The 55,343-nt window shown below is 70.5% G+C and carries 53 protein-coding genes and 6 pseudogenes (1 of these 59 running past the window's edge); 32 read left to right on the top strand and 27 right to left on the bottom strand.

Annotation, left to right across the window (positions count from 1 at the left end; all coding sequences use genetic code 11):
- The 6 genes and pseudogenes from ACWDZ4_RS19305 to ACWDZ4_RS19330 all read right to left on the bottom strand — a co-directional run.
- A pseudogene (locus ACWDZ4_RS19305) lies at positions 1–215 on the bottom strand (molybdopterin-binding oxidoreductase); the annotation flags it as partial.
- Between the two features lie 208 nt (positions 216–423).
- Positions 424–840 carry a DUF2637 domain-containing protein gene (locus ACWDZ4_RS19310; protein ID WP_451509602.1) on the bottom strand — a complete coding sequence of 139 codons (417 nt, stop codon included), beginning with the start codon at positions 838–840 and terminating at the stop codon, positions 424–426.
- Positions 841–1,658: 818 nt separating this feature from the next.
- Complete coding sequence (locus ACWDZ4_RS19315) at positions 1,659–2,978, bottom strand: aldehyde dehydrogenase family protein (protein WP_451509603.1); 1,320 nt, start codon at positions 2,976–2,978, stop codon at positions 1,659–1,661.
- Positions 2,979–3,298: 320 nt separating this feature from the next.
- A complete protein-coding gene (locus ACWDZ4_RS19320) occupies positions 3,299–4,612 on the bottom strand; it encodes a phytase (protein ID WP_451509604.1) in 1,314 nt (437 codons plus the stop codon).
- A 374-nt stretch (positions 4,613–4,986) separates the two neighbouring features.
- Complete coding sequence (locus ACWDZ4_RS19325) at positions 4,987–5,670, bottom strand: formylglycine-generating enzyme family protein (protein WP_451509605.1); 684 nt, start codon at positions 5,668–5,670, stop codon at positions 4,987–4,989.
- Positions 5,671–5,943: 273 nt separating this feature from the next.
- Positions 5,944–7,347 (bottom strand): amidohydrolase family protein, encoded by a 1,404-nt coding sequence (locus ACWDZ4_RS19330; RefSeq protein ID WP_451509606.1) that lies wholly within the window; start codon positions 7,345–7,347, stop codon positions 5,944–5,946.
- Between the two features lie 106 nt (positions 7,348–7,453).
- Between ACWDZ4_RS19330 and ACWDZ4_RS19335 the strand changes: the two genes are divergently transcribed.
- From ACWDZ4_RS19335 to ACWDZ4_RS19350, 4 genes are all read left to right on the top strand, one after another.
- Positions 7,454–8,296 (top strand): PaaX family transcriptional regulator, encoded by an 843-nt coding sequence (locus tag ACWDZ4_RS19335; RefSeq protein WP_451509607.1) that lies wholly within the window; start codon positions 7,454–7,456, stop codon positions 8,294–8,296.
- 335 nt (positions 8,297–8,631) lie between these two features.
- Positions 8,632–9,999, top strand: a complete 1,368-nt coding sequence (locus ACWDZ4_RS19340) for an MFS transporter (protein ID WP_451509717.1) — start codon at positions 8,632–8,634, stop codon at positions 9,997–9,999.
- Positions 9,996–11,378 carry an alpha/beta hydrolase family protein gene (locus tag ACWDZ4_RS19345; protein ID WP_451509608.1) on the top strand — a complete coding sequence of 461 codons (1,383 nt, stop codon included), beginning with the start codon at positions 9,996–9,998 and terminating at the stop codon, positions 11,376–11,378. Before ACWDZ4_RS19340 ends, ACWDZ4_RS19345 begins: the two co-directional genes overlap by 4 nt.
- A 276-nt stretch (positions 11,379–11,654) precedes the next feature.
- Positions 11,655–11,858: a cold-shock protein gene (locus tag ACWDZ4_RS19350; RefSeq protein WP_069925601.1), complete on the top strand. Its 204-nt coding sequence runs from the start codon at positions 11,655–11,657 to the stop codon at positions 11,856–11,858.
- 544 nt (positions 11,859–12,402) lie between these two features.
- Here ACWDZ4_RS19350 and ACWDZ4_RS19355 read toward each other — a convergent pair.
- Positions 12,403–12,897 (bottom strand): lamin tail domain-containing protein, encoded by a 495-nt coding sequence (locus ACWDZ4_RS19355; RefSeq protein ID WP_451509609.1) that lies wholly within the window; start codon positions 12,895–12,897, stop codon positions 12,403–12,405.
- Positions 12,898–13,197: 300 nt separating this feature from the next.
- On the opposite strand from ACWDZ4_RS19355, the gene ACWDZ4_RS19360 reads away from it, so the two are divergent.
- The 9 genes from ACWDZ4_RS19360 to ACWDZ4_RS19400 all read left to right on the top strand — a co-directional run bounded on the left by ACWDZ4_RS19360 (position 13,198) and on the right by ACWDZ4_RS19400 (position 20,687).
- Positions 13,198–14,031 carry a class II glutamine amidotransferase gene (locus ACWDZ4_RS19360; RefSeq protein WP_451509718.1) on the top strand — a complete coding sequence of 278 codons (834 nt, stop codon included), beginning with the start codon at positions 13,198–13,200 and terminating at the stop codon, positions 14,029–14,031.
- A gap of 165 nt (positions 14,032–14,196) precedes the next feature.
- The gene (locus ACWDZ4_RS19365) at positions 14,197–14,796 is read left to right on the top strand and encodes a hypothetical protein (protein ID WP_451509610.1); all 600 of its coding nucleotides are present in this window, start codon (positions 14,197–14,199) and stop codon (positions 14,794–14,796) included.
- 143 nt (positions 14,797–14,939) lie between these two features.
- Positions 14,940–15,485 (top strand): hypothetical protein, encoded by a 546-nt coding sequence (locus tag ACWDZ4_RS19370; protein ID WP_451509611.1) that lies wholly within the window; start codon positions 14,940–14,942, stop codon positions 15,483–15,485.
- Complete coding sequence (locus ACWDZ4_RS19375; protein ID WP_451509612.1) at positions 15,482–16,570, top strand: hypothetical protein; 1,089 nt, start codon at positions 15,482–15,484, stop codon at positions 16,568–16,570. The genes ACWDZ4_RS19370 and ACWDZ4_RS19375 overlap by 4 nt, the downstream gene beginning before the upstream one ends.
- A complete protein-coding gene (locus ACWDZ4_RS19380; protein WP_451509613.1) occupies positions 16,567–17,019 on the top strand; it encodes a hypothetical protein in 453 nt (150 codons plus the stop codon). Before ACWDZ4_RS19375 ends, ACWDZ4_RS19380 begins: the two co-directional genes overlap by 4 nt.
- Before the next feature lie 503 nt (positions 17,020–17,522).
- Positions 17,523–18,140, top strand: a complete 618-nt coding sequence (locus ACWDZ4_RS19385) for a TOPRIM nucleotidyl transferase/hydrolase domain-containing protein (RefSeq protein WP_451509614.1) — start codon at positions 17,523–17,525, stop codon at positions 18,138–18,140.
- Between the two features lie 184 nt (positions 18,141–18,324).
- Positions 18,325–19,122 carry a VOC family protein gene (locus ACWDZ4_RS19390; RefSeq protein WP_451509615.1) on the top strand — a complete coding sequence of 266 codons (798 nt, stop codon included), beginning with the start codon at positions 18,325–18,327 and terminating at the stop codon, positions 19,120–19,122.
- Positions 19,123–19,287: 165 nt separating this feature from the next.
- A complete protein-coding gene (locus ACWDZ4_RS19395; protein WP_451509616.1) occupies positions 19,288–19,707 on the top strand; it encodes a PPOX class F420-dependent oxidoreductase in 420 nt (139 codons plus the stop codon).
- Between the two features lie 332 nt (positions 19,708–20,039).
- Positions 20,040–20,687, top strand: a complete 648-nt coding sequence (locus ACWDZ4_RS19400) for a DUF7691 family protein (RefSeq protein ID WP_451509617.1) — start codon at positions 20,040–20,042, stop codon at positions 20,685–20,687.
- Between the two features lie 120 nt (positions 20,688–20,807).
- On the opposite strand, the pseudogene ACWDZ4_RS19405 reads toward ACWDZ4_RS19400, so the two are convergent.
- A pseudogene (locus ACWDZ4_RS19405) lies at positions 20,808–21,372 on the bottom strand (phosphotransferase); the annotation flags it as partial.
- A gap of 444 nt (positions 21,373–21,816) precedes the next feature.
- Here ACWDZ4_RS19405 and ACWDZ4_RS19410 point away from each other — a divergent pair.
- Both ACWDZ4_RS19410 and ACWDZ4_RS19415 read left to right on the top strand, forming a co-directional pair.
- Complete coding sequence (locus ACWDZ4_RS19410; protein ID WP_451509618.1) at positions 21,817–22,578, top strand: SDR family NAD(P)-dependent oxidoreductase; 762 nt, start codon at positions 21,817–21,819, stop codon at positions 22,576–22,578.
- A 446-nt stretch (positions 22,579–23,024) separates the two neighbouring features.
- The gene (locus tag ACWDZ4_RS19415; RefSeq protein WP_451509619.1) at positions 23,025–23,579 is read left to right on the top strand and encodes an HPP family protein; all 555 of its coding nucleotides are present in this window, start codon (positions 23,025–23,027) and stop codon (positions 23,577–23,579) included.
- A gap of 211 nt (positions 23,580–23,790) precedes the next feature.
- On the opposite strand, the gene ACWDZ4_RS19420 is transcribed toward ACWDZ4_RS19415, so the two are convergent.
- Positions 23,791–24,666 (bottom strand): SGNH/GDSL hydrolase family protein, encoded by an 876-nt coding sequence (locus ACWDZ4_RS19420; RefSeq protein WP_451509620.1) that lies wholly within the window; start codon positions 24,664–24,666, stop codon positions 23,791–23,793.
- 278 nt (positions 24,667–24,944) lie between these two features.
- Here ACWDZ4_RS19420 and ACWDZ4_RS19425 point away from each other — a divergent pair, with 278 nt between their 5' ends.
- Positions 24,945–25,382 (top strand): hypothetical protein, encoded by a 438-nt coding sequence (locus ACWDZ4_RS19425; RefSeq protein WP_451509621.1) that lies wholly within the window; start codon positions 24,945–24,947, stop codon positions 25,380–25,382.
- A 77-nt stretch (positions 25,383–25,459) separates the two neighbouring features.
- Here ACWDZ4_RS19425 and ACWDZ4_RS19430 read toward each other — a convergent pair whose 3' ends face one another.
- From ACWDZ4_RS19430 to ACWDZ4_RS19440, 3 genes are read right to left on the bottom strand one after another with little or no spacing between them, the layout of a single operon-like run.
- Positions 25,460–25,648, bottom strand: a complete 189-nt coding sequence (locus ACWDZ4_RS19430; protein ID WP_451509622.1) for a hypothetical protein — start codon at positions 25,646–25,648, stop codon at positions 25,460–25,462.
- The gene (locus ACWDZ4_RS19435; protein WP_451509623.1) at positions 25,645–26,889 is read right to left on the bottom strand and encodes a cation:proton antiporter; all 1,245 of its coding nucleotides are present in this window, start codon (positions 26,887–26,889) and stop codon (positions 25,645–25,647) included. Before ACWDZ4_RS19435 ends, ACWDZ4_RS19430 begins: the two co-directional genes overlap by 4 nt.
- Before the next feature lie 6 nt (positions 26,890–26,895).
- Positions 26,896–27,381 (bottom strand): cation:proton antiporter regulatory subunit, encoded by a 486-nt coding sequence (locus ACWDZ4_RS19440; RefSeq protein WP_451509624.1) that lies wholly within the window; start codon positions 27,379–27,381, stop codon positions 26,896–26,898.
- Positions 27,382–27,649: 268 nt separating this feature from the next.
- On the opposite strand from ACWDZ4_RS19440, the gene ACWDZ4_RS19445 reads away from it, so the two are divergent.
- From ACWDZ4_RS19445 to ACWDZ4_RS19460, 4 genes and pseudogenes are all read left to right on the top strand, one after another.
- Positions 27,650–27,814 (top strand): hypothetical protein, encoded by a 165-nt coding sequence (locus ACWDZ4_RS19445; RefSeq protein ID WP_451509625.1) that lies wholly within the window; start codon positions 27,650–27,652, stop codon positions 27,812–27,814.
- Between the two features lie 139 nt (positions 27,815–27,953).
- Positions 27,954–28,204: pseudogene (locus ACWDZ4_RS19450) on the top strand (helix-turn-helix domain-containing protein); the annotation flags it as partial.
- A gap of 323 nt (positions 28,205–28,527) precedes the next feature.
- Positions 28,528–29,106: a sugar O-acetyltransferase gene (locus ACWDZ4_RS19455; protein ID WP_451509626.1), complete on the top strand. Its 579-nt coding sequence runs from the start codon at positions 28,528–28,530 to the stop codon at positions 29,104–29,106.
- A gap of 40 nt (positions 29,107–29,146) precedes the next feature.
- Positions 29,147–29,704 (top strand): TetR/AcrR family transcriptional regulator, encoded by a 558-nt coding sequence (locus ACWDZ4_RS19460; protein WP_451509627.1) that lies wholly within the window; start codon positions 29,147–29,149, stop codon positions 29,702–29,704.
- Positions 29,705–30,199: 495 nt separating this feature from the next.
- On the opposite strand, the gene ACWDZ4_RS19465 is transcribed toward ACWDZ4_RS19460, so the two are convergent.
- Positions 30,200–30,373, bottom strand: coding sequence for a CsbD family protein (locus ACWDZ4_RS19465; protein ID WP_344494227.1), 174 nt, complete (start codon positions 30,371–30,373; stop codon positions 30,200–30,202).
- Positions 30,374–30,607: 234 nt separating this feature from the next.
- Here ACWDZ4_RS19465 and ACWDZ4_RS19470 point away from each other — a divergent pair, with 234 nt between their 5' ends.
- Entirely contained in the window at positions 30,608–30,877 is a 270-nt protein-coding gene (locus tag ACWDZ4_RS19470) for a GlsB/YeaQ/YmgE family stress response membrane protein (RefSeq protein WP_451509628.1), read from the top strand.
- Between the two features lie 540 nt (positions 30,878–31,417).
- Here ACWDZ4_RS19470 and ACWDZ4_RS19475 read toward each other — a convergent pair.
- From ACWDZ4_RS19475 to ACWDZ4_RS19500, 6 genes are read right to left on the bottom strand one after another with little or no spacing between them, the layout of a single operon-like run.
- A complete protein-coding gene (locus ACWDZ4_RS19475; protein ID WP_451509719.1) occupies positions 31,418–32,569 on the bottom strand; it encodes a cytochrome P450 family protein in 1,152 nt (383 codons plus the stop codon).
- Positions 32,551–34,005, bottom strand: a complete 1,455-nt coding sequence (locus ACWDZ4_RS19480) for a cytochrome P450 (RefSeq protein WP_451509629.1) — start codon at positions 34,003–34,005, stop codon at positions 32,551–32,553. Before ACWDZ4_RS19480 ends, ACWDZ4_RS19475 begins: the two co-directional genes overlap by 19 nt.
- Positions 34,002–34,601, bottom strand: coding sequence for a GTP-binding protein (locus ACWDZ4_RS19485; protein WP_451509630.1), 600 nt, complete (start codon positions 34,599–34,601; stop codon positions 34,002–34,004). Before ACWDZ4_RS19485 ends, ACWDZ4_RS19480 begins: the two co-directional genes overlap by 4 nt.
- On the bottom strand, positions 34,579–34,938 hold the full coding sequence (locus ACWDZ4_RS19490) for a DUF742 domain-containing protein (protein WP_451509631.1): 360 nt from the start codon (positions 34,936–34,938) through the stop codon (positions 34,579–34,581). The genes ACWDZ4_RS19485 and ACWDZ4_RS19490 overlap by 23 nt, the downstream gene beginning before the upstream one ends.
- Positions 34,935–35,369: a roadblock/LC7 domain-containing protein gene (locus ACWDZ4_RS19495; protein WP_451509632.1), complete on the bottom strand. Its 435-nt coding sequence runs from the start codon at positions 35,367–35,369 to the stop codon at positions 34,935–34,937. Before ACWDZ4_RS19495 ends, ACWDZ4_RS19490 begins: the two co-directional genes overlap by 4 nt.
- The gene (locus ACWDZ4_RS19500; RefSeq protein ID WP_451509633.1) at positions 35,366–36,790 is read right to left on the bottom strand and encodes an ATP-binding protein; all 1,425 of its coding nucleotides are present in this window, start codon (positions 36,788–36,790) and stop codon (positions 35,366–35,368) included. The genes ACWDZ4_RS19495 and ACWDZ4_RS19500 overlap by 4 nt, the downstream gene beginning before the upstream one ends.
- A gap of 1,360 nt (positions 36,791–38,150) precedes the next feature.
- Between ACWDZ4_RS19500 and ACWDZ4_RS19505 the strand changes: the two genes are divergently transcribed.
- From ACWDZ4_RS19505 to ACWDZ4_RS19515, 3 genes are all read left to right on the top strand, one after another.
- Positions 38,151–38,375 (top strand): hypothetical protein, encoded by a 225-nt coding sequence (locus ACWDZ4_RS19505; RefSeq protein ID WP_451509634.1) that lies wholly within the window; start codon positions 38,151–38,153, stop codon positions 38,373–38,375.
- Positions 38,376–39,137: 762 nt separating this feature from the next.
- Complete coding sequence (locus ACWDZ4_RS19510) at positions 39,138–39,338, top strand: hypothetical protein (protein WP_451509635.1); 201 nt, start codon at positions 39,138–39,140, stop codon at positions 39,336–39,338.
- 692 nt (positions 39,339–40,030) lie between these two features.
- Positions 40,031–40,723: a GAF and ANTAR domain-containing protein gene (locus ACWDZ4_RS19515; RefSeq protein ID WP_451509636.1), complete on the top strand. Its 693-nt coding sequence runs from the start codon at positions 40,031–40,033 to the stop codon at positions 40,721–40,723.
- 616 nt (positions 40,724–41,339) lie between these two features.
- Here ACWDZ4_RS19515 and ACWDZ4_RS19520 read toward each other — a convergent pair.
- Both ACWDZ4_RS19520 and ACWDZ4_RS19525 read right to left on the bottom strand, forming a co-directional pair.
- Positions 41,340–42,299, bottom strand: a complete 960-nt coding sequence (locus ACWDZ4_RS19520) for an NADP-dependent oxidoreductase (RefSeq protein ID WP_451509637.1) — start codon at positions 42,297–42,299, stop codon at positions 41,340–41,342.
- A gap of 858 nt (positions 42,300–43,157) precedes the next feature.
- Positions 43,158–43,616, bottom strand: a complete 459-nt coding sequence (locus ACWDZ4_RS19525) for a nuclear transport factor 2 family protein (protein WP_451509638.1) — start codon at positions 43,614–43,616, stop codon at positions 43,158–43,160.
- A gap of 1,163 nt (positions 43,617–44,779) precedes the next feature.
- On the opposite strand from ACWDZ4_RS19525, the pseudogene ACWDZ4_RS19530 reads away from it, so the two are divergent.
- A pseudogene (locus tag ACWDZ4_RS19530) lies at positions 44,780–44,941 on the top strand (SUKH-4 family immunity protein); the annotation flags it as partial.
- Positions 44,929–45,423: pseudogene (locus ACWDZ4_RS19535) on the top strand (SUKH-4 family immunity protein); the annotation flags it as partial. The pseudogenes ACWDZ4_RS19530 and ACWDZ4_RS19535, both read left to right, overlap by 13 nt.
- A 56-nt stretch (positions 45,424–45,479) precedes the next feature.
- Here the strand turns inward: ACWDZ4_RS19535 and ACWDZ4_RS19540 are convergent.
- Positions 45,480–46,538: a DUF6183 family protein gene (locus tag ACWDZ4_RS19540; protein ID WP_451509639.1), complete on the bottom strand. Its 1,059-nt coding sequence runs from the start codon at positions 46,536–46,538 to the stop codon at positions 45,480–45,482.
- A 493-nt stretch (positions 46,539–47,031) separates the two neighbouring features.
- On the opposite strand from ACWDZ4_RS19540, the gene ACWDZ4_RS19545 reads away from it, so the two are divergent.
- Positions 47,032–47,235, top strand: coding sequence for a hypothetical protein (locus ACWDZ4_RS19545; protein WP_451509640.1), 204 nt, complete (start codon positions 47,032–47,034; stop codon positions 47,233–47,235).
- A 15-nt stretch (positions 47,236–47,250) separates the two neighbouring features.
- On the opposite strand, the gene ACWDZ4_RS19550 is transcribed toward ACWDZ4_RS19545, so the two are convergent.
- Positions 47,251–47,916, bottom strand: coding sequence for a maltokinase N-terminal cap-like domain-containing protein (locus ACWDZ4_RS19550; RefSeq protein WP_451509720.1), 666 nt, complete (start codon positions 47,914–47,916; stop codon positions 47,251–47,253).
- A 769-nt stretch (positions 47,917–48,685) separates the two neighbouring features.
- On the opposite strand from ACWDZ4_RS19550, the gene ACWDZ4_RS19555 reads away from it, so the two are divergent.
- Positions 48,686–48,979 (top strand): hypothetical protein, encoded by a 294-nt coding sequence (locus ACWDZ4_RS19555; RefSeq protein ID WP_451509641.1) that lies wholly within the window; start codon positions 48,686–48,688, stop codon positions 48,977–48,979.
- A 287-nt stretch (positions 48,980–49,266) separates the two neighbouring features.
- On the opposite strand, the gene ACWDZ4_RS19560 is transcribed toward ACWDZ4_RS19555, so the two are convergent.
- Complete coding sequence (locus ACWDZ4_RS19560; RefSeq protein ID WP_451509642.1) at positions 49,267–50,208, bottom strand: RNA polymerase sigma-70 factor; 942 nt, start codon at positions 50,206–50,208, stop codon at positions 49,267–49,269.
- Positions 50,209–50,382: 174 nt separating this feature from the next.
- On the opposite strand from ACWDZ4_RS19560, the gene ACWDZ4_RS19565 reads away from it, so the two are divergent.
- Both ACWDZ4_RS19565 and ACWDZ4_RS19570 read left to right on the top strand, forming a co-directional pair.
- Positions 50,383–50,868 carry a carboxymuconolactone decarboxylase family protein gene (locus tag ACWDZ4_RS19565; protein ID WP_451509643.1) on the top strand — a complete coding sequence of 162 codons (486 nt, stop codon included), beginning with the start codon at positions 50,383–50,385 and terminating at the stop codon, positions 50,866–50,868.
- 845 nt (positions 50,869–51,713) lie between these two features.
- Positions 51,714–52,082 (top strand): ATP-binding protein, encoded by a 369-nt coding sequence (locus ACWDZ4_RS19570; RefSeq protein ID WP_451509644.1) that lies wholly within the window; start codon positions 51,714–51,716, stop codon positions 52,080–52,082.
- A gap of 172 nt (positions 52,083–52,254) precedes the next feature.
- On the opposite strand, the pseudogene ACWDZ4_RS19575 reads toward ACWDZ4_RS19570, so the two are convergent.
- Positions 52,255–52,353 (bottom strand): annotated as a pseudogene (locus tag ACWDZ4_RS19575) (IS5/IS1182 family transposase); the annotation flags it as partial.
- Between the two features lie 706 nt (positions 52,354–53,059).
- Between ACWDZ4_RS19575 and ACWDZ4_RS19580 the strand changes: the two are divergent.
- Entirely contained in the window at positions 53,060–53,473 is a 414-nt protein-coding gene (locus tag ACWDZ4_RS19580; RefSeq protein ID WP_451509645.1) for a hypothetical protein, read from the top strand.
- Here ACWDZ4_RS19580 and ACWDZ4_RS19585 read toward each other — a convergent pair.
- Positions 53,455–53,586: an Hsp20 family protein gene (locus ACWDZ4_RS19585; RefSeq protein ID WP_451509646.1), complete on the bottom strand. Its 132-nt coding sequence runs from the start codon at positions 53,584–53,586 to the stop codon at positions 53,455–53,457. The two genes, ACWDZ4_RS19580 and ACWDZ4_RS19585, sit on opposite strands and share 19 nt — an antisense overlap.
- A 388-nt stretch (positions 53,587–53,974) precedes the next feature.
- Here ACWDZ4_RS19585 and ACWDZ4_RS19590 point away from each other — a divergent pair, with 388 nt between their 5' ends.
- A complete protein-coding gene (locus ACWDZ4_RS19590; protein WP_451509647.1) occupies positions 53,975–54,394 on the top strand; it encodes a CBS domain-containing protein in 420 nt (139 codons plus the stop codon).
- Between the two features lie 552 nt (positions 54,395–54,946).
- Here the strand turns inward: ACWDZ4_RS19590 and ACWDZ4_RS19595 are convergent.
- A protein-coding gene (locus ACWDZ4_RS19595) for a GNAT family N-acetyltransferase (protein ID WP_451509648.1) crosses the window boundary here: on the bottom strand, positions 54,947–55,343 show its 3' portion. The gene runs 134 nt beyond the window's last position; 397 of the gene's 531 nt are visible here — the last part of the coding sequence; its start codon lies beyond the right edge, outside the window — the gene reads right to left on this strand; it ends in the stop codon at positions 54,947–54,949.

The raw sequence follows: 55,343 nt of genomic DNA on the forward strand, positions 1-55,343 counted from the left end.
CTCTCGCCGAAATTACGGATCGCCCAGTCCTTCACGGGCGCCGGAGTGCGGTCGATCGCCGCGCCGCCCACCGCGGTGACGGGTCCGGCCTCGGGGCGGACGGCCGCCGAAACAAGTTCGGCAACGGCGAGCGCTGCGAAGCCGGAGAGCAGGCCGCTGAGCGCGGCAAGCCCGCTACGGGCCAAGTTCCTTCGGGAGATCCTCACACCCCCTATTCGGCGCCGGCCGCACAGCGGATTGGTCCGTCGTCCGGCCGGACGAAAATCCGCCGAGGAGCATGCATGCATCAGGCACCGCCACCGGCCACTGACCACCGGCCACAGTCGGCAGAGACGCTGCTCCGAGCACGCCGGCGGCCGAAGACGCGGTGACGCGGAAGAAGTACCGGGCCGGGTGTGTCCGGTGTCCGGTGGCCGGGCGCTGTCAGGGCCGGGAAGGGGTGTCGGCGCGGTGTGCGGCGGCGCGCGCGAGGGCGCGGCGGGGGCGGGTGAGAGTGATCTGGCGAATGAACTGGTGGAAGCAGGCCAGGGCTGCTGTGGGGGGCAGGGTGGCGACTGCGGTGCCGGGCAGGGTTCTGGGGGTTTGGGCGACGGAGAGAGCGATGGCGATGGCGGTGAAAAGCACCACGACCACCCAGGCATGGAAGGCGCGGCGACGGTGCAGCGCGGCGCGCAGCACGGTGAGGCAGGCCACGAGCCAGGGACCGAAGACCAGCAGCGGCCAGCCCTGCACCAGGCCGGGTTCCACACCGGAGGCGGCCAGGTGTCTGAGCGGGTCGTAGGAGACCATCGCGCCGAGCACGCTGACCGCTGTCACGACGAAGGCGGTCAGTGTCGCCATGCTGAGGCTGATCACCTGCAGCCACGGCCAGGCCCTGAGCGGACTGGCCCGCCTGGGTTTGCGGCGGTTGTGGGAGCGGGGACGCGGAAACGCCGGAACGGCCGATGCGGTGTGCGGTGCGGAGGTCTGCAGCAGCTGGTTCAGTTCTTCGTCCCAGTCGAACGGCCGCTCCCCGGCCGGGACGGGCGGGCACAAAGCTTCCTGCGCGTCCCTTGTCCGGTGGGCTGCCGGTGCCAGGCCGGGGCCGTGCGGGTGCAGTGCCGAGTCGGAGGGGGCGGGGTGGACATCGATCGGATTCGGCCGGTCATGCATGACGGGTCCGCCCTCGCGAGCTCTCTGTTGTGCCGGAAGCGGCGGGGGGCAGCTCGGGAGACCCTGGTTCCGTACGGTTGCCGACGGGCTGAGAGCGGCGGTGAAAGTCCGTCCCGATCCGTTCCAGCCGGTGCAGGAACTCTTCGAGCAGGTCTGAGAAAGAGTACGGCCAGGTCTCCCCGCCTCCCCGTTTCCGACTGTTGCGTGCTGGGTGTTCCCCTGCGGTGCCGGACCAGCACGGTGAAGGGCCGGCGCCGTCGGCACGGTCCGCATACGGGGGGTACGGCTTGGGTGGAGTCACTTTCCGTCAACGACCCGGGCGCGGTGCAGGGCGCCCGGCGACCGGGTGACTGGCCACCGGCTGAGGATGATTCGTACGCCGCCGCCTTGACCTGGTCGTACATGCAGTCCGGCCAGTGTGATCACCGGCATCTCCCGCCGGTGAAGAGCCGGGCACCCCCCACGGACCGCGCTGCCCGCCACCGAGGGGGTGGCCTGCTTACGGATCAGCCGAGCGGCTTGTCCAGTACGGCCTTGCGGTGGCTGAACGTCTCCAGGGAGTAGTGGCCGTGGTAACGGCCCATACCGCTCTCGCCGACGCCTCCGAAGGGCAGGTCGGACACGGTGAGATGAGCCACCGGAAGACCGAAACCGACGCCGCCCGAAGAGGTCTCCGACACCAGGCGCTCACGCGTCGCTCCGGATTCCGTGAACGCGTACAGCGCCAGCGGCTTGTCCCGGTCGTTGATGAACGCGATGGCCCGGTCGAGGTCTTCCACCTCCACGATCGGCAGAATCGGACCGAAGATCTCCTCTGCCATGACCGGGGAGTCCGGGGAGACCTCGGCCAGTACGGTCGGAGCGAGGTAGCGGCGCGTACGGTCGTGCCCGCCCCCGACGACCAGGCGGCCCGAGCCGAGCAGGCCGGTCAGCCGGTCGAAGTGTCGTTCGTTGACGATCCGGCCGTAGTCGGGCGAGTCGGCCGCATCGGTTCCGTACGCCGCCTGTACGGCCTTCTCCAGCGCGCCTTCGAGCTCGCGCGCGGTCTGCGGGTCGGTGAGCACGTAGTCCGGGGCGACGCAGGTCTGCCCGGCGTTGAGGAACTTCGTGGCCACGAGCCGGGAGGCCACCGTCTGCAGGTCCGTGCCCCGGTCGACGAACGCCGGGGACTTTCCGCCGAGCTCCAGAGTCACGGGGGTGAGGTGCTCGGCGGCCGCACGCATCACGATGCGGCCCACGGTGCCGTTGCCCGTGTAGAAGATGTGGTCGAAACGCTGCTCCAGCAGGGCGGTGGTCTCCGGTACGGCGCCTTCCACCACGGCCACCGCATCGCTGTCGACGTACCGCGGCAGCAACTCGGCGATGGCGCGCGAGGTGGCGGGCGCCAGCTCGCTCGGCTTCGCGACGACGCAGTTGCCCGCGGCGAGCGCGCCGACCACCGGGGCGAGCAGCAGCTGCGCCGGATAGTTCCACGGCGCGATGACGAGGACGAGGCCCAGCGGGTCCTGCACCGTCCATGCCGTCGCCCCGCCGAGGTGCGGCGGGACATCGACGGGCTCGGGCCGCAGCCAGTCCTCCAGCCGCTCCAGGGTGTGGTCGATCTCGCGCACGGTGAAGTCGATCTCCGTACGGAAAGCCTCGCGCTCGCTCTTGCCCAGGTCGGAGTGGAGCGCGGCGGCGAGTTCCTGACCGTGCTCGGTCAGCATGGTCCGCAGGCCGCGCAGCTGCTCCGTGCGCCAGGCGAGAGGCTTGGTCCGTCCGGTGCGGAAGGTGGCGCGAAGCCGGGTGACGACATCTGCGGGCTGTTCGACGGTGGAGTGCACCATGGCTCCTCAATAGGGGTGTGACGCTCTCGCCGGCTCCGGCGGCGGCCGCGCAAGCGAAAGCTTTACATGCATATAGCAACCATGAGGCTCGGCGGTTTGTTCCCCGGGCGGCGAACACATTGCGACAGTCCGTGCGGGTGCGGGTGCGGGTGCGGGTGCGGGTGCGGGTGCGGCAGACGGAATGGTCCGACCCCACCGCCGGACTGGCCACGGGCGAGGTCGACGTGGCGCTGCTGCGACTGCCCGTCCGCCGGTGGGCGCCACGGATGCGCCGGGCGGTGTCCGGCACCCGGCGCACCCCGTGGGGCAGTGGGGCGGGGTCAGTCGTCGATACGGTCCATCAGCTCACCGAGGTCCACGAACTTGAAGCCGGTGGACTCCCGGCCGTCTCCGCCGTCGGCCGAGGTGTTGTGGCCGTCCTGCACGACGAGAAGGCCGCGCGGGTACTTGGTGCCGAGCGGGGCGTTCAGTACGGCCGCGCCGTCGCACTCCTCCGCGCCGTCGAGGGTCTGCGAGGCGGAGGTGACGCGGAAGCCGCCCTCGTACTCGTTGTCGTCCCCGAGCTCACGGTCGTACAGGGAGAAGGTGTTGTCCCCCTGGCTCGAGGAGAGGACGTACCCGTCGCCGTCGGACTCGGTCAGCAGCGTCAGACCTTCCACGTCGGCCGAGATCCGGGAGCCGCCGAAGCCGGGGTCGGCGCCTGCGGCGCACTCCTCGGTCTCCTCGTCGTACACGCCCGGGACGCCGTACTCGCGGACCTTGTCGACGAGTTGCGGGGCGGCCGTGAGGTCGGCACGCAGGCGCCAGATGCCGACGTCCTCCTGACCGGCGTACAGCATGCCGTTGGCCGGGTCGACGACCATGCCCTCGACCTGGGGGAGCTCGCCGGGCTCGGCGCACGGGGACCAGGTGGCGCCGTTCGGAAGGCGGAAGGAGGACGGCAGGTCGAGCGTGCGGACCTTGCGGTAGCCGACCTTGCCGCCCGCGGTGGCGGTGATCTCCAGCAGGGCGATGCTGGTGCGCTCACGGCGGCTGACCAGCGCGTAGGAGCGCCCGGTCGTGCGGTCGGTCCAGGTGGCCAGACCGTACGCCGTCCGCTGGTCGTTGATCTCGTCCTGCCCGCCGGAGAAGACCGGAGCGGCGGCCGGGTCGGTGATGTCGGTGAGCGGGCCGCCGGGGCGGTCGCGGTCGATGCGGTAGACCCGCAGCCGGTCGTTGCCGCGGTCGCTGGTGACGGCGACGTCGGCGCGCCCGGAGGACAGGCGGAGGCCGGTCACGAGGTCGACGTTGTTGAACCGGCCCGGAGCGTCGTCCGGATCGGCCGTCGAAGGGGGCTCGATCGCCTGCACCTGGCGTGCGTCGAGGTCGTACACCCGCAGGCCGGCCTCCTTGGCGGTGGCGATGACCAGGCTGCGGTCGGGGTCGCTCGCGTTGCGCCAGATCGCCGGGTCGTCCGCGTCCGCGTTGCCGCCCGCCTCGTCGTCGTGGAGCGCCGGGGTCTCGGCCCGGGGGGTGACGGCGGGCAGCGGGTCGGCCGCCGGCCCGTGCGCCTCGGCGGGCGCGGCCAGGGCCAGCGCGGCCAGGGCGGTGCCCAGTGCGAGAGCGGTCGGGCGGAGAGTGCGGTGTCTGGTCACGAAGAGCCTCTCAATGTCAATCAATGTCGAGAACACGGCGAGCGCAGCGTGAGCATCGAATGGGCAGCTGGACTGCGGGACATGGGCAGGAGGCGCTCCGGTGTGCGGGACATGAACAAGCCGCCCCGCCGTTACCTGTTCGACCGGCTGAACGCGCCGGTGAGCGGTCCGGGCCGGCGCCGGCCCGAGGCAGACCCGGTGGGGCGGTCGTGGTCGGCGTACCCGCCCGGGGGCCCGCATCCGCCGATGGACCGGACATCCGGCAAGGACGGCGGGTGGTCGGCCGTTCGGTGGAACCTCCCGCCGCGACGACTCGTGACATCACGACGGAACGGTTGCGGGCACGCAGCGGGTCCGGGCGAGGCCGCCGGGTCTCATGACGAGGTCCGGGCCAGCCGGAAGCCGAGGTCGTCGATCGCGAACGAGGGGTGGCTGCGGCGGCGCACGGAGGCACCGCAGCCCCGCGCCGACTCGGCCCAGCCCCCGCCGCGGAAGATGCGGTAGGAGCCGTAGACCTCCTCGTCGTAGAGATCCCAGCACCACTCCCAGACGTTGCCCAGCATGTCGTGCAGCCCCCACGGATTGGGTGCCTTGCCGCCGACGTCGTGGACCCTGTCTCCGGAGTTGTCCGCGTACCAGGCGATGTCGTCGATCTCCCCGTACCGGTATCCGCTGGTACCTGCCCGGCAGGCGTACTGCCACTCCGCCTCGGTCGGCAGGCGGTAGCCGTCGGAGGCCCCGTCGCAGGTCACTTCCCCGCTCCGCGGATCGCGGGAGTAGGCCTGGTCCAGTCCGGACCGGGCCGACATCCGGTTGCACACGTCGATCGCGTCGAGCCAGCTGACGTTCGTCACGGGCGAGGCTCCGCTCGCGGAGGGACGGAGATCCGCTCCGGTGACGGCACGGTGGAGGTCCGCCGTGACGGGATACCGGCCGAGCAGGAAAGGAGCGATCTCGGCCCGCCAGCGGGTGCCGCGCCGGTCGTCCCGGAGGTCCGCGGCGCCACCGGGGACATGGACCATCGTGGGGGCCGCCGGGTCGTCGGGGGGTGGGCGCATGCGGTGGGCCTCTCTGTGCGGGACGACCACGAGGGCGTCGTACGCCCACGATACGGCGGGGGTCCGGGGCGGGAACGCGCCCCGGAAGCGCCCCAACTCCTCACTCGTGGGCGGTTGCTGCTCACAGACATCCGGAACGCATCCGCCCGCATCCGGGTCACCGAGCGGGTGTCGACGAGCCAGAACAGCGGGAAGGCGAAACGGTGGCCCGCCTCGCCTTCCTCGGGGTGGCGACCGCGGTGAGCCGGAGGGGGCGGAGGAGCGGGGACCGCTTCAGGTGGTGTCGCGGACGTGGGCGGCCGCCAGCTCGGCTTCCTTGACGACGGTGTCCGTGTCGACGCCCAGCAGTTCGCCGTGCGCCTTGCGCGCCCGGCCGTCCACGAAGACGTGACTTACGTTGGGCGGCTGGCCGTTGAGCACGATCTGACTGACCCAGTCGAAGCGCGGCGCGAAATTGAGCGTGCCCGGGTCGAGGACGATCACGTCCGCGCGTTTGCCGGGGGTGAGGGAGCCGATGCGGTCCGCCATGCCGACGCACTCGGCGCCGCCCAGGGTCGCCATGCGCAGTACGGCCGGAATCGTGGGGTGCACCTCGGGGTCCTGGTGCAGCGCGCGTTGGAGCCCCAGGGCCGCTTTCATCAGGTTGAACATGTCGGACGTGTCATTGGTTCCCCCGTCATGGCCGAGTCCCGCCTTCACACCGCGCGCGTGCAGTGCGGGGAGCCGGATGATGCCCGATGCCAGCCGCATGTTGCTCAGCGGACAGTGGGCCACGCGGACATCGTGCTCGGCGGCCAGCGCGATCTCGTCGTCGGTGAGATGGATCGCGTGGTTCATCAGCAGATCCGGCCCGAAGGCACCGGCCAGCCGGAGCGCGCGGACGGGGTCGTCCCTGCGGTCACCACGATGCTCCAGGACATGGGAGTTGAGCATCACTCCGAGGTCGCGGGCAACCTCGCTGAACCGGCGCAGCCGGTCTACGCCCGCCATGCCCGCATGGACGGCGACCTGGGCCGAAGCCAGTGGCAGTGGGTCGAGCAGTTCCTTCTTCACCCGGGCGAGGAGGCCGGTGTCCGGGCTGCTCTGCATCATCGCGTACACGAACCGCAGCCCGGAGTCGTCCAGCGCGTCGATGTAGCGCTCGCTGGTGTCGAACGGGATGGGGTGCACCCAGTCCACGACGGTCGTGACGCCCGCCTGGAGCGCGTCGAGCGCGGCGAGGCGGACGAAGCGGTACATGTCCTGGGCGTCGATCTTGCGGAGGGTCGTGCTGTTGCAGGAGGCCAGCCAGCCGTACAGGTCCTGACTCGCGCATCCGCCCCGAATGCTGGACTGCCACAGATGGTTGTGGATGTCCACGAAACCCGGCAGCACCATACGGCCGCTCACGTCCACCACTTCCGCCCCGGGCGGCACGGGCAGCCGCCGCCCCACGGCGGCGATTTTCCCGTGCCGCATCAGCACATCGGCGTGGTCGAGCGTGCCCAGCGTCCCTTTCCCGACCTTCGGGTCCATGCTGAGGACCAGCTCCGCCCCGCGGAGCAGGGTGGTGCGCGTCCGTCCCGGTCTCCCGGCCGGCCGGGGGCGGGGGCCGGAAAGGGGGGCGCTCATCACCAGGGGGACGCTGCCCAGACCGGCGAGGACGTTTCTGCGGCTTGGCGTCGAAGACTCCGTCATGGAGTCTGTATCCCGCGCGCCGAACCCGAAAGCAAGGAGCAACTCCGGCCAATGCTCCGGCGCAGTCCGGTTTCCGGGCTCCGAGTGCTGCGCGTACGGTGGCCTGGTGACCCCTGTTGACGACGCGCCGCGGCCACAGTCGCTCATGCTGACGTTCCTGGGCGACCAGGTGCTGGACCGCGGCGTCTGCGTGTACTCGGGGAGCGTCATCGATCTCTTCGGGCGCGCCGGCGTCGGAGAGCAGGCGACCCGTTCGACGCTGACCCGCATGGTGGGGCACGGCCTGCTGCGGCGGCAGCGTGAGGGGCGTCGCATGTACTTCGGGCTGACGGAGCGCTCGGAGGCGGTGCTGCGCGACGGCAGGCGCAGGATCTGGGAGACCGGAGCGGTCAACCGGCGGTGGGACGGCACGTGGACGCTGCTCGGCTTCTCCCTGCCCGAGTCCTGGCGGCGGCAGCGGCACGGCCTGCGCTCACAGCTCACCTGGAGCGGCTTCGGCCCGTTGTTCGGCGGGCTGTGGATCGCACCGGGCGAGGTCGAGGTGTCCTCGCTCGTCGCGGAACTGGGCCTGGCCGCGCACGTGAAGGTGTTCCGCGCCCGGGCGGACGCGGGCATGGACATCGGCGCGATGGTCGAGGAAGCCTGGGATCTGTCCGAACTGGCCGCCGAGTACGAGGAGTTCGTGCGCCGCTGGCAGCCGTGGGAGCACGCGGTGCCGATGGACGACGATCCGTTGGTGCTGCGACTGCGCCTGTCGGCGCAGTGGCTGCGGATCATCCGGCGCGACCCACGGCTTCCCGTCGGGCATCTGGCGGACGACTGGCCCGCCGAGCGGGCCGAGAAGACGTTCCGCGCGGTCCACGACCGCCTCACCCCGGGCGCGCGGGAGGCGGCGGAACGCCTTCTCGACCTGGTGCCGGTACGGCCCGGGCCCGCAGAGCAGGCGTAGCGCCGGGAGAGGCTCCGCGGCGCGGCGGCCGGCCCGTCTCCGACCGGGGCAGGCTTTTCCCGGCCTTCCCGGCGTCCCTGTCCCCGTGGGCCCGTTCCTGGGTGACTGTGCCGGGCGCCGGCGCCCGGTTCACCGCCGACGTCCCGCCGTCACCCAGGGCTCCGCAGGCGATGTTGTGCGAAATGTTGACGGCAGCCAAAAGAGTGCCTAGCTTCGCGAGGCATGCGGCACCGTCTCCACGACACCGCCATCGGACCAGGGAGCTCCCCGTGCAGACACCCCGCGTCCCCACGCTCCGCGTCCCCACACCCCGACCGGAGTCGGAAGTACGGCAGTTGCGCCGCGTCGCGCTGTCCGGGCTGCTCGGCACCGCAGTGGAGTTCTATGACTTCCTCGTGTACGGGACGGTCGCCGCGCTCGTCTTCGGCGAACTGTTCTTCCCTCAGGCCGACCCCGCGGCCGGCACCATCGCCGCCTTCGGCACGTTCGCGGCGGGTTATGCGGCCCGGCCGCTCGGCGGCATGGTCTTCGGCCACTTCGGCGACCGCCTCGGCCGCAAGTCGATGATGCTGCTGACAATGGTCCTGATGGGCGCCGGCAGTTTCCTCATCGGCCTGCTCCCCACCTACGACGCGATCGGCGTCTGGGCGCCCGTACTGCTCATCACCCTGCGCGTCGTGCAGGGCATCGCGATCGGCGGCGAGTGGGGCGCCGCGACCCTGATGGTCGTCGAACACGTCGAGCACGCCGAGCGGACCCGGGGGGCCGGGGACGCCGGGGGAGTCACCCGCCGGCGTCGCGGCATGTGGTCGAGCTTCACCCAACTCGGCGCTCCACTCGGCTCGGTGGCCTCCGCCGGAGTGGTCACCCTCGTCTCCACGCTGCCGGACGACGAGTTCCGCAGCTGGGGCTGGCGGGTGCCGTTCCTGCTCAGTCTGGTGCTGCTGGCCGTCGGTCTGTTCGTCCGCCTCAAGGTGGCGGAGAGCCCCCTCTTCACCGAGGCCAAGCAGGCGCCGCGGGCACCGGCCGGGCCCCCGCTCGCCGAGGTCCTGCGACGCCCGCGCCCCCTGGTGCTCGCCTGCTGCGTCGGCATCGGCGCGTTCACGGCCCAGTCCCTGCTGACCGGCTTCATGATCTCGTACGCGGTGGACCACGGCTACACCCGTCCGCAGGTGCTCACCGCGGTCACCGTCGCCTCCTGCGCGGCGCTCGTCGTGCTGCCCGCCGCGTCCACGCTGTCCGACCGGATCGGCCGCCGCCCGGTGGTCCTCGCCGGGGCCGTCGCCTCGGCCGCGCTGGCCTTCCCTGTGCTCGCACTCGTCGACTCCGGCTCTCCCGGACTGCTGATCCTGGCCCTCGTACTCGGACAGGGAGTGGCGCAGTCCACGATGTACGGCCCGCTCGGAGCCCTGCTCACCGAGATGTTCGGCACCCGCGTCCGCTACACCGGCGCCTCACTCGGCTACCAGGCGGCGACCCTGGTGGGCGCCGGGTTCTCGCCGATGATCGCGAGCAGCCTGCTGGTCGCGTACGACGGCAGCTCCACCCCGCTCTCCCTGCTGTTGTGCGGAAGCGCGGCCGTCACGGCGCTCACCGTGTGGCGGCTGCGCGAGACCCACGCCGACGCGCTCGACACGCTCGACGCGCCCGGCTCCACAGACAGCCGCTCCGGCACCCCCGCTCCGGAAGGAATCCGCTCATGAACCCCCGCGTCCGCGCCCTCGCGGCGGCCGCCGTACTGGCCGCCACCACCCTGCCCGCACGGCCCGCCACCGCCGCCCCAAACGACGTACACGTCGAAGGACGGCTGGCCTCCGGAGCCACGTACCTGATGGACGTACCCGCGAACTGGAACGGGACCGTGCTCCTGTTCAGCCACGGATACCGGCCGCCCGGCGCCCCCAACCCCGCCGAGAACGCCCCGGCCCCGGACACCCGGGTGCGGCTGCTCGACGGGGGATACGCGCTCATCGGCTCCTCCTACGCCACGACCGGCTGGGCCGTCACCGACGCGGTGCCCGACCAGCTGGCCACCTTGAGCCTGTTCACCGAGCGGTTCGGTGCGGCCCGGCGGACGATCGCCTGGGGCCAGTCGTACGGAGGTCTCGTCACGACCAGGATCGCCGAGCGTCACCCGGACCGGATCGACGGATCGCTGTCGATGTGCGGCCTCGTGCAGGGCGGTGTGGCCAACTGGAACAGCACGCTCGACCCGGTCTTCGCGCTCCGGACCCTGCTGGCCCCGGACTCGGGCATCGAACTCACCGGCTTCGAGGACCGGGCGGCCGCGCGGACCGCCGCGAACGCCCTGGCGGCGAAGGCCGACGACGCCCAGCGGACACCCGAGGGCCGCGCCCGCATCGCGCTCGCCGCGGCGCTCCACAACATCCCGGGACACAACGACACCGCGCAGCCGGAACCGGCCGACCGGGAAGCCCGGCAGGCCAACCAGTACGCGGCGGTCGCCGGTCTGCTGCGGACCGCGGCCTTCACCTGGCGGCAGGAGGCCGAGAGCCGCGTGGGCGGCAATCCGTCGTGGAACACCGGAGTCGACTACACGGCCATGCTCCACCGCTCCTCGGTGTACAAGGAGGTGACGGAGCTCTACCGGGAGGCGGGCGTGTCCCTGCGCGACGACCTCACGGCCCTGAACCGCGCGCCCCGCATCGGCGCCGACCCGGCAGCCGTCGCCCGGCTGAGCCGCACCAGCGTGTTCACCGGGAAACTGGCCGGCCCCCAGCTCGACATCCACACCACCGGTGACGCGCTGATCCCCGTGCAGTCCGAGAGCGCCCACCGCCGGGCCGTCACCGCCGCCGGTTCCTCCGCGCTGCTGCGCCAGGCGTACGTGGACGGGCCCGGGCACTGCACCTTCACCTCGGGTGAGACCCTCTCCGCCGTGCACACGCTGGAGCAGCGCCTCAGGACCGGCCGCTGGGCCACTTCGCCGGATGCGCTCAACGCCCTGGCCCGGAAGGAGGACCCGTCGGCCGGAGCCCGGTACACCGACTACCGGCCCGCTCCCTATCCCCGCCCGTACGACCTGGCACACCAGGCACACCCGGCAGACACGCACCGATGACCGCAGACCTCGTGTCCGGCCCCGGTCGCGGGACTCCTTGGTCAGTGGCCGGGTATTCGGGTGCACCGGGCAGGAGGACGATATCGAAGAGCACCAATTGGCCGTTGCTCTCTGGTGAGGGACAGTTCCGCCGTGTAGCGTTGTTCTCAGATGTCGTGGTTCGCAGTACCTGCCCGCGCTCCGGCGTGGGCGTTTCGCTGTGCAGTGCCTGAGGACCAGGGCGATCACCTCCGGGTCCGCGCGGTGCGGATCCGATATCGACTGAGAGGCACCAGCATGGCCAGCGGAACCGTCAAGTGGTTCAACTCCGAAAAGGGCTTCGGCTTCATCTCCCAGGACGGCGGCGGACCGGACGTCTTCGCGCACTACTCCAACATCAACTCCTCCGGCTTCCGTGAGCTTCAGGAAGGCCAGACGGTCACCTTCGACGTCACGCAGGGCCAGAAGGGCCCGCAGGCGGAGAACATCACCCTCGCCTGACCCGACGCCAGGCACGCCAAGCCCCCGGAGCGCACGCTCCGGGGGCTTTGTGCATCCGCTGGGCGGAGTGGTGCCGCCCCGGACAGGCCGGACGCGCGGGAGAAGCAGGACGCGTGGGAGAAGCAGGACGGGCCGCCGGGCCGCACCTCCGCCGGCCGGCCGGCGGAGGTCCCACTCCGGGCGGTGCGTCGGTGCGGTCCATGGGGACGACGCGGTACCGGGGGCGGTGTGTCTGCACGTGCCCGGCCTGTCGGGCCGGCCGGCGGGACCACGCCGACGGTGCTGGAGCAGGCGGTCCTCGGACCACGTCGTGATGAAGGTGTGAGCCGCCTTCACCGGCCTCGCCGCGTGCGAACCCGACGGCCCGGCATGACCCGGTGCCTGGCGGCTGTGGCCGGACGCCGGCTCGAAAGCGCTGGCTCCGAGGCCGTAGCGCCGTCTCTCCGGCAGGTGTGCAACGAAGCCTTCGCGCGTGTTCCGCCGTGGCGCTGCCGCGGGCGGGCCCCGCCTCCCACCAGGGGAGACGGGGCCCGCCCGCAGAGGATCAGTTGTGGTAGCGGATGTAACCGTTGCCGTCGGCGTCGGATCCGCTCCTGGTGTAGGAGTGGACGTCTGCGCGACTGCCGGAAGGCTTGTACAGGTAGATCGTGTCGCGGTCGTTGTTCCATATGAAGTTGCAGTTGTCGCGGTAGACCACGTTCTTGCTGTCGGAGTCGGTGCCGTGGCCGCCGCGGAGCTTCACGTAGTCACCGGGCTGGAGGTAGTGGCCGACGGTGAAGGTGAAGCGGTTGCCGGTGGCGTCCTTGACGACGTAGCCCTTGAGATTGACGGTCGCCGAGGACGAGTAGTTCTTGATCGTCAGGTATTCCTCGTCGGTGTTGCCGGAGGAACAGCTGTTGGAGTCCCGGCCCGGTGCGTCGTACTGGACTCCGCGGACCTTCAGTGCCGAGGAGTACTCGGCGGCCTGAGCCGGGGTGCCGGCCAGGACGGCCAGTGCGCCGGCCGCGATGGACACGGCGATGACAGGATGCTTACGCAAGAGAGGTCCCCCCTCAATAGTGCTGACGCTCAATGGTGCTGATGAGCGGCTGAAGCCTACCGACACCATGAGCGACTGGTTGCGGTTCCCAGGTTTCTGCCTCGGTTCTCAGCCGCACAGCGCGACGGCGGGTGTTTCGGCCGCCTGTTTCCGGCCGGTGATGCGGGGCACCCGCCCGAAGAAGCTGCCTCGACCGGCGGCGTGCCGCCAAGCCGGTCGGGACACCTGCCCGGCGCCGGGCAGCAGGCGCCGCGGTCGGCGGGGACCGCGCGGGTGTCGACCGGGAAGGGACTGCTCTTCATGTGCCGATGGCTCGCCTACTCAGGAACCCCCGCCCTGCTCGGCGACATTCTGTACAAGCCCGCCCACTCCCTGATCGACCAGAGCCTCCATGCGCGGATGGGGGTCGAGACCACCAACGGCGACGGATTCGGCATCGGCTGGTACGGACCCGACGCGGCCACACCGGCCATCGTCCGGGACACGGGCCCCGCCTGGAACAACCGCAATCTGCAGGAGATCGCGGACCACGTCCGCTCACCGCTGTTCTTCGCCCACGTCCGCGCCTCGACCGGCACGGCCGTGCAGCAGTCGAACTGTCATCCCTTCCGCCACGGCCGGTGGATGTGGATGCACAACGGCGTGATCACCGACTTCCACCGGATCCGGCGCGACCTCTGTATGGCCATCGACCCCGCGCTGTTCTCCTCGCTCGAGGGGTCGACGGATTCGGAAGTGATGTTCTACCTGGCGGTCACCCTGGGCCTGGACCAGGACGCACCGGGTGCCGTTGCCCGGATGGCCGGGCTGGTCGAAGCGCTGGGCCGTGAGCACGGAGTGGAGTTCCCGCTCCAGATGACCGTCGCGGTAACCGACAGCGAGCGGCTGTGGGCTTTCCGGTACTCGAGCCAGAAGGCATCGCGGTCGTTGTTCGTCAGCAGCAGGGTGGACGCCGTGCGGGCTCTCCACCCCGATCTCGCTTTCCTGCAGGGGGTCTCCGCCGAGACGCGCCTCATCGTTTCCGAGCCATTGGGTGACCTTCCGGGTGTCTGGAACGAACTTCCCGAGAACAGCTGCATCGTCGTCCAGCCAGGCGCGGACGAGCTGCTGCCCTTCACACCACAGCCCGTGTAGCAGCGGGCGTGGTTCAGCAGGCATGGTTCGGCAGGCATGGTCCGCCCCGCGCCGCGCACTCCGGTTCGTCCCGGCCGCCGGCTCCGGTCCCCTGACGGTGCGGGCGAAGCCGGGATGACCGAAACCGGGATGACCCGGCAGGCCCGGACCGTGCAGGATCGGGGTATGCCCCAGAAGCAGGACGTGAAGACAGCGCAGCAGGATGCCGCGGACAACGACCGCATCCTGCACCGGCTCGACCGGGCAGTCGGCACGGGCGACCTGGTGCGCATCCACCGGTCGATCCGTCGTGCGGACCGGATCGAGGGATTCGTCGTCGGCACGACCCCCGCCTGGACCCTGCTGGCGTCCTGCTCGGACGTTCAGCTCGACGGCTGGGCAGCGGTCCGTACCCCGGACATCACCAAGGTCCGTCGGCGGGGTGACGGAACATGCCTGACCATCAGAGCACTGCGCCGCCGGGGGCAGTGGCCGATACGTATGCCCGGGCACGCGGTCCCGCTGGACGGCCTGTCTGCTCTGGTGGAGGCCGCCTGCCGCGGTTTCGGCCTCGTCTCACTGCATGCCGAACGGCACGTACCGAACGCCTGCTGGATCGGCGCGGTGACAGACCTGCGGCCCAAATCGCTGCGGCTGCGGAAAGTCGACACAGGGGCGCGATGGTCCACCGACGTGACGAAGTTCCGTTTCAAGGACATCACCCAGGTGGGCTTCGGCGGCCGGTACGAGCAGACCTTGCGGGAATTCGCCGGCCCGTGTCGCTGAGCCGGCGGCCGCACTGCTGTTGCCCTCCCGCCGACACCCCACCTGCATCTCACCCGCACCGGCTCTCCGACCGCTGAGACCCGGTCAGTGAGGACGGACGGACCCTGAGTCCGGTTGTCAGTCCTCCTGCCTGTGGTGCTCGCATGACCAGCTGGATACAGGGCTCCTTTGCCCACCACGAGGTGAACGTCGTACTGGCCCGGGGCCTGGCCCTCGACGTACTCACCCAGGGCCTTCGCGACCGGCTGCGAGAACCCCTCGCGTACGGCGAGGGGGACGGGTGGGCGTGGGCGGTGCACGCCATGCACAACTGGGACGCCAAGGACTACGACGACGTCGACTACAGCGCCATGTGCCCGAACGGTGCGGAGATCGTCGTGTGCGTGACCGAGCCCTGCAGCGCCAAGGGCTTCCCGCCCGCATTCGCGTACCACCAGGACGGTCGCCCGATCCTCCGGTTCAGCTTCGAAGACCTGCGGCAGCGGGTGGGCGAGAACCCGGACCACCTGTCTCCCGAACTCCTCGCCGCGAACCTCATCGGTCCCCAGGCGGGATGCGGACAACAGGACGACCGCGGTCACGACTGTTTCGACCACTACTACGACGATCACGAACGTCTGGTGAAAGTGATCGCCGGTTATTCCGCCCTGCCCTCGCCGCCCCTGCCTCCGGAGGTGACGGCGGAGTGATCCGGCCGGCCCCGAACACGTTCATCACCTTCTGCAAGGGCATGCCCCTGACCACCGTGTCCGGCGGCTTCGCCGACGCGGGGCGTCCTGCCCCCGCCACCGGCGAATCGTCCGGCTGGGCGTGGGTGACGTACGACGCCCGCACCGCCCCGCACGGAGAGCCCGCCTGGGAGTCGCCGCGCAACATCACCGGTTACCGCCGTGCGGACCGCACCAGCGATCCGGCGGGCGTGGAAACGGTGTTCCTGGCGTCCACGCCCGCATGCACGTGCCCGCACGGGCAGAACTGCATGGTCCCGCACTGCGCCGAGCACCCCTCCCAGTTCGTCTACAGCCGCGGCGGGTACGGGCAGACGTACTTCCACTTCGGCCGGCGCCGCGAATCACGGCGTGCCGGAGACACGGCCGACCTGCTCGTACGCGAGCTGCTGGACGCCGGGATCGTCGGCCGGGACACCTCGAAGTACGACACCGAGCCAGGCTTCAACACTGCCGTCGCCACCGTGGTCCTGGCGGGCTCCGCCGCCTGCGGCACGGTGGAGAACCTGTCCGCCGGGCAGAAGCTCGACCGGGCCTTCGACAAGCTCGGCAAGGAACACTCGCTCTCCTTCGAGCTGGACCTGGACGCCGACGCGAAGACGCTGAAGGCGCTCGACGCCGGGGCGGAGCCCGGTGAGGAGATGCCGGACGAGATGGCCGAGTTGTTCAGCGGCGCGCGGATCTCCGTATCCATGCAGTCCAAGAAGCCGTTCGACGAGTCCGCCGAAAAGGACTTCACCGGCATGGCCGTCAAGTTCAGCGGCCCCGAGGGCGACTTGTTCGAGTACCGGGTGGTCGGGGACTACACCTACTTCCGCGTCGATGTGGACGCCTTCGCGAAGGTGTCGGGCGTCCCCGTGCCGTCCGCCGACGAACTGCCCGAGAGCGCCGGAGCGTTCAAGAAGATGCTCACCGGTGAGTGGGTCAAGGTCGCGACGGAGGAACTGGAGAAGACCTACGACGAGATGGGGGGATGCAGGCACCGGAAGGCGGGAAGCCCTCGGCGGAGCCCACGCTCGACGCCAAGGAGCAGAAGAAGCTCATGAAGGCCCTCCGGGAGGTCATCGCCCGGGAGGTCGACTTCAAGACCTCCGAGGGGGAGGGCGGCACCGAGCACATCATGGCCACCGCCCCCTTCGGCGCTCTGCTGACCGAGCTGTTCGACGAGATCCGCCCGCTGGCGAAGAAACTGCCGCCGGGTGCCGATCTCCCTACGGACAAGGACCTCAAGGAGGTTCCGAACAAGAAGGTCACGGCTGACTTCACGCTCAAGAACGGGGCGTTGACCGAGGTGTCCGTGGACCTGGCCGAACCGGCGGAGAACGCAAAGGCCAAGAAGCTCGCGCTGGTGCTGCGGATGGGCCAGGGTGAAAAGGCCACGGCTCCGGCCGGAGCCACTGAGGTGAAGCTGGACGAGCTGATGGAGGGCTTCTTCCAGGGGGTCTCGGAGGGGGTTTTCGCGGAGGAGAGCTTCCTGGAGACGGCTCAGGGATAAGGTCCGGCCGGCAGACGGAGCCGGTCCGGGCCGAGTTGCCTGGACCGCCTGGACCGCCTCGGACGCACGGCAGCCCTCCGTGGGCAGCCCTCCACGGGCTGGAACGCGGGACGACGTTCGACTACGGCATTCAGCACCACAACGCTCCGGGCGGCGACTGCACGATGTGCTTCACGGAGGTCTGGCCTTCGGCCCGTCCCGGTGTTCCGGTCGTCGCCCGCAGCAGCGCGCGACGGCCGGAGTTGTTTCCCACCGCCCCTACCCGTCGGTCAAACCACCCGGGGTACGGTGACGCGTCCGCCGGACCGAAGCGGTCACAGGAACCGCCGATGAGTTTCTCGACCTAGGCGGGAAGGCCCTTGCCGGAGTCGACGGCGAAGAAGCCGGCCTCACCAGGCATGTTTCCCACTGAGACAGTGACGTCCGGTGACGGACGCCCAGTGGTTCGCGGGGCCGCCGAATAATCCCGTGCCGTGCCGGTGGTGGAGGTGCAGACTCGCTCCATGGCGGAGATGCGGACGTTCCGGGACGCGGTCAGTGGCTGGGCGACCGGCGGGCCCAGCGGGTCGGCGAGTGATCTGGCTGTGCGACTGGGGGTGCGGACGGCGGTGCTGCTGGAAGGGCTGAGTGACCTCGCGGCCGTTGAGGCACTGGCCGCCCGGCGTGGCCGGGACCTGGCCGCCGAGAGGGTGTGTGTCGTGTCGATGGGCGGGGCGATGAGCGTCGGCCGCTACGCCGGCCTCCTCGGGCCGCCCGGCCTTGGTCTGCGCCTGACAGGACTGTGCGACGAGGGCGAGCAGCGCTTCTACGACCGCGGCCTGAAGCGGGCAGGGGCGCCGCGCCGGGACTTCTTCGTGTGCGTGACGGATCTGGAGGACGAGCTCATCCGCGCGCTGGGCACGGCGAGGGTCGAGGAGATCGTCCGGGCCGAGGGCGACTTCCGTGCCTGGCAGATCTTCCAGCGCCAGCCCGCACACCACGGCCGGCCCCGGCAGCGGCAGTTGCGACGCTTCCTCGGCACGAAGAAAGGCCGCAAGATCCGCTACGGCCGCATCCTCGTCGAGGCCCTCGACCCCGCACAGGTACCGGCCCCGCTCGACGACCTCCTCACGAGCCTTTGACCCGGTGGACGGCCGGAGGGCTGTGATGACGACAGCGGCGGAGCCCGGGTCGTTAATGAGTTGACCGGGCGACGCCATCTGGCAAGGCTCCAGCCACGACCTGGACGAAAGCCTTCTCGCTGGCGGACTGCCCTACCCGATCGGCGGGCAGGGCCGCGAGTCAGCAGATCGGAGATACCGAGGAATGACTTCTCGCCTTCACGCGCTCTGCTTCGATGCGAACGACCCGATCCGTCTCGCGCGCTTCTGGGCCGGCGTCCTGGAGGGGGAGATGGCCGACGACTCCTACGACGGCATCGCACTCCTGCCGAGCGACGACACCGGGTTTTGGATCCGATTCCTTCCGGCCCAGGAGCAGAAGGCAGGCCAGAACCGGATGCACTTCGATCTGACGAGCACGTCCCTTGACGACCAGCAGGAGGTTGTGGCGAGGTCGCTCGAACTCGGTGCCCGGCACATTGACATCGGTCAATGCCCGGAGGAGGGGCATGTGGTGCTCGCCGACCCCGAAGGCAATGAGTTCTGCGTCATCGAGCCGGGCAACGCTTTCCTCGCCGACTGCGGATTCGTCGGAGCGCTCGCGTGCGACGGTTCGCAGGACGTCGGGTACTTCTGGAGCCGGGCGCTGGGCTGGCCGTTGGTCTGGGACCAGGACCAGGAGACCGCGATCCGCTCGCCGCAGGGCGGTCCGAAGATCACGTGGGGCGGTCCGCCACTGATGCCGAAGGCCGGGAAGAGCCGGCTGCATTTCGACCTCGCTCCACCTGACCACGGTGATCAGCAAGCAGAGGTCGACCGTCTCGTCTCCCTCGGGGCGACTCGTGCCGACATCGGTCAGGGCGAGGTCGACCGGGTGGTGATGGCCGATCCCGACGGCCATGAGTTCTGTGTGTTGACCCCCCGACAACCCGGTCGATCCGGAGGTGGCGAGCCTCCTCACCGCGGGGCGAGCCACGGTCGTCCGGTTCACTCGCGTCGCTGAAAACGCTGACGCCGGGCCTGGAGCACCGAAGCCCCGTCGACTCGGCCCCGCTGCTGCCCGACGAGCGGCGCGGCCGAGGGTTCCGAGTGGAACAGTCCGGGGTGGACGGTCATGCTGGTGATCGTCCACATGAATGCAGCAACGCGTGACGACGGAGGATGTCCCATGTCGAAACCACCGCTTCCCGAAGAGGCTGTCACGATGCTGACGAAGGCCAATCCGGCCGTTGTCACGACTCTGCGCCCGGACGGCCAGCCGGTGTCCACGGCCACCTGGTACCTCTGGGAGAACGGCCGGGTACTGGTCAACATGGATGAGGGACGCAAGCGGCTGGAGCATGTGCGCAACGATCCGCGGGTGTCGCTCACCGTGCTCGACGAGGGCAACTGGTACACGCACATCAGCATCGTCGGGCGCGTCACCGAACTCCGCGAGGACGAGGGGCTGGCCGACGCCGACCGGTTGTCCCAGCACTATCTCGGCAAGCCCTACGCGCAGCGGGACCGCCGCCGGTTCAACGCATGGATCGAGATCGACCGCTGGCACGGATGGGGCACCTTGAAGGACACCGACCAGCCCGGGTGATGCCTGCCCTGCCCGGCCGCGACCGTGCGCGGGTGCCGTCCGCGCAAGGTGAGTGCTGATGCTCACTCAGAACGTGAAGGGGAATTCCTGCCCTTCCTTCTGGCTGCGCGTGCGAGAGTTCACCGTGCCGCCGTCCATGATCGCGATTACGTACCGGACTCGCCGCCCGCCTGGGCACGAGTGCTCGACCTCGGGCAGGCCCCCCGCTGTCCGGTGAGCCCAGTACGGCTTCCCGGGCAGCACGCCACCGTTACGCCCCGATCCTCAGCGGCCCCACCACTGCCTTGCCGACCGACAACGCCGGTGTCGGTGGGGCTTGCCATGATGGCCGCATGAGCCATGTGATCACCATGAAGACCATTACTCTGAGCCGGACCCTTGCCTATGTGCGGGGTGGCGAGCTCACCGCCCAGCAGAAGCAGGTCCTCGACACCATGCGCGAGCGGGCGCAGGCGGCTCAGCGCCGCCTCGACCACGAGGGCATCGACTGGGGTATCACCCTCCCCGAGGCCCTGGAGCACCTCGTCGCCGGCCGGACCGACGCGGTGGGCCCGTGCGTGGGCAACGCCTATTACACCGCGTTGTTGATCGTCGTCGAGTGCACCGGATCCGACCCCACCGACGTGGGTGTGTACTCCAAGCCCTCCACGTTCTTCGGTCTCATGGACCGTGAACTCCGCACTCTGGGAGTCCCCGCCGACCTGCTGCCGTACGGTTTCTTGTACGCGGATCTGCCCGAGGGCATCCCGTTCCACATCCCGGGCCCCGCGGACGGCTACCCGGCCATCGGCTACCTCCCCCTGGCCAGGGCCAAGGCTGTTGCCGACGCCTACACCGCGGTACTCGACCGCGTCGACGGCGCCTTCACCCATGAGGTCAAGCGCCTCATCGAGATGTTCGAGCTGGAGCACGAGGAGTGGCAATGTGCCCTTCAGCACGGCCACACCATGGACACCGTTCTCTTCTGGACCGTGGGCTGACCCTGATTCAACGCCAGTGTCCCTTCGCCCTTCGCCCTTCGCTTTTATGGTTTTCGCGTGGGCAGAGGACGCCTCGGCGCGGCGATCGGCGAGACCGGTCCTGGTTGCCCTGGCTGTCTGACCGATGGGGAAGTCTCCGTGGAACCAGACCGGAGGGCGATCCCGCCCGGGGGCGCCCAGTGCCGCGTCCCACAGCTCGGTCATGGCCGCGGCGTCGAACGCGCCGTCGACCTGCACGACAGCGGCCCGCGCCGCGCGGGCCCGGACGGTGAGGTCCTCAGGTGTGTCCTCGGGCATGTCCTGGACCAGGACGCCCTCGGGCGCGAACCGCTGAAGGGTGATCAGGAACTCCGCCAGTCGGACCGCGGCCTCGGACGATCCGGCCGGCGCCTCGACGGCCGCCACCTCGCCGTCCAGCAGCGGGGCACCGCCCGTGGCTCTGGACAGCCGAAGCCGGTCTCACCCCACCCACCGGTACCGGGATGGTCAGTGGCAGGTGCGGGGCGAGCCGGGATAGCCGGACGGACAACTCCTCGCCCAGCCGGTGGATCACATGGTCGGAGCCGGCCGGTTCGAGCAGTTCCGGAAGGAGTCCGGCCCACTGCGGGAACTGCGTATCGACCAGGCGTCTGACCAGCGTGGCATCGATCGCGGGACGAGTGTCCGCGGTTCTCGCGGTTGCCAAGAGGAGCTCCTGCGTCGGCCCGATCCGTGCGGCAGGCAGTCGAGGCCGTCACAGTGCGTCGCGGGCCCGCCTGCCGGCCGGGTTTCTCAGTCGGCCACCACCGGGTGCCACCGGGTGCCATGCGCACCCTCGTTCCAGACCGTCCCGCGCACCGGCGCCTGCAACGGTCGAGGTCCCCCGTCTCCGGGTAGCGGGGACCGGCCGAGGCGGGACAGCCCGTGGTGATGCCGGCCGACGGGACCGAGGCCGCCGCGAGAGCGGGTCCGGCCCCCCTTGCCCCCCCTTGCCGGAGGTCTGTCACGCTCTTTACGGCGAGGCGCCGGTCCCGGGGCACGCCCGGTCCGTCACAGCCGCTGTCCTCCGGGCGATCGAGGCCGTACGGAAGGCACCCTCCCGGGGCCGCCCCACCGCTGAGCACGACCTGACAAGGAGATCTGAACCGGCATGAACACACAGACCCAGTCGTCCCGCCCGCCGATCGTGATCGTCACGGGCGGAAGCCGCGGCATCGGAAAAAGCACCGTGGAACGGTTGTGCGCGGACGGGTACGGCGTGGTCTTCACCCACTCCGGCTCCGACGACGAGGCCGGTGCGGTGGAAGGAGACCTCGGGCGCTCGGGCCGCATCGCCCGCGCCGTACGGGCCGACGTCACGGCCGACGACGCGCCGGCCCGGGTGTTCGACGTGGCCGAGAGCCTCGGCACGGTCGTGGGTCTGGTGAACAACGCGGGCATCACCGGCGGGATCGCCCCCCTCGCAGAGCTGTCGGACGACGTGCTGCGGCGCGTCGTCGACGTGAACCTGGTGGCGCCGCTCCGGTGGTGCCGGGAGGCCGCCCGGCGGTGGGCGGGGCGCACGACGCGCTCGACGATCGTCAACATCTCGTCGGTCGCCGCCCGCACCGGCTCACCGCACGAGTACGTCTCCTACGCCGCGACGAAGGCGGCCCTTGAAGCCCTGACCATCGGGCTGGCCAAGGAACTCGCACCGGACAACATCCACGTCAACGCCGTGTCCCCGGGCACCATCGACACCACCATCCACGCGCGGGGCGGAGACCCGGGACGGGCGGAGCGTGTCGCCTCGCGCATCCCGCTGGGGCGTCCCGGCCGGCCGGAGGAGATCGCCGAGGCCGTCTCATGGCTGGTGTCGGAACGTGCCTCGTACGTCACCGGCACCGTGCTGGCCGTCGCCGGCGGCCTGTAGCGGCCGGCTGCCGCCCCACGGCGACGCGCGGAGCGCGACCGGCCGGCCCGGCGGGCGTGACTCCGTACGCCCGCGTGAACATGCGCGTCCTGTGGCTCTGGTCCGCGAAGCCGGCCACGACCGTGCCGTGCGATCACCGGGCCGGCGACGAAGGGCCGGGGCGCGCCGCCTTCGGCGTCCCGAGCATGAACAACGCCGGGCGCCCTGTCCGGTCCGGCATCAGCGAGCCCCGCGAGCTCCTCCGACCACCGGTACCGGGTCGGCCGACCCGAATCATTCCATCGCAAACCTGAGCGATAAGGTCTTGGGTGATTGCGTCGGCCGAATCAGGACGCGGGCGCAAGGGCGAGCCGACTGTCGATCACAGTACTCCGCACAGCCCGCCTTCCCCCTCCTCCGCCCTACCCCTGCCCGGCCCTCGGCCGCCTCTCCCGGAAACACCTCACATGAGTATCGATGCCGCCCCGCGCCCCGAACCCGCCCAAGCCACCCCCGAGGCGTCCCGCCGGCGCAAGGCGGCCGGGCGGGCTCCGGCCCGGCCCACCCCCGCGGCCGCGTTCCACAGCGTCAGCGCCGCGACGGCTGTCCTGCTGGGCCTGGTAGCGATCGGCGCGATGATCCACGAACCGGTACTGATACCGCCGCTGGCCGCCAGCGCGGCCCTCGTGCACAGTGCCCCCACCCTGCCGCTGGCCCAGCCCCGCAGCGTGGTCGTCGGCCACCTGCTCGGCGCCGCCATCGGCTACGGCGTCCTGGCGGCGGCGGGCAGCAGCGCATGGGCCGCCGCCGTGGCGGCCGGTGTCACGCTGGCCCTGATGATGGCCGCCCGTACTCCTCACTCACCCGCCTGTGCCACCGCCGTCGTCATCGTGCTCCAGGCTCCCGCGCCCGACCGTTTCGTTCCCCTCCTGCTCGGGGCCACCGTCCTCCTCGTCCTGACGGAATACGCCGCCTCCCGCATCCGCCGCACGGCACCGAGGTACCCCGCCTACTGGTGGTGACCGCCGAACAGCCGGTGACGCGGTCCTCACTTCCCCTGCGTGCGGTCTCCCGGCGCGGGCGAGCGCGCTGCTCTCCTCCACGGGGCGCGCAGCCCGGCTCAGTGGCATCGGCGGCCGGTGCCCGGTGCGGGGTCGTGCCCCCGGTACGGCGCGTCGGCCCGCGCTGCCGCACCGGGGTGTGGGGTGAGACGGGGTACGGGGTGAGAGCCGATCAGCGGGCGGCGGTGAGGACGGCGTCGGCCATCGCCTGCTCACCCGCCGCGTTGGGGTGGAAGGGTGCGGCGGCGCTGGTGACGAGAGGTTCCATCCAACGGGTTCCGGCCGGCTTGCAGATGTCGTGGCCGACGGACTGGGTGTAGGTGTCGACGTACTGGGCACCGCGCGCGGCGGCCTGAGTGGCGATCATGGTGTTGAGGCGCTTGTGGGTGTCTCTCAGCCAGGGGGCGTCACCCTTGGCTATCGAGACGACCGAGGGGCAGTTGCTGCCGTCGTCGGGAAGGATCGCGGGGTAGCCGGTGACCAGGATCCTGGCTTGGGGGGCGCGCTGGCGGATGCCGTCGATGGCGGCGGTGATCTTGGGCGCCGTCGCGTTGATGGTGGCGGCGAGCCGGTCGGTGCCGGTCCAGGTGTAGCTGTTCTTGCAGGGCGAGCCGGCAGGGCTGAACACTCCGAGGCTCACGCAGCGCAGGATGATGTTGGCGAAGCCGATGTCGTTGCCGCCTATGGTGAGGGTCACCAGGTCGGTGTCGGAGCTCAGCGCGTCGAACTGCGGTGGCGCGGAGCTGTTCTGCGCCGAGGTCATGTGCACGGTGGTGGCGCCTCCGCAGGTGACGTCCTTGTGGGCGCCGGGAGCGAGCGCGGTGGTGACCAGGGCGGGGTAGTTGCGGTTGGAGCGGGTACAGGCGGAGTCGACCTGGTCCGGAACACCGGCTCCCGAGGCGTAGGAATCCCCCAGGGCGACATAGCGGTCGACCGGATCGTCCGCGGCCAGCGCGGGGCTCGCGCCGAAGGCTGTCGTGGTGGCCAGGAAGGCTGCGGCGGAGGCGAGAAGGGTGCGGGTACGACGGCTCGATAAAACTGATCGCATGGCGCTGCCTCTCATGGCGAAGGGAAGGAGTGGACACCTTCTGCCGCCGGGAAAGGCCAGAAGGCGTACGGGACCGGCGGCAAGGCGGTCCCGTTCGCCTGCCGCCGAGGGTGCGAGGGCACTGCGCGCAGTTACTGGTCAGTTGTACTGGCACGTAATATGTGGCCGGAGTGACGGGCCGTCAAGACGTCCGGCAGCGGATTGTTCAGTCTGTGTTCAAATTTCTGGCCGGGCCTGACCTCGCGGGGCCCCGGCCTGGCGCGCCTGAATCCCTGTCAATGCACCGGATCAGCGAGGTGGTGCAGCGCTGCACCACGCTTCACCGGGCTTGCGGAGAAGCGCAGTTCGATACGGCGGTACTGGTCCGCGGACTCGACGCCGAGTCGTCGCTGCGGAACGGGGGCGCTGGACGTTCCCTGCGGCCGCAGGGCAGCCGCCGGCGCCGCCTCGTCGACGCGCTGGCCGCTCAGGTGGAGCATCTGCGCGCCGAGCGGGAGTTGCGCGAGCAGGCCGCCCGGTTGGCCGAACGGGCCGCCGTCGCCGCCGGGATGCATGAGGTCCTGGCCCGCCGACTGAGCCTGGTCGCCCTGCACACCGGCGTCCTGACCACCCGCAGAGAATCCCTGCCCGACCCGGTCGCCGACGCACCGCCCTGCTGCGTACCGCCTCCGCCGACGCGCCGGCCGACCCGCGCGACGACCTGGAGCCCTGCGTGACCCGGACGCCTGCCCGGCAGCCGCCGCTCCGGCATACGGCGGGCCCGGACACAGGGTGCCCGCCGGCCACAGGGCGATCAGCAGGGGCAGGGTGACCACCCCGGGCCGGGGCGCCGTGCCGTGCCGGCCTGCCCGTACGGGCTGCGCGCCAGGAGGCGGGGGAGACCGCGGGCGGAGCCGACGGCGCCACCGGGGCGGACGGCCGGGGCGGCGGGCAGCGGCACGGCTTGCGTGCCGGTGAGCGCCGCCCCGGCGTCCTCGGTCACGCGCGGCCGGCCGGGTCCTGGTCCTGGACTGTCTCCGGGGACCTCGCCGGCACCGGCGCCGCGGACAGGCGGGGCTTTTCCGGGGCGCGGCGACGGGTGATCCGGGCTGCCAGGGGCTCGGTGTAGCGGGCGGTGAGCGGACCGGTCACGACCAGGATGAGGACGTAGGCCGTGGCCAGCGGTCCCATGGCGGGCTCGATCCCGGCGGTCACCGCGAGGCCGGCGATGACGATGGAGAATTCACCGCGGGCGACCAGCGTGCCGCCCGCGCGCCAGCGTCCCTTGACCCCGACGCCGGCCCGCTTCGCCGCCCAGTAGCCGGTGGCGACCTTCGTGCACGCCGTCACCACCGCGAGCACGAGCGCGGGCAGCAGCACCGGCGGGATGCTCGCGGGATCGGTGTGCAGGCCGAAGAAGACGAAGAACACCGCCGCGAACAGGTCCCGCAGCGGACTCAGCAGCGTATGGGCGCCTTCGGCGACCTCACCGGACAGGGCGATGCCGACCAGGAACGCACCGACCGCGGCCGACACCTGGAGCTGTTGCGCGAGCCCGGCGACCAGCAGGGTCAGGCCGAGGACGACCAGCAGCAGCTTCTCCGGGTCGTCGCTGGAGACGAAGCGCGAGATCAGCCGGCCGTAGCGGACGGCGACGAACAGCACCGCGCCGGCGACGCCCAGGGCGATGGCCAGCGTCACGCTGCCGGCGGCCAGGCTCACCCCGGCCAGCAGGGCGGTGATGATGGGCAGGTACACGGCCATGGCCAGGTCTTCGAGGACCAGGATGCTGAGGATCACCGGGGTCTCGCGGTTGCCGAGCCGGCCCAGGTCTCCCATCACCTTGGCGATGACCCCGGACGAGGAGATCCAGGTGACTCCGGCCAGCACGACTGCGGCGACCGGGCCCCAGCCCATCAGCAGCGCGGCCAGGGCGCCGGGTACGGCGTTGAGGGCGAAGTCGACCAGCCCGGCGGAGTACTGGGTCTTGAGGTTGGAGACGAGGTCGCTGGCGGTGTACTCCAGCCCGAGCATGAGCAGGAGCAGGATGACGCCGATCTCGGCGCCGATCGCGACGAACTCCTCACTCGCGCCGAGCGGAACGAACCCACCGGTGCCGAAGGCGAGTCCGGCCAGCAGATAGAGGGGTACGGGGGAGAAGTGGAAACGGCCCGCGACCCGGCCCAGCAGGCCCAGGCCCAGGATGATCGCGCCGAACTCGATCAGGAAGACCGCGGAGTGCACAGGCGATCACTCCCGTCCCAGTATCGCGGCGGCCGCGTCGACGCCCTCGCGGGTGCCGATCACGATGAGGGTGTCCCCGCCGGCGAGGCGGAAGTCCGGAGCGGGTGAGGGGCGCGCCTCCGCACGGCGCAGGACCGCCACCACCGACACACCGGTCTCGGTACGCATCCGGGTCTCACCCAGCACCCGGCCGTTCCAGTAGGAGTGCGCGGACAGCTCGATCCGCTCGGCGACCAGGCCCAGACCGGTGGTGTGCAGCAGGTTCGGGCTGTGATGGGCCGGCGTCAACGCGTCGATCAGCGACGCCGTCTCCGCACCTGTCAGATGCAGCGACTGCGCACACGCGTCCGGATCGTCGGCCCGGTAGACGTTCACCGTCCGGGTGCCGTCCCGGTGCGCGATCACCGACAGGTGGCGGTGTTCGCGGGTGGTGAGGTCGTACTGGACCCCGATTCCGGGCAGCGGCGTCGTACGCATACGTGGAGCAGGCACAGCCCATTCCCCCTCTGTTCGTTCTTCGTGGTGGTGCGTCGCGCGGCGGGACCGGACAGGCGACCGGGCGCGGCGAGGGCTCATGTTGCCAGGTGCGGACAGAGCCGGAACATGGGTGTCGGAATGGAGGGACAAGCGGTGCCGCGAGCGGCGAGGCGGTGACGGGGCGGTACGCCCAACCGCAGGTCGGACCCCGGGTGACGTCGGAACGCAGGGCGGTGAAAGTGAGGGTGGGACGCCGCCGGGAAAGACAGGAAGGAGACGGGCCATGTCGCTGGACCGGCGGATCTTCCTCCTCGACGCCGCCGTCCTGGTCGTCGCGGTCCTCCTGCTCCTCGGCCCCGTCGCCGTCTCCACCCCGGTGCTGTTCGGCGAGGCCCTCGTCCTGATCACCGGGCTGGTGGCGATGCTGATCGCCAACGCGGCGCTGTAGCGGATCGGACTCGCCCCGTTGCAGCGCCTGACCCGGGCCCTGGCCACAGCGGACCTCCTCAAACCGGGCAGCCGCACCACCGCCACCGGAAGCGGAACGCCGGCGCATCGCCCAGGAACCCCACGACGAGGTCGGCCGGACCCCCATCCGCACCTACCTCGACCGCGCCCGCAGTGGTGACCCCCTGCCCGTCCGTCCCCTCACCGGAGGCGAAGAAGAGATCCTCGAACTCGTCGCCGAAGGCCACACCTCCAAGGGGATCGGGGCCTTCTCGTCATCAGCGCCAAGACCGTCGAACGCCACCGCGCCAACCTGCTCCGGAAACTCGGACTCCGCGACCGCCTCGAACTCACCCGCTACGCCATCCGCGTCGGCCTCGTCGAGCCGTAGCCCGCGACCTGCCGCTCCCTGATCCGCTGCCGGCGCACCTCATGGACTGACCTGCCCAGGACCGGGCAGTTCGGCGGAGAGCGGCAGCGTTCTCCGAAGCCCACTGCTGGAATGTCCTCGCCGGGCGCCGGCGATCCGGGGACGGGACCAGGAGCCCGGTGACGACCAGCGCCGCACCTGCGCCGACCGTCACCCTGCGCCCGTAACGGCGCACCGGAGAGCCGCAGGCCGTAACCCCGGCCATCGAGCCGGCGGCGGGTGGCGGAATCCCTGGCGGCGGGGTTTCGACAGGCGGGGGGAACCAAGAGCGTACGATCGTACGCATGACGGACCACTTCGCGGGAGACCCGCGTACCAACCGTGAACGGATGCTCGCCGGAGACCTCTACATCGCCGACGACCCCGACATCGCCAAGGCCCAGCAGCGCGCCGTGCGCCTGACCGCCCGGTACCAGGCGGCGTACGCCGAGGACGTCGACGCCGCCCAGCCCGTCCTCACCGAGCTCCTCGGCGGTCTCGGCGCCGGCGCCCACATCCGGCCGCCGCTCTTCGTCGACTACGGCACGTACATCACGGTCGGCGAGGACACGTTCATCAACTACTGCCTCACCGCTCTGGACGTGGCCCCCATCACCATCGGCCGCGACTGCCAGATCGGCCCGAACGTGCAGCTGCTCACCCCCACCCACCCCGTGGATCCGGAACCGCGCCGGGACAAACTGGAGGCGGCCGAGCCGATTGTTGTCGGCGACAACGTCTGGCTCGGCGGCGGGGCGATCGTCCTGGCCGGGGTGACCGTCGGGGACAACAGCGTCATCGGCGCCGGAGCCGTCGTCACCAAGGACGTACCCGCCAATGTGGTCGCTGTGGGCAATCCGGCCCGAGTGGTCCGTTCGATCTAGTACAGGTCGATCCAGTACAGGTTCAGTGGAGGAGCACACCGTGGCGACCGGACGGAACGACCCCGAGCGGCGGGAGCGGATCATCACCGCCGCGCTCGACCTGATCGCCGAAGAAGGGGTCGCCGGCACCTCGCACCGCAAGATCGCCGCTCGCGCCGGAGTGCCGCTCGGATCGATGACGTATCACTTCGGCGGCATGGACGAGCTGCTGCGCGAGGCGTTCACCCGCTTCTCCAGCAGCACCGTCGCCGTCTTCGAGGAGCGACTCGGAGCCGCCGCGACACCCGACGAGGCCCGTGAGGCGATCGCCGACCTGGTCCACCATCTGTCCAGCGGCAACCAGCGCGAACTGGTGCTCACCCACGAGCTGTACGCCCTCGCCGCCCGCAGACCCGCCTACCGCGAGCTGACCCGGGAACGGATGAGCCGCAGCCGCCGTGCCCTGCAGCGGCACTTCGACCCGGTGACGGCCCGCCAGCTCGACGCGCTCATCGAGGGCCTGTCCACCCACCGCGCCCTGGAGACCCAACCCCACGAACGGGCCCTCACCCTGCAAGCGATCACCCGCATCACGCGGGGCGGCAGCGCGGCCGCCTGATCCCTCGAAGTCCCTGGCCGGCACCCCACCTGACCAAGGTGCCGGCCAGGTTCTCCCCGTGCCGTCCCGGCGTCGGCGGGATGCGCGTATCGCTCACCTGCCCCCGGCCGCGACGGGGTTCGACACCGGCCTGGTCGGCCTTCCCCCACCGAAACGCTGACAGCGCGAGACCCCAGGAGACGCCGGGACCTCTCCGTGCTTCGCCTGATTCGCCCGACCGGTTGGTTCCAGGACCGGCCGCAGGCGGCGTCCCGCCCCTTCCGCGCCCAGCTCTGCGAGGAGGCGCCCCAGTGGGCTTCCCGCCCAGCGCGGACAGCCGCTCCCGCTGCCCGGTGGACAGCTGCGCCCAGGGGCCCGCCTCCCACTGCCGCTGAAGCCGCCTCCCCGGACCATCACCCTCGAAGAGGACATCGGGCTGGATCTCGGACAGGGGTGTGGGCCGCAACCACCGGTTGCGGCCCACACCCCTGCAAAGGCAACGGTCCAGGAGGGCGCTCAGCGCTTGAAGGCGTCCTTGACGTGCTCGCCGGCCTGCTTCACATCGCTCTTGGCCTGGTCTGCCTTGCCCTCGCCCTGGAGACGCTCATCGCCGGTGGCCTTGCCCGCGGTTTCCTTGGCCTTGCCCTTGAGCTTGTCGGCGGTGTTCTCGGTCTTGTCAGCAGCACTCATCACGCTCTCCTTACGTTGCGGTTCTGACCATCCGCTGCCCCGCATCAGCACTGTTATGCGGCTGTGCCGCGTCCGGTACCCGAGGGGACCACCGGGGCGCCGCGGACGACCTCCGCCGGAACCGGCGCGTCCGAGCGGTTGTTTGCCACCCTCGGACGGGGGCAAACGGCGATTCACAGCCTGATGCTGCGGCCACAACCGAGGCCGTGGCCCTGATTTTTGGAGTGCGTACGCATGGGAATCATTTCGTGGATCATCCTGGGTCTGCTGGCCGGTGCGATCGCCAAGTTCCTGCTGCCCGGCCGTGACCCGGGCGGCATCCTCATCACCATGATCCTCGGTGTCCTGGGCGCACTGCTGGGCGGCTTCCTCGCCCAGGCGCTCTTCGACGTCGACCCGATGGACGGTTTCTTCGAGATCTCCTCCTGGCTGTCGGCGATCATCGGCTCGCTCATCCTGCTCGTGATCTACCGAGCGGTCGCGGGCAAGCGCCACCGCGCCTGACCACACACCGAACCGAATCCGCGGCGGGCACCGGAGTTCCTTCCGGTGCCCGCCGCGCTGTGCCTCCCGCTGGCTCCCGGTGAGGTCCGGTCTGCGAGGGCCGGGACGCCCTGCTCACCGGGAGACCGAAGCCGTGCTCCCGGTGTCAGGGACGCCCGTACCGCTGATGCCGCTCGTGCCTGTCGTCACGGGAATCGCCATCGGAGTCGCAACGAGCAGCGCCATGGGCGTTCCTTGCCTGCCCCCGCGCAGACTGCTTCCCAGCTCGGCGGCTGCCGCGCTTGCGCGCGTACCGCAACCTTGACGATGAGTTTCACGCGCCCGTAGGCCCGGTTCGGCACCCGGCCCCGGCATCTCCGCAGCAAGCGCCCCCGTCGTCGTGGACGTCGAGCACAGTGGACCCGCCCGCCTGTGCAGCCGTCGCGGTCGCCCCGCACGACTGAGCACGACTCGGTACGACTGGGGCCGCCGGCCCTCGGCGGGAGGAGGGCTGCCGTACGAAGCGGCCCTCCTCCACTGTCCGTGCCACCGGCGGAGAGGTCAGCCCGTCGGCTGTGTCCCGTGCGTCCCGTGTGTCCCGCTGGACAGGTGGGCGGGCAGGCTGCGGTGGCCGTTGGAGATGAACGATTCCACGGGCACCAGACCGGACGCCGGGACGGCCGGCCTCAGGCCCGGGAAGCGCTCGAAGAGGGCGGGCAGGGCGATCGCGGCCTCCATCCGGGCCAACGGTGCTCCGAGGCAGAAGTGGACGCCGTGTCCGAACGCGAGGTGTTCCTTGTTCACCCGGGTGACGTCGAAGCGGTCCGCGTCCTCGCCGTGGAGCGCGGGACTGCGTCCGGCAGCGGCATAGGCGGCGAGGATCGCGTCGCCCTTCTTGATCGTCACCCCCATGGTCTCGATGTCCTCCACGGCGTAACGCAGGGGAAGATTCGCCACCGGAGCCTGGACGCGCAGGGTTTCCTCGATCACGTCGTTCCAGGAGGCCCTGCCCGTCCGGACCAGTTCGAGCTGGTCCGGGTGGGTCAGCAGGGCGTGGATCGCGTTGTCCAGCAGATTGACCGTGGTCTCGTGGCCGGCGCTGATCACCAGGAGCAGGGTGTCGACCAGCTCGGCTTCCGTGAGCCGCGTGCCGTCCTCCTCCCGGGCCGCGATCAGAACGCTGGTCATGTCGTCACCCGGCTCCCGCCGCTTGAGTGCGACGAGGTCGGACAGCACGGTGTGCATGCCCTGGAAGGTGGCCGCGACCTCCTCGGGGGCGGCGGCGGTGTTGAAGATGCTGTCCACCAGACGGCGCAGTTCCTTGCGCGTGTCTTCGTCGTTCACCCCGAACAGTTCGCAGATGACCTGGATGGGGATCGGATAGCAGTACTCCTCGCGCAGATCCACCGCCTGCCCCTGGGGGACGGCGGCGAGACCGTCGAGCAGAGCGGCGGTCATCTGCTCGATGCGCGGGCGCAGGGTCTCCGTGGCGCGCGCGGTGAACGCCGTGGAGACGAGCTTGCGCAGGCGCCTGTGGTCGCTTCCGTAAGCGGTGAACATGTTCGTCACGGCGACCCATGTGAACAACGGCCACTCCGGGGTGATCTCCCCGTTGATCCACGCGGGCCAGTGCCGGCGGGGGTCCTTGGACACACGAGCGTCGGTCAGCAGCTCCTTGAGGAGCGCGTGGTCACTTACCGCCCACGCCACCACCTGGCCAGGGAGCTCCACCAGCGCTGCCGGCCCCCGTTCCCGTACGCGGGCTCCCTCTCCGTGGATGTCTGCGCCGGAGACGTCGATGACGAGGGGGCGGGGTTCGTGTTCCATGTACTGGCTCCAGAGGGCTTGTCCGTAGCGACCGGCACGGTGATGGGGGGAAAGCGCACAGGCAGGGCGGCCAGGGCCCGGTGGAAGGGCCCCTGCCGCCACTCCAACCGGCTTACCCCGACCGCCAGTTCGGTATCCGGGAGCCGGTCGAGGAGTTTCTCCACGGCAACGGCTGCGATCAGCCGGGCGGGGGACTTCGCCGGGCAGGTGTGCGCGCCGGCGCTCCACGCCAGATGCGCGCGGTTGCCGCCGCGCCGGTCGCCCGCCAGGGCGGGGTCGGTGTTCGCGGCGGCCAGGCTGACCAGGACGGGCTCGCCCTCGCGCAGCAGGGTTCCGTCGAGCTCCAGGTCGTGGAGCGGGTAGTGGATGGCGTAGTTCGCCATCGGCGGATCCGTCCACAGCACCTCGTCGAGCGCGTCCTCGACGGGCATGCTGCCCCCCGCGAGGTCGCCGCCGAACCGGTCGTCGGACAGCAGCAGCCGCAGACCGTTGCAGATGAGGTTCTGCTGGGGCTCGGTGCCCGCGCCCATGAGCACCACGAGCTGGTGCATCATCTCCTCGTCGGTGAGCCGCGCGGGATGGGCCATCAGCCAGGACGTCACATCCGCTCCGGGCCGCTCCCGCTTGAGAGCCACCAGCTCGGCCACGCCTTCGGCGAGGACCGCGTTCGCCTTCTCGGAGTCGGCGTTGGCGTCGAAGATTCCCGACATGCCCTCGACCAGCTTGTCCCCGGTCTCCGGCGGGCAGCCGAAGAGCTGGTTGAAGACGAGCAGCGGCAGGATCGCTCCGTACTCGCCGAGGAGATCGGCCCGCCCCTCGGGGCCGAACCGGTCGATGAGGGTGTCGGCGCTGTGCTCGACGTAACCGCGCAGCGCGTTCGGGTCCACGCGGCTCAGACTGTCGGTGATCGCACCGCGCAGCCGCGCGTGCTCGTCACCGTCGGTCCACAGGGCGTTCGGCCGGTACATCATCATCGGAACGACGGGGCTGTCCGCGGGGACCGTCCCGTCCACGAGGCCCCGCCACCGGCGCGGGTCCTTGGAGAACCGCTCCGGGCTGCGCAGCACCTCGAGAGCGGTCTCGTAACCGGTGACGAGGGACGCGTGGACGCCGGGGGCTATCTCCACCGGCGCGATGGAGCCATACGTGCGCAGCCGTGCGTAGACCGCGGCCGGATCGGCGGCGAACTCCGGCCCGTACAGGGACTCAGCCGTACGGAGGGCGGCCGGGGAGGCCGGACCGGCCGCGCCTTCCCTGGGCCCGGCGTGTGCCGGACACCCGGGTGGCGGTACCGCGTCCGGGCCGGGCTGGGGGGTGGTCATCGAAGCTCCTGGAAGGTGCGGGTCTGGAGGTACGTGACCAGGGAGATCAGCGCCTCGGTGGAGGACGCGGTGTCGCGCGCGTCGCAGAGGACGAGGGGGGTTTCCGGGAGGAGGTCGAGTGCTTCGCGTATTTCCGCTTCGGGAAAGACCGGTGCGTCGTCGAACTGGTTGACGGCGACCGCGTACGGCATGCCGTGCTCCTCCAGCAGGCCCATGATGTCGAAGGACTGGTCGAGCCGCCGGGTGTCCGCCAGTACCAGCGCTCCCAGCGCCCCGTTCAGCATGTCTTCCCAGAGCTTGGTGAAGCGTTTCTGCCCGGGAGCGCCGAACAAATACAGCACCAGTCGCTCGCTGAGCGTGAGGCGGCCGAAGTCCATGGCCACGGTGGTGGTGGTCTTGTCCGGGCTCCCGGCCAGGTCGTCGATCAGTTCGCCGGCCTGTGTCATGGTCTCTTCGGTACGCAGCGGCCGGATCTCGGACAGGGTGCCGACGAACGTGGTCTTGCCGACCGCGAAGTGGCCCACGACCAGGATTTTGACCGCGGTTCTGACCGTGTCCCGGACGTAGACCTGGTCAGAGCCGGGCGCGGAGTCCATCAAGCACCTCCTGGAGAAGCTGGTCGTCGGGGAGCTGGGCCCTGGGGATGGGGGGCCGGGTGGTGATGTGGCCGCTGTCGATCAGATCGCTGAGCAGGACCTTGGTGACGCTGATCGCCAGCGTCAGGTGCCCTGCCACTTCGGCGACCGACAGCGCTCCTCCTCGGCAGAGCTCCAGGACGCGGCGCTTCTCCGGACTCGGGCCGCTGAGCGGCCGGTCGCCCACGGCCACCACGAGCGTCACCAGGTCGAGCGTATTGCGGGTCGGGTGGGCACGGCCGTCCGTCACGACATAGGGGCGCACCAGGCCCCGTTCGCGCCTGTGCGGTGGGCTCATGCCGGACGGCTGGTGCCCGGCCGGGCAGGCACGGAGTCCCGCCGGGGCGGACTGGTCAGTTCCTTGCCCAGTCGGTCGACGAGCTTGTGCATGCCGTAGGTGACCGCCTCCATGTCCACGTTCTGGGTGGCGGAGACCGCCAGGTAGGCCCCGGCGCCGGCGGCGACCAGGAAGACGTACCCGTCGGCGAATTCGACCAGTGTCTGCTGCCAGGGGGAGGACTCCTCGGCGCAGAACTCGGCGGTGCTGCGGCTGATCGACTGGAGACCGGACAGCGCGGCGGCCTGCCGCTCCGCCTCGTCGCGCCCGATGCCCCGGGAGTGCGCCCGGAGCATGCCGTCCGCGGACAGCAGGATCGCATGGCGGGCTTCCGGGACCTTGAGGACCTCGTCGAGCATCCAGCCCAGTTCGTTGGCCATGTGGTCGTTCATTCCTGCGAGTTCCCTTCGTCGTCTTGAGAAGCGGCGCGCCCGAAGCGGGTGCCGCGCGCGAACGCACCCATGCGGAAAGCGGTCTCGGCGGCCGGGCGAACCGGGGTGTGACCGTCGCCGGACGGTGTGGCGGACACCTGCTGCCCCGCTGCCTGGTCCTGGACGGACCGGCGACGGCGCTTGGGGAGGCCGCCTGCCGTGGACGCCCGGGGGACAGCGGCGGCTGCGGCGGGCAGCGCCTGCCCCGTGGGCACCGGAGCCACGGGCGCGGGCTCCGCACCACCCGGCAGGGCCTGCGGGGCGTCGGACGCGGACCCGGACCTGGATCCGGAGCCCGATCTGGAGGCCGCGGCCGGGGTGATCGGAGCGGACGGCGGCACGGGGACCGGCTCTGCCTCCTGTACGGCCGCCGCCTTGACGGTGCCTGCGCGATTGAGGAGTGCGTGGGGGAGGAACACCACGGCGCGCACGCCCCCGTAGGGGGACCGGGTGTCGACCGAGACGGTGAACCCGTACCGGGCGGCCAGCACACCGATGGCGGCGAAACCGAACTGCGGCGGGTCACCGAGCCGGTTGATGTCGATGTCCTCCCGGCCCGACAGGCGTCGGCCCGCCTCCTCGGTCTCGCGTGCGTCCATGCCGACGCCGGCGTCGTCGATGACCACACAGATGCCGTTGTGCGCGGGCTGGATGCTGACCTCGACCTTGGTGTTGGGCTGCGAGTGCCGTGCCGCGTTGTCCAGCAGCTCGGCGACCGCGAGCACCACGGGCTCCACCGCCCGGCTCACCACTTCCAGGTCGACCCGCGAATGGATCTCGACGCGCCGGTAGTCCCGGATCCGGGACGTCGCGCCGCGTACGACGTCGATCAGCGGTGAGGCGGCCCGCTGCCGGCCCGGCCACGATCCGCAGAGTACGGCGATGGCCTGCGCCCTCCGGCCGAACTGCGCATTCGCGTGGTCGATCTCCAGCAGGTCCTGGAGCACCTCCGGACTGTCGTGCCGGTCCTGCATGTCCGAGATCGACAACTGCTGTTCGTTCGCCAGGGCTTGGAGTGCGCGCATCGCCGCCTTGAGCGTCGCTCTCGCCGACTGGTCGGCTCGTGACCGTGCCGCGTCGGCCACTCTGGTGAACAGGTCCTCGATCTGCCGCAGACTCTGCCCGTACGCCGTCGGGCCCAGCTGCGGGTCGAGCAGGCCGGGCACGGGTACGGGCTGGTGGGGAGCCTCGGCCAACACGGGAAGACGGACCTCGACCAGGTGCCGGGCCTCCTCGTCACGAGCGCGCAGGCCGGCTTCCAGCGCCGTCAGGCGCCGGCGCAGAGAGGCGGTGAGCCGGCGTTGGCGTACCCACAGGACCAGGCCGACGAGCACCATGGCCGCGAGGCACCAGATCACCGCCTCCGGTATGTGTTGTGTCATCAGTTCCTCATGGATGGGGGGATGAGGTGAAGCAGGACAGCAGTGCGGGGCGAGCCGGAGAAAGTGCCTGTGCGTCCCGCCGGGCCCCGGCGGAGAGCAATCCGGAAATCGGCACACTGATGGGGTGATGTCCGAACTCCCTTGCCCACCAAGGACGCTGGAATGGCTGATCATCCTAGGTATGGCAGGCGGCTTCAAGTTCCTGAGACAGGACGAGCCATATCGGCCGCCGAACCCGCCGCCCCGGCCGGCCGCCGGACCTTCCCCAAGAGCGGGGGCCGGGGCGCGCAGCCGCGACGACGCCGGCTTCCTGCACGGGGATCTTGTCCTGTTCGGCCGGCCGGCGAACGCGCCGGCCGAACCGCCAGCGCTCCGCGGCGCCCGGAACGTACAGCAGGAAGGAGCGGATCGGAGTCGGAGCGGGACCTGGAAGCCGGTGAAGCCGTCGGACCGGGGAAGAAGAGTGGCCCCGCGGCCTGGGGGTGGGCTCGCGGGGCCATCTCGGGCCCGGACGACGGGGGGTGTCGTCCGGTCGGGGGGACCAAGGTGCTGGTGCCCCGCGAAGGAGGAGTCATGCATGGCAGTTGGCCGGGCGGCCGAAAAGTTCGCGGCGGGACCGGGCGGGCTGTTGGAACGGCGCCGCACGACGGTCACCTCGGCCTTGCTCACGGAGGGCCGGAGGAGAGGCCCGAACCACGGAGACATGGCCGAAACCCTGCCTTTTCCCTTGCGCTTGCCCTTGCCCGTCTCGGCACTCGGCCCCCGGCACCAGCGACGGTCGCCCCGCACCGCCCGACGTACTGCGCGGGATCACGATCCTGGACACGCCGATGACCAACGGGTGGATCCTCACGGCTCCCGGCGGGGTACGGGATACGCGGTCACCGCCCTGCTCACGGCTGCGCCGATGCCGCCCGGGTGGTCCTTGGTCCGCACCGCCTCCACCTGGCCCGTGTTCAGCACGGCTGACCTGCCAAATGTCGTCGGGCCCGCCGTCGTCCCGGGGTTTTCGCAGCAGCCCGTCCCACAGAAGCCGGGCCAGAACCGCAACCGGTGGGCAGAGCCACGCGTGCTGTGACCGATGTGTGCAGATCGATCAGCCAGTTCGACGTGCGCTCCTGCCGCCGACGGCGGGAGAGCTGTTCTCGCCAGTACGGCGCCGTCCGACCGCGCTCCGCGAACCTGAGCCCAGGAGCGGACTGCCGGCAGCGCATGGGCGAGCGGGGCGTCCGGCGAGCCCGTGACGCTCTGTTCTCCTCCTGCTGGCCTATGCCGACTCGCCTGTCCCGGCTTGGTGGCTTCTTATCGGAAACGGGGGTGAGTGGGCCCCCGGCTGGTTGCGATCGCTGGAGGGCGACCAATGTATGAGATGCACGCGGAGCCGATACCGGGCCAGGACGGGCTGGTGTGGCATGTGATCAGCAAAGAGACGAGAGCCAGCGCCCTGTGCGGGCGCCCCCTGGCGCCGCCCGCCTCACCTGTCCCGCCCAAGGGTGAGGCAGCCGAGGAGCGTTACTGCTCCTCCTGCATGACCGCCGTCGGTTCGGTTGTCGAGCGCAACCTGCGGCGGCCGACCACCACCTGATCCGCACCACTCCTCCGGCATGAGGGAACGTCGTAACCGACGTGGCCCGCAGACGGCCCGGTCGGATAGGGGGCCCGGCCAGGGCGCAGGCCGGTCCCGGGTTCCCGCCTGCGGTTGACCGTCGGCCGGGTGGGACCAGCCGCCGGGGAGCCGACAGGAAAGGGCGGAGCGACGCGGCTGTGGCGGCACGCCCGGGCTGCTGGGCACGGCGGCGAACCCGGTCCCGATGCTTTCCGGCTGGGGCAGCACGTCACCGGGGAGCGAGGCTGAGTACCGCACGGGGGTGCACCGGCCTTCGCCGAGCGGGGGCACGGCCGGTCCCCGGAAGGCATGACGGGTGATTCGGCCTGGTGATTCATCGGCTCCGCGGGCGCCGAGGCGTACGGGGTGCTTCCCGGCGCGTGGAGCGCAGGAAGATCACGTGCGCCGATGTTCCGTGTCCGCCTGCGGGGACCGGCACGTTTCCCCGGCACTGGGACGGAGGAGCACAGCGGTGTTCGCTGGGCGCGTCGCGGTGGCGGGCTGCGGCCGATCGCTGTTGCGCCCCTGCCCACGGGCCGTACGTCTCGCTCAGCGACTGCCCTGTCGCCAGAGATCGCACAGAAACCGAACGCCGCACGCGAGAGCCCTCTTTCTGGCAACACAACGTACTGCGGTGCGTAGTCGCGGGTGCGTAATCACGCCCCACTGTCCCTCGTACCGATTTCGTGACAGTGCCCTCGTGCCGCCATTCCTCTGCCGCTGCCGGCACGTTGTCGGACAATGAACCAAGATGACGCTACGAGCCCCGTCGAGTCCGTCGACAGCCGGCCCGGACACCCCCACCATCCCGAAACCCCGATGAACGAAACGGACAGGCTGACGATCGCCCTGAAGTACCTGCAGCTCCTGCTGCTGACCCTCGCTGTCCTTGCCGCCGTCCTGAACTTCGCCGCAGTGCTGGCCGGCCTCGCCCGGCGCTGACAGCGGAGCGCCGTTGCACCCGCCCGACCCCGGCATCCGAGCCCTGGGCGAACTCTGCCGACACCGCCTCCTGCCGAACCGGTGTCCTGGACCCAGGACACCGGCCCCGCTTCACTCTTCACCATTCACCAGGAAGCACGCCCGGATCATCACCTGGGAAGGTGCCGGCCGATCCGGATTTCGCTGTCCGTGATGACAGGGGTGGGGGCGTCCGGGCAGTGAGTGGAGTGGTCCTTCCACGCGTCGGAGTCGGCTTCGGGTTCATGGAGGCGGATTTCGCCGCACAGGACACACCGTTGGGCTCGGGCTGTCGGCGGCAGGCAGTAAAATTCGCGGGCATCGACGGGCAGGGCGTAGGGCTCGATCATGTGCTGCTGTGTTCCCCCGTCGGCGATTTTGAAGTTCGCCGTTCTGTCCTCCGTTCGAGTGGCGGCGTTTGCGGCGTGCTGACATGTGCGCCGGGCGCCGGACCCGCCCCACCCCGCCGCCGGGCATCGGCCTTCTCCGTACTCGGCCACGGACCACACGACTGTCGGTTGCGCGGTTGCGCGGTTGCCGGTCGCCGCGTCCCAGCTGGCGGCGGTCGCCCCTGGGGGAGTGGGTGTTTCCCGCGGAGTGCACGTCTACCGGTGTGATCGGGGGTGGGCGTGTTCTGCTGATGAGCGGTGGGGCGTGGCGTGGAGGAGGACGGGATGGACTGGCAGGCGTTCGCTCAGCAGATGGCCTCTTTGGCCCGGGATCTGCTGGCGCAGGAAAGCGTGGATGCCACGTTGGAGCGGATCACCAGCGGCGCGGTGGAGCTGGTGGAGGGCTGCGAGGCGGCCGGCATCCTCCTGGTCCACGGCGACCGGGTGCAGTCCCTGGCACCGACCGAGCAGCTGGTCATCGACAGCGACCGGCTGCAGGAGCGTCTGAGGCAGGGCCCGTGCTTCGACGTGGCCCGCCGCGCCGGGCACGAGCGGGTCATGCGCGTTCACGACTTCACCCAGCAAGCCGACCGCTGGCCCGACTATGTGCCCCGGGCCCGTGGGCTGGGACTGGGCAGCATGATGGGTTTCCTGCTCTACACCGATGAGGAGGAGCTGGGCGCACTGGACCTCTACTCCCGCAGGCCCGGCGCCTTCACCGAGGCCAGCGAGGCAGCCGGATGGCTGCTGGCCTCCCACGCTGCGGTCGCCTTCTCCAGCGCCCGGGCCGAAGCCCAGATGCGCGAGGCGCTTACCACCCGGCACCTCATCGGTGAAGCCATGGGCATCCTCATGGGGCGCCACGGCCTGGAGGAGGAGCAGGCTTTCGACGTCCTGCGCAAGTACTCCCAGGAAACGAACACCAAGCTGCGCGAGGTCGCCCGCCAGGTCTGCGAGACCGGCCGGCTCGCCGACTGATCCCGGCTCCCCGTGCCGGCGACACGGTTTTCCCGGCACGTCGCCTGGTCCACGAGTCGTGGTTCTGGGCCCGGCCTATGTGCGGCAGGACCGGGACGCCCCGGGCCCGGATCTTCTGAAGGTGCCCGACCCGGGCGACGCCCGGTACCCGGTAGGCCGTCACCGGAGGAGCACGATTCCGGCCATCACCACGGAAGGTGTGCCAGAGCCTTCTCGGGGCTCTGGTCTGGCACACCTTCCGTGGAAAACTTGCTGGTGTGCGGTGTATCAGAAGGGAGGACCAAGTCGTCGACCAGCTGTACCGCGCGAGGATGGTGCACGGACCACGACCTCGTTTCCGCGACACCCGTCAGATCCGCTTCGATCCGGCCTCGCGCCTGCTCCCTCGGCGCACACGCCCGCACCCGGCGCCCCGATGTCCGGCACCTCCGAACGACTGCGGGCGGTCCACCGCTTCCTGGAGCAGCCGCGAGCCCCTGTCGGTACGGGGGGCGCTTCCGCGTGCTGAACCGCACCCGTATCCCGACTCGCCCGCGCCACTCGCACCCGCACTCGCGGCCGCAGCCCTCGCCGGGCCGGTCGTACCGGGCCGGCGAGGGCTGCGAGTGGCGCGGGGTCAGACGGTCACGACGACCTTCCCGTGAACATGTCCGGACTGGCTCAACGCAAAAGCGTCCGCCAGCTCCTCCAGGGGGAAGGTCCGCGCCACCGGCACTGTCAGCTTCCCCGCGTCGGCGAGGGATCCCAGCTCGGCCAGGTCGGCGCCATTCGGCCGTACCCACATCCACTGCCCGCCGGCGTCGATGACGGAGTTGTCCGCGATCGACGCGTGCCGGCCGCCTTCGCGCAGGACGGCCAGCGTCGTGTCCAGGACCCCGCCGACGAAGTCCGCGACGACATCGACCCCGTCCGGCGCGAGTGCCCGGACGCGCTCGACGACTCCCTCGCCGTACGCCGCGGGCTCCGCGCCGAGCTCGCGGAGCCGGTCGTGATTGGCGGGGGAGGCGGTACCGATGACCCGGGCGCCGAGGGCACGTGCGATCTGCACCCCGAGGGATCCCACTCCGCCGGCGGCGCCATGGATGAGTACGGTGTCACCCGGACCGGTGCCCAGGCGTGTCAGCACCTGGTACGCCGTGAGACCGGCCAGCGGCAGGCCCGCGGCCTGGTCCCAGGTCAGTGACGCGGGCCGGCGGGCGAGGGCCCGCACGGGGACGGTGACGAACTCGGCGAAGGTGCCGCCGTGCACGTAGTCCTTGCGCGCGTAAGCGAAAACCTCGTCGCCCGCCGCGAACTCGGGCACGTCGATACCCACTTGCTCGACGACCCCGGCGACGTCCCAGCCGGGGATCACGGGGAAGACCGTGTCCATCAGGTCCTTCAGGCCCCCTGCCATGATCTTCCAGTCGACCGGGTTGACCGCCGCACACCGCACGCGCACGAGGATCTCGCCGGGTCCGACCTTGGGGCGCGGCTGCCGTGTCTCTGCGAGGACTTCCGGACCGCCGAAGGCCGAGTACGTCATCGCCCTCATGTCACTGCCGCTGTCGGGGGTGCCTGCCTCATCGTTTCCCATGGCGTGCCTTTCCTCATCGGTTTCCGGGTCTCACCCGGCTGATCGTTGTTCATGGGTTGCCGGAGAGGGCGGTGGTGAAACGGGGAGGCGGAGAGTGGGGACCAGGGTGCCGTTCACGACGAGCGCGATGCTCTTCGCGAGGGGGCGTCCGGCTGCGGCGCGAGGAGCCGGCTGAGCCGGCCGAGCCGGCCGATGACGCGGTGTGGCTCTCGCCTGCCGATTCTGGTCTGGGCCGGCGTCGTGTGCTTCATCTCCTTCGTCTCCTTCGTCTGCGACCTGGTGGTAGCAGTGGTCCTGGGCGGGCTCTTCGCGCTCTCCTTCACCGTGGGGTTCGCTCCTTCGCCGCAGGGCAGGGCACTCCGCCCGGTGCGGCCTTTACGGCGCAGTGGGAGGAGTGCTCGACAAGTCGACGGCGGGGTTCTGAGGCGTTGCGGCTGAGGCGGCCCGCCGTTGTTCCGGGCATGCCGACCAGCGTCCAGTGGGCCGGACTCGGGCCGCTCCTGCCGGGTCGGACCCCTTGAAGGGGCGGACGGTGGTCTCACCACCGTCAGATCACCGACGCGATCGCCTGGAAATACCGGGCGGGTCCTCCGTGGAGGGGGTCTGCCTGCGGAGTCCGCTTCGTGGAAGGGCACCTGCAGCCGGCTGCGGAACCGGGTGTTCGACGGCACCGCGGGAGCGGGTGTTCACCGCCTTGCTGGTCCAGGAGGATGCCGACGAGGACCTGAGCGAGGTGGTTTCCGTCGTCTCCACTGTTGCCCGGACACATCGGCACGCGGCCGGAGCCCGCGAAAATGGCACGACTTCCCAGGAGTCCACCTCATCTCATCGCGATCCCCGCCCACGGAGTCGGCGGCCTTACGGAGTGCAGGCCTCGGCGATCGACAGGCTGTTCTCGTAGAGGTGGTGCCGGGTGATCCGGCCGTCCTGGACGGTGAGGTGCAACGCGAACGGGCCTTCGAAGGACTTTCCCGTCGCGCGTACGGTCCCCGACACGTGCCCCATCAGGACGGCGTCGGTGCCGTCGACGAGGAAGGTGTCGAGGGAGACACCCGCGTCCTCGGGCACGGTGTGCTCCATCAACTCCGTGAACTGGGCGGCGCAGTCGGCGGCGGTGGACCGCGGTCGGATCCACGGGACGGCGGGGTTCTCGGCGAGCAGCCAGTCGACTTTGTCGGCGAAGAGCGCGGCGAGCCGCCCGGTGTCCCCGGCCACCCGGGCGGCAATGAACTCCTGCACGGTGGCCCGGGTGGCCTCGGTGACGGGGCTCCCGGTGGTGGCTGAACCCGGGTTGTTGGCGGGCGGCTTGGCGGTCATGGCGCTCTCCTCGAGGCTGCGGCCGGATCCCGGCGGGGGTTCCCGCCGATGTGCTTGATTCTGCCGGGGGAGGGGAGAGGAGGCGATTACCCCGGAGGTAATGAGAGGCGATGAGCGGCCAGTGCCGCCCGTTACCACCACCTGTGACACGTGCGGCTCCGTCACGGCCCCGCTCCGCCGGGAAGAGGGCGCGTGGATGACACGGACTTCACCGCCCTGGAGGACGTTCTCAGGGCCCAGCCGGTGAACGGTGGGCCGTGGCCGGCCCGGTGGCCGGTTCTCAGGTAGCCCGGCCGGATCGAGCCGCGCTGCGACAAAGAGAGTGACTCCGAGGTGGGGTACCGAGGACAAAGGCGGCACAGGGGCGGGCCGACAGCGGCGAGCCACCAGAGCGACCTGTACGTAGCACTGCCCCGGGCCGCACACGGCCACGGCGTCGTGCACCACCGACAAGCCTCCGATCCCGGCGGAGGATTGTCGGCGGTGGGTGACAGGATGGCCGCACGGGTGAGGAGCTGGACGGCATACTGGCCGACCCCGCACGGTTGTTGGCCGCTGACCGCGCGGCGGTGCGCGACCGCATCGCCGCTGCGAATGGCACGGACGTGGGGCGCGAGGTCTTCCTCCAGGCCGAAGCGATCTTCGGCGAAGCGGACGTGGCGCCTGCCGAGTTCGCCTCCTGGCTGCACTTCGCGGCGAAGGCGACCGGCCACGAGGAGTACGCCGAGCGGATCGCTGCGGCCGAGCCGGGGATGCCGTGGCGAACAGTGTGGGCGTGGTGGCGGCCGGCCAACTGGTTCATGGCCCACCCGAGCCTGAACGGCGACTGCTACCAGGTCCGTCGCCGCCTGTACGAGGGCCGGGAGCTCGTCGAGGTGGTCGACCAGCGCGGCCCGCTGTGGCTCGACGCGGAGACGGGCCGGAGGGTGAAGGTACAGGACGAAGGAACGCTGACAGAAGCACCCCGGTCGCCGGAGGCGCTCGATGCGCCCGAGCTGCACAACTGGGATCTGACCGCCCCGGAGAGCTGGGAAGGCGCGGTCGCGTTCGCCGCCGAGGGAGGCAGGACCCGCCATCTTGTCGAGAACACGCACGGCCTAGCGGTGCTGGAGACGGACGCGGAGGTACTGCGGGACTGGCCGCGCGGCAAGGGGATCGCCCCCATGTCGTCCGAAGAACCGCCGCCCGGCCCCGAACCGGCACACCGGCGGCCGACGGGTCCGCTCAGCGCGGCCCGGGTCGACGACGCCTTTGGGGAGCGGCACGTAGTTCGCGTACCGGAGAGCGCCCTGCCCGGGGGGCTCGAACACCCTGGAAGCAGAAGGCACTTGCGGGACATCGGCCTGCCCGCGTGGTGGGTGTGCCACGGGGCCGAGTACCAGACCCATTCGGCCGACGCCATGCGGCCCCGGCCGACGGCGCCCTGTCCGAGGAGGGCCTGCCCAACGGTGCGGCCGCCGCGGACCTGATCGCCTTCGGCCTCTGCGACTACGGCGAGCTGTATCTGCACCGCCACGACGGATCCGTGCACATCTGGAGCGGACTGGACGGCCCGACGCACCGGACGCTGGTGCCGCTCGCGCCGGATCTCGATGTCTTCACTCGCATCCTTGAGGCCGTCTACCGCTACAGCAACGCCTGCTGGCACCCCTACCCGGTGGAGGAGGACCAGGAGGCAGTGGCGCGGGTTTTCCTGGAGGAGATGGACGAGCTGGCCCCGGGCCTGCTCGACCCGAACGCGCCCAGCGGCACGGTGTGGAGCTGGCTCTACGCAGGCATCACCGAACTGGGTGGGGATGGCTTCTAGTGGTCTGACCGGAAGCGACCACCGGGCTGGCGCCGGCCGCACGGGACAGGAACACGTCAGTCGGTGCCCGTCGCGGCCAGCACGGCCACACGTCGGCGGCCCGGGGCGACGCTGACCACACCGATGTCCCGGGCCACGCGCTCGAACCACTTCGTGCCGGCGTCGAAACCGTGCCAGACGCAGTCCCGTACGCGCGCTTCGACCTCGCTGGCGGAGGCGCCTTCCGGGGCTCCGGAGAGCCCGGCCAGGGACTGCCGCGCCGCCAGACGGCCGTAGGCACCGTAAGAACCGGAGTTGTACGCCTCTCCCGTGGACGCCGCGGCGAAGAGCAGTCGCCATGCCTGAGCCGGCGGACAGACCGTGACCGAGAGCGCGGTCTTCTTGCCCACCCCGTCCAGGCTCTCCAACCCCAGCTCCAGGAGGACGTTCGGGATCGACGTGGGGTCCAGGGGCTCCGCGAGTCCGAAGACCCGCGCCTCGATACGGCCGTTGGACTCCTCGGCCCGGTTCGCCACGGCCTTGGCCATGTCCGTGGCTCGGGCCTCTGTGGTCGTCTCCACCGCCGACGGAACCCGCGCGCCGGCGACTACCGCCATGGCGCGGCCGCCCGACGGACCGTACGGCATCGAGTGACTGCCCCCGCGCACGCTGTAGCTCGGAAGGTCCGGCCGCGCTTCCACGTCGGACAGCGTCAGGGGCAGCCGGCCCAGAGGGTGATGTTCCCAATGCGGCGACGTCGCCCACCCCGCGATTCCCGGCACCTCCGTGACGACGACGCCTCTGAGTACCAGTTCATGGACCAGACAGGCGCGAAGATCCTCCGAAGCACCCCCGGTGAACGCCGCGGCCAGGTCCTTCGACTCGTGACCGGATGCCAGTAACGAGGCCGTGCAGCGGTCCAGCTTCCGGTTACTGACCTCCGGCGAGGTGGCCAGCCGGAGTGCCTGGACAATATTTTCCGGGCCGGCCGTGGTGGCAAGCAGCCTCAGCAGATGATCGAAGACGCTTCGGTACTGCCATGTCTGCTCGGCGCCAGGGCCGTACTTCTTCGCGAGAGCAATGCCGAGGTCCGCGGAGAAGGCGGCGCCCCCCTGAGCGAGGTGGCTGTCGGCCACCTCCTATACATCGGTGACATCCTTCAGCTTCGGCAAGCCCGTCACGATCTTCTGTATGTGATCAGCCACGGCGGTGAGCCTACGCGCACGGCGTCACGGCCTCTCCTCATAAACGTCCGTCTGCGAGAGTTCCACGAGAGCCCCGGAGGCCGACCCGTTTCCGCAGGTGGCCACTCACAAACCTTCTCAAGAACCGCACGGTGTGCGCGGGGGCGCCGGGAGACTGCCGCCAGGGAATTGGCGCCCGGTCAGGCGGCACTGGCGGTAGGACGTCACGACTGCCCGAACCGTGACGCGCCCGTCGGCAGCGCCTGCCGCACCCGGACGGGAAGAGTACGGCGAAGTGCCCCATCCCGCGCTTCGCCCTGTGCCCGACACCGGGCGGCCGGTCCGGCCGGTCCGGCCGGTCCGGCAGGTCCGGCAGGTCCGGCAGGTGAGAGGTGAAGCTCCGGGCCGGCCCTGCGGTGGGCCGACCCGCGAGCTTCACCTTGCCGTGGAATCCACCCAGTTCAAGCCGGTCATGGACAAGATCCGCATCCCACGCAGGGAACGTGGTCGTCCGCGCCGTACATCGGCCGGCATGAGCGCCGGCAAGACGCACAACACCTGCGCCACCCGTGCCGACCTGCGCAGGCGCGGATATGTCCACCTCGGCACGGTCACAGCCACCGTGCTCTTCACCTGGTTCCGATCGTGAACGAAGGGAAAGGGCCTAGCCCTGAGGGGTGGTGTGCAAGACCGCGAACAGCCCTTGAGCGCGGGTGCCGTCCGGCATGCGCCAGGTGCCGGCGACGTGGCCGGCCGCTCCCTGCGGAAGGGAAGGCGGGCCGTCGGGCATGGGGCGCAGGACCCGGTGCAGGCGGAGGGTCATGCCGTGCGGCGCAGGCAGTCCGGTGCCTTCTTGGTCGTCGGTGGCAGGGGTGGTGAAGTCCGGGGAGGTGAAGCCCTCACCAGTGTAGGCACGGGTGACTTCCCGGTCGGGGGCGTCACTGGTGTCTTGGTCCTGGGCCTGGACCCGGCCCTCGACCAGAGCCAGCAACTGGGCGGCCAGCACCGGGTCGTGGCAGCCGTCGTAGGCCCATCGCCGCCCCAGCACCCCGTGCTCCATGGTGCCGACGAGGGCGTGCTCCAGTCCGTCGAGCGGGGCGCCGCGATAGGTGAGCGGCACCAGGTAGGTGGCCGGGTGCGGGCCGGAGGTGTCGGTGACCACGATGAACTCGATCCCGACCTCGCCTTGCGGGTCGTCCAGCCGGAAGCCGCCGGCCTTGGTCAATACCGGTTCACCCGTGTTGCCGCGGTACCACGGGCGGGAGGGCAGCCAGGAGGTGAGCAGTTCCAGTTTGGTCGGCTTGAGGACGGTGTGGTGGATGACGGCCATGCCGAAGATCTCTTCCGTTGAGCGGACGCGAGCCTTCACACCTTCCCATCCGTACGGTGCTGAAAGAACGGGTTCCACCCGACAAGATCTATGAGACAGGGCCCAGGACGAAGGAGTCATCAGCGGTGGGGAAGTCGCCGGAAGCGCAGCCACAGCGCCGCCGGTGGTGTTGACCTGGCCGAGCCGGTCCGACGACGACTCGCGCCGACGGAGCGTCAGTGCCGCCGCGCAGAGCGGCCCCTCGGCCAGGCCCGGCCGGGCAATGGCCGCGGCGGTCGGCTCGACGCAGCCGACCGCAATGGCCGCCATCGGCACGAGTACGGGCACGGGCACAGGCACGGGCACAGGCACGAGTACGGGCACGAGCGGCGAGTGCCCCGCCGACACCATGAGCAGGACGGGACGGTCGCCGACGGCACACTCACACGCCGACGCGACCACGAGACGACGCGGCCGGTCCGTCCGGTCGAGTGCGTGGCCGGTGAACGGCCCGCTCAGCACGTACGGAAGTGTCATCGCGGCCTGCACGAAACCCGGCGCTCGCCGCGTCTCCGGTACGGATTCCGACGGTGGGGGTACCAGAGCGGTCGCGGCCCCCTCGACGGAGACCCTGAGCAACAACATGGCGGCCGACAGATGCAGGCGGAGCAACCGGGGCATCCGGAGTGATCTTTCATCGGGTGCGTTGTCGCTGCGAAGGATCGTCGAACGCCGTACCGGCTCATCCAGTCGCTGCTGGTGTCAGGGAAATGTTCCAGAAATAGGCGTAGTGGCCACCGCGGCGCAGCAGTTCGCCATAGCTGCCTTCCTCAACGGTCCGGCCACGGTGCAGAAAGACGACGCGATCGGCGCGTTGGACGGTCCGCATCCGGTGCGCGGCCGTCACCACCGTCCGGTCCGCCCTCAGGCGCTCGATGAACTGCTCGATGAACTGCTCGATGAGCTCATCGACGAGGAGGTCGCACGGATACGGACTGAGCGCGGGGAGAACGCGACGGAGAGGGCGCCCATGCCTCAGCTCCAGGGCCTGGCGGCCCGGCTGCCGAAGACGGAGTGCGGGTAAGAACGCTGTCGCCAGCCGCAAACGACAGAAGCTGCGCGAACCGCAGTGTGAGATCGAGGGGGCCCGAACGCGATGGAGGTGTCCAACGGCGCCGACGCCGTCATCGCCTACGGTCAGGGCGACAGGGGCGACAGGATCGCCTCCGACCGCCGAGGTGAGCAGAGAGCCGCTTGCCTGTTCGAGTTGTTGATGTGGGTGAAAGCTTGCGGCGGGGCGATGACTGTGCCGACGCCGGCAGCGACGCGCAGGCGGTGAGGCCGGTTGTGTTCGTTTCCGGGGGGCCGGGCTCAGCGGCGGAGAGCGGTCTCCCGCTGCATGTGCGAGAGTTTTTCAGGATTGCGCACGGCGTAGAGCCCGGTGATGAGGCCGTCGTCGAAGCGCACCGCCACGACGGTGTCGATCGCGTCGTCGAACCGGAGAATCAGCGCCGGGCAGGCATTGACCTGTGCCGGCCGCAGCGACCCCGTGGCGGCGATCCTGCCCAGCCCGGCGGCCAGCAGGCGGGCCACCTTGTCGGCCCCCACGACGGGCCGCGGGACGGCCTGCTTGATTCCGCCACCGTCACCCATGAAGACGACATCCGGCGCGAGGATGTCGAGCAGGCCCTGTAGATCGCCCGTCTCGGCCGCCCGTTGGAACGCATCGAGCGCGTCTCGGGTCTCGGTCGGGGAAACGGTCCCGCGCGGTCGGCGCGCCGCGACGTGTGCCCGTGCCCGGTGCGCGATCTGACGGACCGCGGCCGGGCTCTTGTCGACCGCCTCCGCGATCTCGTCGTACCCGAGGTCGAACACCTCGCGCAGCACGAACACCGCCCGCTCGGTCGGCGTGAGCGTCTCCAGCACCAGCAGCATCGCCATCGAGACGCTGTCGGCCAGCTCGACGTCCTCGGCCACGTCGGGCGTGGTGAGCAGCGGCTCGGGCAGCCAGGTGCCGACATAGGACTCCCTGCGACGGCCGAGCGTACGCAGCCGGCTCAGCGCCTGGCGGGTGGTGATCCGGACCAGGTACGCACGCTGGTCCCGCACCGTGCCGAGATCGACACCCGCCCAGCGCAACCAGGTCTCCTGCAGGACGTCTTCCGCGTCGGCGGCCGAGCCGAGCATCTCGTAGGCGACGGTGAACAGCAGGTTGCGATGGGCCACGAACGTCTCGGTGGCGGGGCCCGTGCGCCCGCCGTCGGCGAGCTGCCCGGGCGTGTCCTCTGTGCGCTCGCTGTACCCGTTCTTCACCGGCTGCTCCTGCCTGTTCGCTCTGGACGGTGCCCTGCGCACAAGACGCCGGCCCCCGCGGCTTTGTGACACCCCTGAGCGGTGGCGCACGTCACACCGCCACTCCGTCACGAGGAGGCGGTCGCCGGCATCTCGTGTTCGTCCAGTACGACACCACGAGTGAGGACGGAAGCCATGGAACCCCGTTTCCACCTGTTCGACAACGAGATCGCCGCCAAGTTCGCCAAGCGGTTCGCCAACGCCGGTCTGGTGATCCACCAGTCACCGCTGCCGAAGTCCACGCAGGAGCTGGTGTCGCTGCGCGCCAGCCAGATCAACGGCTGCGGTTGGTGCATCGACATGCACACGAAGGAGGCCGCAACCGCCGGTGAAAGCGCGGTCCGGCTCAACCTGGTCGCCGCCTGGCGCGAGTCCACCGTGTTCACCGAGGCCGAACGGGCCGCGCTGGCGCTCACCGAAGAGGGCACCCGGCTCGCCGACGCCCACCACGGCGTGTCCGACGAGACCTGGGCCCAGGTACGCAAGCACTACGACGACGACCAGATCGCCGCCCTGGTCTCCTTGGTCGCCCTGATCAACGCGGCCAACCGGCTCGCCGTGATCGTGCGCCAGCAGGGAGGTTCCTACGAGCCCGGCATGTTCGCCGCCGCGCTCAACTGATCGGCAGATGAATCCGGCCCGGCCCAGGATCATTCGATCCGGGCCGGGCCCGCGCGTGTCCGGGTGCGCATACGGCGGCCCTGGACACCCGGCTGAAACCGAGGGCCTGGCCGGCCAAGCAGTAACCCGCGTCAGGGCTTCAAGGCCATCCCATGGCTCCTTCTGGCCTTCCCGACCTGCTGCTACGAAGCAGGAGCAGCCCGTTCGTTGAGCTGGACCGGGCCGCCATGCCGCTGGACAGGCCGATGACCGAGGTCGCCCCGTACGACCGCGGTCGCGGTCACGCGCACCGGTCCGCGCGTCGTACGGACACCGGGCTCCAACAGGCTGCCGCATCGGTGGACCCGTTGACCCGCTACTCCCACGCCGGGGGTCGGCCCACCTTTGCGCCCCTGCTGAAGATCCTGGGCGACAAGGAGGCCGACACCCTGTCGGCCTGTTGGCCCGGGCCGTCGACGCCCTCGCGGACAACCGCTTTCTGCGAGGCATTCGACGTCGCGAGTTCGCCGTCGGGGTGACCACCCTCCGTGAGGACCAGGAGCACGGCCCCCCAGCTGTTTTCGGGTGACTACAAGAGGGTGGGGTGGGTACTCAGGATGGTTTTCTTACTTTGATTAAGGAGAGGCGCTCGGGGCACGTGCTTACGTATGAATGGCGACCAGCACTTCCACCGTCCGCAGGCCTGGCGGGCTGACAGCGACCAGGTCGTGGAGGATCTGGTTGACGCCGGGTCCGGTGTCGCTGCTTCGGCGGCTCGCCAGGGCTTTCGGAACGCTGCGGACAACACGGCGCCGGGTCGGCCTGTGCTCGCGGGCCGGTGTGTCTGGGCCGGTGAGGCGTATGACGTGACTCCCGGGGTGATCGGAGACGCCCGGCGGTTCGTCACCGGTTTCCTGACCCAGCTGCAGGAGGACCGCTGGATCGAGGTCTCGCCTCGGCTGACGGAGATCGCTCAGCTGGTCGTCAGTGAGCTGGTGACCAACGCGCGCAAGTACGCACCGGGGCCCTGTGCCGTCGACGTGGAGCTGTCCGGGCCCGTCCTGGAGATCACGGTGTCCGACACGAGCCCGGTCCTGCCGGTCGTCCTGCCCGCCGACCCGGCCCGGGTCGGCGGGCACGGCCTGGAGATCGTGGCAGCGGTGTGCGACGGCTTCGAGGCGTGGCCCGAGCTGTCGGGCAAGCACGTCAGAGCCCGAATCCGTATGGAGGGGTGACGCCCCGCCGACAGGCCGCCGCCACCCTCCCCGTGATGCTCCGGTGGTGGCTCACCCCTGCTCCAGGCCGGCCATCACCGAGTGCGTGATGTGTTCATCAGCGACGCCCTCGCCCGGAACGGTCACGCTCCGGCACTGCTTGCTCCGCCGGCCCCTACTCCCTCCGGACGCAGGCGCCCGCCCGGTTGCCGGGCGTGGGACGGGCCGTGGCCACCACCAGCTTCGTGTCGCCATCAATGACGATCTGTACGTTCGCCGAGAAGCGGTAGTTCAGTGCCATGGGCAGGGGCTACGGCCGAGCAGCCGGGTCAGAAGGAGGCCATCGGACCATGGCGGTGGACGAGTTCGACACCCGCATCCCGCGCCGAACAGACGAGGCGGACGCCGACCTGGTCGTAGGTACGGCAGACAGCCCGCACCGGCGACCCCGCGAGAGCCGCATGAGTCACCGGCCGGCAGATCACCAGGTGCAGATCATGCGGGCGCTGTGCTGCACTGCCCACGCGGATCGCGGATCACGGATCACGGCGAGGGGCCGCCCGTGCGGCAACTCGGCGGTCCGGCCGGACTGTCCGGCACGGGGCAGGTCGCCTACCAGCCCGGCCGCATGGAGAAGCAGGACCTGACCAGCCGCGGTGACCGGCGCTGGCGATCGGTCCGCCGGGCAGCTGACCGGTCGCCGGGACCGCCCCCGGCCGGGGACGCGGCGGGCAAGCCCATGGGTTACCCGGGTAAGCCATGTGAACGAGAAGCCTGCCCGGATGGGTGAGCCCCGGCCGATACGGGCGGGATGGTCGCATCAGCACGGGAAGTGCACACGTCGAACGGCGCGCAGCGCTGGTTCCCCCGGATCAGCTCCGTTTCTTCTTCTGCGTACGGAGGTGGGGTCGGGTGGATCGTCCGGCATGTTCGTGGCAGTCGGCGGGCGCGGCGGCGCACAGTGAGCAGAAGTCGACCCTTTACGGATGGAGATGCCGGTGACTGTGGCCAGTGACAAGACGACGGGTGAAGGGCTTGCCGAGACCTTGCTGGAGGGGGTGGTGAACGAGCCGATGCGGGCGGCGACGAAGTTGCTGGGTGCTCACGGCGACGGTTACTGGCTGCGACGCCTGACCGACGACCAGGAACTCGCGGCCATGGTCGATCATCCACTGATCGACCTTTCCGGCCGGTATCCCACGGTCGACTGGGACGGTGTCGGCCATCTCCTGAAGATCCCGGGGTGGTCCCGCGGAGTCTCCAGGAGTCAGGCGGCGGTGCTGGAGTTCGCCGCGTCGCTGGTGAGCCGGTGCCCGGTGCAGATCGGGCGGATCAGCCACGCCGTGGACGACGCGGAGTTCCAGTTGCTCCTCGGGGCGATGGAGGAAGCCTCCTACGGCGATCCCCGCTGAGCGCTCCGGAGCACTCCGGCGCCGCAGGTGGCCCCGATGCGGTCGACATCGAGGGTTTCGCCGAGGAGCATCTGGCGGCTGAAGGTGCCGTGGGGCCGTTCGGCGACGAGCATGTCGGCGTCCTTGCCCTCGGGCGCGGAACGGTTCGGCCTTGACGGTGAGGACGTTCTGCTCCGCGTTCAGGTCGTTCAGGTCGATCGATTCGGGATCGATGCCGGGCAGGTCCAGGCGGATCGGTACGCATCAGCATCGCTGTCGCTGGTCACTCTCTCCATTCGTGCGGGGTGCTTCGGCACACGCCCCGGATGCCTCATGTAGGGCGAATGCGCCCGCTGCGGCCACGTTCTGTAGGCGGAACCCGGCAAGAAGGTGAGCCGCGCGGGGCCATCGGAGCGCAAAGCGGGACGTGAGGGCATGGGGCGAACGGGATGCCGGGTACAGCCAGGGCGCGCGGTCGGCAGACCGGCGCGATCGACATGCCCCGAACCTTGGAGACCGGTGATGGCCAGGAAAGTGCGTGAAGTGATGACCGCTGCGCCCGTAACGGTGAGTCCGCAGACCTCGGTCGCGGAGATCGCCCGGGTGATGCGCGACGAGGGCATCGGAGCGGTGCTGGTCGCTGAGGGCGACGAACTGCGGGGTCTGGTCACCGATCGGGATCTGGCGGTACGGATCGTGGCACGGGAGGGCAACATCGCCGACTACAGCGCGGCCGATGCCTGCAGCGGCGAGCTGATCACGGTCTCGCCGGACGACGGCCTCGACCGGGCTGTCTCCTTGATGCGCGAGCACGCGGTGCGGCGTCTGCCCGTTGTCGAGAACGCCCTGCCGATGGGCATCGTGTCCCTGGGCGACCTGGCCGTCGAACATGACACCGACTCCGCCCTGGCCGACATCAGCGCCGCCGACCCCAACCAGTAAGCAGTCAGAAAGGTTCCGCTGCGATCACGACACCTTCATCGGCCAGGTCGCAGGTCACAGGTCGCAGGTCCAGGCCCGCGCCCGCCTCGACGTGACCGGGCCCGCCGAAACACCCCCCGGCCACTCCGGAGACCTTCGACCGCGCCGCCCGGCGTTCCGGGACCGGCACGCCCGAAGCGGCCCGGCAGGCACGGGCGGTGAGGGAAGTGGTCGACGAAGCCACCGCGGGCGCCCTGACACAGAAGGACAGAAGGACAGAAGGACCGTGAGGCGCTGGATGCGACCTCGCGCAGACGCTCTTCGCCGGCAGCAACGGCGCACCCTGACTTCCTTCGGGTTCGCCTCGGCGAGCCGAATCCCGCAGACCACCGCTGATCACACCGGCGCGCGGCACCGTCCTCGGACCGACCGTGCGGCGCGGGCGGGTGGGAAAGCGTGTTGCTGCGGTACGCCCCCCGATGCCGTCGGTGGGGAACCCGGCCCGCACGTCATGGCGGACCTCGTGCCGGCTGCTGAGAACCAGTGTCAGGCAGGGCGCCCTGCCCACGGCCGTCAGCCGACCCGTCGGGCCAGCACCTGTCCCGGCCAGGCATCGGACAGGAAACGATCGGTGGGAGTAAAACCGTTGCGCTCGTAGAACGCGACCAGTTCGCCCCCGCCGCCCGCCCAGCAGTCGACCCGCAGCAGTTCCACGCCGGCCCGCCGGGTCTCCTCGACAGCATGGGCCAGCAGCGCCGCCCCGATGCCCAAGCCGGCGCGCCGTCGGTCGGAGACCAGCAGCCGGACGTACCGCTCGGGTTCCGCGGCCGGTGCGATCGGCACCTGAGGGCTGGGGCCGGAGTCCAACACCAGGGCTCCGACAGGTGCTCCGTCCAACTCCGCGGTGTGTGGGGCGTTCTCGGTCATGTACCGCTCGACCCGCGCCACTCCGCCGGGTTTCTGCGAATAC

It is taken from the genome of Streptomyces sp. NPDC003016 (genome assembly GCF_053591455.1).

Coding starts and splice junctions, on each gene's coding strand:
- ACWDZ4_RS19565 (WP_451509643.1), top strand. CDS start 50,383: ATGGAACCCCGTTTCCACCTGTTCGACAACGAGATCGCCGCCAAGTTC.
- ACWDZ4_RS19315 (WP_451509603.1), bottom strand. CDS start 2,978: ATGGTGCACTCCACCGTCGAACAGCCCGCAGATGTCGTCACCCGGCTT.
- ACWDZ4_RS19370 (WP_451509611.1), top strand. CDS start 14,940: ATGACCAGCTGGATACAGGGCTCCTTTGCCCACCACGAGGTGAACGTC.
- ACWDZ4_RS19515 (WP_451509636.1), top strand. CDS start 40,031: ATGGACTGGCAGGCGTTCGCTCAGCAGATGGCCTCTTTGGCCCGGGAT.
- ACWDZ4_RS19365 (WP_451509610.1), top strand. CDS start 14,197: ATGCCCCAGAAGCAGGACGTGAAGACAGCGCAGCAGGATGCCGCGGAC.
- ACWDZ4_RS19480 (WP_451509629.1), bottom strand. CDS start 34,005: ATGACCACCCCCCAGCCCGGCCCGGACGCGGTACCGCCACCCGGGTGT.
- ACWDZ4_RS19325 (WP_451509605.1), bottom strand. CDS start 5,670: ATGCGCCCACCCCCCGACGACCCGGCGGCCCCCACGATGGTCCATGTC.
- ACWDZ4_RS19455 (WP_451509626.1), top strand. CDS start 28,528: ATGACGGACCACTTCGCGGGAGACCCGCGTACCAACCGTGAACGGATG.
- ACWDZ4_RS19485 (WP_451509630.1), bottom strand. CDS start 34,601: ATGGACTCCGCGCCCGGCTCTGACCAGGTCTACGTCCGGGACACGGTC.
- ACWDZ4_RS19385 (WP_451509614.1), top strand. CDS start 17,523: ATGGCGGAGATGCGGACGTTCCGGGACGCGGTCAGTGGCTGGGCGACC.
- ACWDZ4_RS19360 (WP_451509718.1), top strand. CDS start 13,198: ATGTGCCGATGGCTCGCCTACTCAGGAACCCCCGCCCTGCTCGGCGAC.
- ACWDZ4_RS19490 (WP_451509631.1), bottom strand. CDS start 34,938: ATGAGCCCACCGCACAGGCGCGAACGGGGCCTGGTGCGCCCCTATGTC.
- ACWDZ4_RS19510 (WP_451509635.1), top strand. CDS start 39,138: ATGAACCAAGATGACGCTACGAGCCCCGTCGAGTCCGTCGACAGCCGG.
- ACWDZ4_RS19380 (WP_451509613.1), top strand. CDS start 16,567: ATGAAGGCCCTCCGGGAGGTCATCGCCCGGGAGGTCGACTTCAAGACC.
- ACWDZ4_RS19520 (WP_451509637.1), bottom strand. CDS start 42,299: ATGGGAAACGATGAGGCAGGCACCCCCGACAGCGGCAGTGACATGAGG.
- ACWDZ4_RS19445 (WP_451509625.1), top strand. CDS start 27,650: ATGTCGCTGGACCGGCGGATCTTCCTCCTCGACGCCGCCGTCCTGGTC.
- ACWDZ4_RS19395 (WP_451509616.1), top strand. CDS start 19,288: ATGTCGAAACCACCGCTTCCCGAAGAGGCTGTCACGATGCTGACGAAG.
- ACWDZ4_RS19415 (WP_451509619.1), top strand. CDS start 23,025: ATGAGTATCGATGCCGCCCCGCGCCCCGAACCCGCCCAAGCCACCCCC.
- ACWDZ4_RS19310 (WP_451509602.1), bottom strand. CDS start 840: ATGGCGACACTGACCGCCTTCGTCGTGACAGCGGTCAGCGTGCTCGGC.
- ACWDZ4_RS19585 (WP_451509646.1), bottom strand. CDS start 53,586: ATGCTCGTCGCCGAACGGCCCCACGGCACCTTCAGCCGCCAGATGCTC.
- ACWDZ4_RS19345 (WP_451509608.1), top strand. CDS start 9,996: ATGAACCCCCGCGTCCGCGCCCTCGCGGCGGCCGCCGTACTGGCCGCC.
- ACWDZ4_RS19425 (WP_451509621.1), top strand. CDS start 24,945: ATGCACCGGATCAGCGAGGTGGTGCAGCGCTGCACCACGCTTCACCGG.
- ACWDZ4_RS19470 (WP_451509628.1), top strand. CDS start 30,608: ATGGGAATCATTTCGTGGATCATCCTGGGTCTGCTGGCCGGTGCGATC.
- ACWDZ4_RS19500 (WP_451509633.1), bottom strand. CDS start 36,790: ATGACACAACACATACCGGAGGCGGTGATCTGGTGCCTCGCGGCCATG.
- ACWDZ4_RS19550 (WP_451509720.1), bottom strand. CDS start 47,916: ATGGCCGTCATCCACCACACCGTCCTCAAGCCGACCAAACTGGAACTG.
- ACWDZ4_RS19410 (WP_451509618.1), top strand. CDS start 21,817: ATGAACACACAGACCCAGTCGTCCCGCCCGCCGATCGTGATCGTCACG.
- ACWDZ4_RS19495 (WP_451509632.1), bottom strand. CDS start 35,369: ATGAACGACCACATGGCCAACGAACTGGGCTGGATGCTCGACGAGGTC.
- ACWDZ4_RS19465 (WP_344494227.1), bottom strand. CDS start 30,373: ATGAGTGCTGCTGACAAGACCGAGAACACCGCCGACAAGCTCAAGGGC.
- ACWDZ4_RS19590 (WP_451509647.1), top strand. CDS start 53,975: ATGGCCAGGAAAGTGCGTGAAGTGATGACCGCTGCGCCCGTAACGGTG.
- ACWDZ4_RS19330 (WP_451509606.1), bottom strand. CDS start 7,347: ATGACGGAGTCTTCGACGCCAAGCCGCAGAAACGTCCTCGCCGGTCTG.
- ACWDZ4_RS19400 (WP_451509617.1), top strand. CDS start 20,040: ATGAGCCATGTGATCACCATGAAGACCATTACTCTGAGCCGGACCCTT.
- ACWDZ4_RS19350 (WP_069925601.1), top strand. CDS start 11,655: ATGGCCAGCGGAACCGTCAAGTGGTTCAACTCCGAAAAGGGCTTCGGC.
- ACWDZ4_RS19420 (WP_451509620.1), bottom strand. CDS start 24,666: ATGCGATCAGTTTTATCGAGCCGTCGTACCCGCACCCTTCTCGCCTCC.
- ACWDZ4_RS19390 (WP_451509615.1), top strand. CDS start 18,325: ATGACTTCTCGCCTTCACGCGCTCTGCTTCGATGCGAACGACCCGATC.
- ACWDZ4_RS19505 (WP_451509634.1), top strand. CDS start 38,151: ATGTATGAGATGCACGCGGAGCCGATACCGGGCCAGGACGGGCTGGTG.
- ACWDZ4_RS19525 (WP_451509638.1), bottom strand. CDS start 43,616: ATGACCGCCAAGCCGCCCGCCAACAACCCGGGTTCAGCCACCACCGGG.